Raw genomic sequence first — 56,764 nt, 5'->3', positions numbered from 1 at the left:
TCCGCCGTCTCGACCTCGGCCGCACTGGTGCCGCCGCTCTGGGCCTTGGCAATGAACTCCGCCACTTCCGGCCGTCCTTCTGCCAGGGCCTCGGCGATCGGATGGCCAGGCGAAATGGCAACGAAGCTCGCCCCGAAAATCGTGTCGGGGCGGGTCGTGAACACCTCAATGTCGCAATGGCCGCCAGGAACCGTTCCCGCCAGGCGGAAACAGAATTGCAGGCCCTGGCTCTTGCCGATCCAGTTCTGTTGCATCAGCCGGACTTTGTCCGGCCATTGGTCGAGCTCGTTAAGCCCTTCGAGCAGTTCCTCGGTGAAGTCGGTGATCTTGAGGAACCATTGGCTCAACTTCTTGCGCTCAACCGTCGCTCCCGACCGCCAGCCCTTGCCGTCGATCACCTGCTCATTGGCCAGAACGGTCATGTCGACCGGATCCCAATTGACCTCGCTCTCCTTGCGGGTGACGAGACCGGCATCCATCAGGTCCAGGAACAGGGCCTGCTCATGACCGTAGTAGTCGGGCTCGCAGGTTGCGAGTTCGCGGCTCCAGTCGAGGGCGAAGCCAATGCGCTGCAGCTGCTCGCGCATCGCCGCGATGTTCGCTCTCGTCCAGCTGCCGGGATGAACCTTTTTCTCCATGGCCGCATTTTCGGCCGGCATTCCGAACGCATCCCACCCCATTGGGTGGAGCACCTCGAAACCCTGCATCCGGCGGAAGCGGGCCAGCACGTCGCCCATCGTATAGTTGCGGACATGGCCCATGTGGATGCGCCCCGACGGATAGGGGAACATCTCCAGCACATAGGCCTTGGGCTTGGCCGAATCGCTGTCGGCATGAAAGCTGCCGGCTTCCGCCCAGCGCTGCTGCCAGCGCCGGTCGGCAACCGCCGGGTCGAAGCGGTCGGTCATCGGCTAGGCGCTTCCTAGCCGCTAACGGTGGTGCGGCGAAGGTCGCGGGCGCGAGTAAGGATAATGTCCTCAAGCTTCTGGACGGTCGCGGCGGAAACCGGCGCATCCACCCACACGCCGCCCTGGTTGACCTGGCGGCTGGCGGCGACCCGCAGCGCGTCGGCGCGAAGGTCCTGGTCGATGATCGACACGGTCAGCTTGACCCGCTCGCCCGGCGTATTGGGGTTGGCGTACCAGTCGGTGACGATCACGCCACCATTGCTGTCGGCCGTGATCAGCGGTGCAAACGACAAGGTGTCGACCGCCGCGCGCCACAAATAGCTGTTCACCCCGATGCTGGTCATCCGCGACGGCGCAAGCTCGATCGGCAGGTCCTTGTTCTTCGAACAGCCCGGCAGGACGACGCCGACGGCAATCATGGCAACAACAGGAAGGGTCAGGCGGGACATAGGACTCTCTTTGCAGATATGACGGGGCTTAGGTGGCGTTATAGATGCTGCCGCCGTCTCGGCAAGCGACAGAATCACCGGGTAATTTCCGGTATTTTGTGGACTCCGGGCAACAGGGCGTCCCGGAATCGATTCTAGTCATGGAACCGACAGGTTCGAAAGCCTATATCCAGAATGGAACAGGAGTCTGTGTCACGTGTCGAACAGGGAGACCATGAATGGCGGAAAGCTGGCGCTAGCGCTGGCCGCTGCCGCAATGGTGATGACCCCGGCGATTGGCGTGGCCGCGGCCGGGCAGCAGCGCGCGCCGTCTATCTCCTTGAGTTTCGATAATATTTCGACCTTCACGCCGGCGTCTGCCGACCCCCGTTTGGCGGCGATGTTCGCCAATCGCGGTCCGTCGATCGCCGATTTCAAATTCACTCCGGCGGCGGCCAAGGGTCGTCCGTCGCAGCTGCGACTCGCGATCCGCGCCCGCGGCGCCGCGACTCCGGCGCGCCCGGTCGAGGTCGCCGTGGCTTCGCCGCTGACCGGCCTGGCGCCGGCTCAATATGATCTTGGCCTTGCGGTCGGTTGGAAGCGCCTTGCCGTGGCCGGCGATGTCACCCGCTCGGCAGATCCCGATCCGGCGATCGGATCGCGCGAGACGGCGGTGGTTGGTGTCAGCTACAATCTCAAGCGGTTCACCGGGCGAATTGCAGTTGGCGGCGAGCGCAACGAGAATCGGGTCGCGGCCTTGGCTCGCCCGGACAGCATGTCGCTCGACGTTGGTGGCGCTTATAATATCAGCCGCAACATCGCGCTGACCGGCGGCGTCCGCTACAAGGTCGAGCGCGACCAGATCCCGGCACTGGCTGACACGCAGCAGCGCGACAGCAAGGCCGTATACGTCGGCACTGCCGTTAAGTTCTGATCTAGCTTTTCAGCCAGCAATCGATCCCCGCGAAACCATGGAATGCGCCCGGATGGGCTGATTCCAGCGCTGCAAGGCGCGCCTCGTTCATTCCGCCAAGCGCGATCGCCGGGCAGCCGGCAATTCTTGCAAGCCGGACTGCTCTTTCCTCGCCCAACGCCGGCCGGCCAGGATGCGACCGGGTCGGGTGAATCGGACCGACAAAGGCCAGCACGGCGCCCGCCTCCCTGGCGGCGCGAGCCTGGGCCTCGTCATGCACGGCCATCGAGCAAGGCAATTCGCCCGGCCCATCCGGATTGTGGACGAAGGAAGCGCCCAGCCGCTCGGCCAATGCCGTGTTCCCGGCCACGCCCAGCACCAAACCTCCGTTGGCAGCGGATCGCGCTAGTTCACGGCCCAGCTCCAGCCGATCCTCGCCGTTCAGGCTGTAATGACGAAATATGATGCCTGCCCTTGGCGGCAGCCGCTCGACCGCATCCCACAATCGACTGTCGAGCCGTTCGTCAGTCATCAGCCACCGCGCGGGCCATTGGGACTGGTTCACTGTCATCGCGCTTCCTATAGCGCGCCGGATGAGCGACGCCGCAACCCGCCTGGCCAATGTCCGCGAACAGATCGCCCGCGCCGCCAGGGCTGCCCGGCGCAGGGCCGAGGATGTGACGCTGGTTGCGGTGACCAAGCAGCGCGGAGTCGAAGAGATTGAGCCGCTCATCGCTGCCGGGGTCACTGATTTCGGCGAGAATCGAGTGCAGGAGGTGGCCGGGAAATGGCCGGCACTTCGAAGCGCCCACCCCAACCTTCGATTGCACATGATCGGGCGGCTTCAGTCCAACAAGGCCGAGGAAGCGGTCGAACTGTTCGACGTGATCCATTCGCTCGACCGGGCTTCGCTGCTCGACGCGCTGGTCAAGGCCGGCGAAAAGGCCGGTCGCTATCCGCATGTCTATGTGCAGGTGAACATCGGCGCCGAGGACCAGAAAGGCGGGGTGGCGATTGCCGACCTGCCCGGCTTTCTCGACCAGGTGCGGGGCTCGCCGCTGCCGCTGGCCGGGCTGATGGCGATGCCGCCGCTGGAAAAGCAGCCGGGACCTTATTTTGCCTTGCTGGCCGAATTGGCCCGACGCCATGACGTCACTGGCCTCAGCATGGGCATGTCGAGCGACTATCCGACCGCGGTAATGCTGGGCTCGACTGCGGTCCGCGTCGGGTCAGCCTTATTTGAGGATTGACCCCATCAACCCTCAAATCGCGGCTCTGTTCGCCTAGTCGAGGTGGCCGCTCTTCTTGCGCTTGGTCGCGAGATAGTCGGCATTATGCGGGTTGGTCGGCATGTGATGCGCAACCCGCTCGACCACTTCGATCCCTTCCCGCTCCAGGCCGGAGATCTTGTTCGGATTGTTGGTCAATACCCGCACCCGGTCGATGCCCAGTGCCCGGAGCATGGCGGCGGCCATGCCATAGTTGCGCTCGTCATCGGCGAATCCGAGCCGGCGATTGGCATCGACCGTGTCGAGCCCGCGATCTTGCAGCGCGTAGGCCCGCAATTTGTTGGCCAGCCCGATGCCGCGGCCTTCCTGCCGCAGGTAGAGCAGCACTCCGCCGCCTTCCTCGCCGAGGATTTTCAGCGCCTCTTTCAGCTGCGGGCCGCAGTCGCATTTCAGGCTGCCGAACACATCGCCGGTCAGGCACTCGCTGTGGAGGCGAATGAGCGGCGGCTTGCCGCCGAATGCACCGATCACCAGCGCGATATGCTCCTCGCCGCTGGCCGGATCGCGGAAGGCGACCATCTGGCTCGGTGGCAAATTGTCTAGCGGGAGCTTGGCCCGGGCGACGATCGTCGCCAATGGCGCCTGGGTGGCGACGGCAATGTCGGCCGGCTCGACCGAGGCGCCGGCCTCGATGTCGACCAGCCACAGCGCGGGCAGCAGGCCGGCCAGCCGCGCCAGGGTCAGCGCCGCCTTGGCGCATTCCGGCTGCTCGACCTTCATTGCCTCCAACGGCCCGATAGGGCCGCGATCGAAGTCCAGGCCCGGATCGGCCAGCGCTCGCGCCGCCTCGCGGTCGAGCCATTGGCAATGGCTGACCTCGACCGGGTGGTCGGGGCTGGCCGCTTCGCGCTCATTGGCCAGGCCAAGCGCCATCGCGCGCGGCCCGCTGATCAGCAGCGGCGCACAACCCTCGGGATCCGCCAGTTCCAGCATCGCGCGGGTAGCGGTTTCGACCGAAAGCACGGTCGTCCTGCCTACCCGGACTGCACGTCCGGCCTGAAGCGCGGCGATCGCCCGCTCGATCGGGGATATTCCGGTCACACCGCCAGCTCGAGGATCAACGGCACATGGTCGGATGGCCGCTGCCAGCCACGGCAGGGCTCCAGCACCCGATGCGCGACTGCCTGCGGCGCAAGCTCGGGCGATGCCCACATATGGTCGAGGCGGCGGCCGCGGTCGCTCGCCGCCCAATCCTGCGCGCGATAGCTCCACCAGGTGAAATTGCGCTCTGGGGCAGGAATGAACTCACGGCCCAGATCGACCCAGCCATGCGCCGCCTGCAGCCGGCCAAGCGCCTCTACCTCGATCGGCGTATGGCTGACCACATCGAGCAGTGCCTTGTGGTTCCACACGTCGCATTCCAACGGCGCGATGTTGAAATCCCCGACGATTAAAGTCGGCTCAGCCAACTTTTCAGACCAGCGAGTCATGCGCTCGATGAAGTCCAGCTTCTGGCCGAACTTCGGATTGACCGTCCGGTCGGGAGTATCGCCGCCGGCCGGAATATAGACATTCTCCAGCCGGATGCCGCCCGGAAGGCGGGCGCCGACGTGGCGCGCCTCGCCATTGTCCTGCCAGTCGTGGCGTCCGGCATCTCCCAGCTGGACCCGCGAAAGAATGGCGACGCCATGGTGCATCTTCTGGCCGTTAAGCTCGTGATGGACATAGCCACGCGAATGGAACAGCTCGGCCGGGAAAACATGATCCTGGGCCTTGGTTTCCTGCAAGCAGAGGATGTCCGGCTGCTCTTCGTCGAGAAACCGCTCGACGATCGGCACGCGGGCGCGAACCGAATTGATGTTCCAGGAAGCAATCTTGAGCGTGGTCACGGAAGCGCGAGTAGCCGACTTTACGCCGGAAGCAAAAGGAGGGCCTTTTCGAATTTCAGTCCCCCGGACTGAAATGAAAAGGCCCTTGCTCCGGGGGCTTGGAGCAAGGGCCGACCAAGCGTTCGTCACGCAAGGTGATCGTCGCTGACCCGGGTAACAGGGGGAAACCCCGGCACGCGGCGATCTAACCTAATGTATATACTCACCAAGCTGTCGCCAAGGTTAACCGTTTTCGATTGCTACGCTTTTTTGCGCTTCGGCTCGGTAAAGCCGAAGGCGCTGTCCGGCACCGCGACATTGTAGCGCTGGTTAGTCAATCTGACGGTGGTCTTCTTGTTCTGGGCGTCGATTGCCGTCCAGCCTTCAAGGCGCAGTCCGCCGGGCGCGGCCGAGCTGCGAATGAACGCCAGCACCAGCGTGCCAAATTCCGGACGACGCGTGTCGCGAGCCCGCACCACCACGACCTGGCTATTGTTGCTCGGCACCAGCCTCGCGATCCGCTCGAGATCCGGATTGGGCGCCAGCAGAACCGCCAGCGGCGATTTGCCGATCGCCCATTTGCTGTGCTGGGCGACGTCATAGTCGAGATAGTGGAGGGTCGTCCCGTCGGCGACGAGCAGGGCGTTGACCCCTCCGCCATAGGCAAAGCGGATCTTGCCCGGCCGCTTGAGGCTCAGCGTGCCGGCGATCTGGCGGCCCTTGCCATCGGTCTGAAGGAAGTCGGCGGTCATCGACCGGGTCGCGCCCAGGCTCGTCTCGACGGCCCGAAGGTCGCCGGTCGTTGCGGCGGGCGCGGCCGCGGACAGTGTCGCGACAATTGCCACCGGGATCAGGGCCCGCGCGGCATTGCTCATCAAATTCATCAAAAAACTCCCGAAAATTTGGCCAGCGTTATGGCGTTCCCGGATTGAATGCGCTGTGAACCTGCCAGTTCCCCCGCGTTAAGGTTCAAATCGGGTGCCCGTCGGTGTCGATCAACACCTCGCGGCGACCAACGTGATCCGGCTGTCCGACCAGCCCATCCTTCTCCATCCGCTCGATCAACCGGGCGGCGCTGTTATAGCCGACCCTCAGCTGGCGCTGCAGGTAGCTGGTGGAGGCCTTTTGGCTCTCGGCGACGATCTGGATCGCCTTGCGATACAGCTGGGTCTCGGGATCGTCGTCGCCGACTGGCTGGCCGTCGAACAGATAGCCGCCGTCTTCAGGCTCTTCGGTGACCGCCAGAATATAGTCGGGCACCGCTTGCTTGCGCCAATGATCGGCCACCGCGCGCACTTCCTCGTCGCTGACGAATGGGCCGTGGACGCGAATGATCTGCTTCCCGCCGGGCATGTAGAGCATGTCGCCCTTGCCAAGCAGCTGCTCGGCGCCCTGCTCGCCAAGGATGGTGCGGCTGTCGATCTTGCTGGTGACCTGGAAGCTGATGCGGGTGGGCAGATTGGCCTTGATGACGCCGGTAATGACGTCAACCGACGGCCGCTGCGTCGCCATGATCAGGTGGATGCCGGCGGCGCGGGCCTTTTGCGCCAGCCGCTGGATCAGGAACTCTACCTCCTTGCCGGCGGTCATCATCAAATCGGCAAGCTCGTCGACCACGACAACGATTTGAGGAAGCGCCTCATACTCCAGCTCTTCCGTCTCATAGAGCGGCTGGCCGGTGTCGGCGTCGTACCCGGTCTGCACCCGCCGCCCGAGCTTGGAACCCTTGGCCTTGGCGTCGCGGATCTTGGCGTTGAAGCTGGCCAGCTGGCGGACGCCGAGGCTGGCCATCATCCGGTAGCGCTCCTCCATCTGCTCGACGGTCCATTTGAGCGCGCGGATCGCCTTGCCGGGCTCCGTCACGACCGGTGCCAGCAGATGGGGAATGTCGTCGTAGATGCTGAGCTCAAGCATCTTGGGGTCGATCATGATCATCCGGCACTCGTCCGGGCTCATCCGGTAGAGCAACGACAGGATCATGCAGTTGAGGCCGACCGACTTGCCCGATCCGGTGGTGCCGGCGACAAGCAGGTGAGGCATTGGCGCGATGTCGGCAATCACCGGGTCACCCGAGATATTCTTGCCCAGGATCAGTGGCAGGGACATGTTCTGGTCTTCGAATGCCTGGCTGCCGATGAGCTCGCTCAGCGATACGGTTTCGCGCTTGGCATTGGGCAGCTCGATGCCGATCACGCTGCGGCCCGGAATGGTCGCGACACGGGCCGACAGCGCCGACATGTTGCGGGCGATATCGTCGGCCAGCTGGATCACCCGGCTGGCCTTGATTCCGCTGGCCGGTTCCAGCTCGTACATGGTGACGACCGGTCCAGGGCGGACTTCGACAATGTCGCCGCGCACATGGAAATCCTCAAGCACGCTTTCGAGCAGGCGGGCGTTTCGCTCGAGTCCGGCCCGATCGATGTTGCCCTTGGGCTTGTCCGGCGGGGGTGCCAGCAGGTCGAGTGCCGGCAGCTGGTAATTATCTCCCAGCGCCAGGCTGGCCTGGCCGGGAAGCACGCCCTTGCCCTTTTTCGGATTGGGTTTCGCGGCCGGGGCAATGCCCCGCGCCGGCTCCGACACCGCAACCGCTGGGCGGGAACGCGGCGGAGAGGCGGCCCGCTCTTCATCGTCAACGGCGATTTCACGGCTGCGGCGAGGCTTTGGAGCAATGCTGGTGTCGCGGCGGAATCGGTCAGCCGCCCATTGCCTTTCTTCCGGACGGATGCCGAGCGCGAGCCAGCCAATCGCAAAGCCGCCCAGCGCGAGGATCGCCATCAGTGCCAGTCGAACCGGCCCTTCGACCTCCGGGTTGCCGACAAGTCGCACGGCTGAATCGACGCCATAGGCGCCGGCCAGGCCAAGTGCGCCGCCATAGCCGGCCGGCAAGCCCGACACGGCAGAGCCAGCATAAAGGCCCAGCGCGATCCCGATCAAGGCAACACCGAGTGCAGCGACCAGCAACGCCCTGCGCATCGGTCCGGTATCAACTCCACGCACCATCCTGAGGCCGATCAGGGCAACCAGCGGCAGGAACAGGCCAGCGGCAGGTCCGAATAGGAACAGCAGCGCGTCGCTGGCATAGGCGCCGAACGAACCCAGCCAATTGACCGGGGGGCCGCCGGCGGCGGTAGTCAGGCTGGGATCGGTGCTGGAATGAGTGACAATGGCGATGCCAAGCGCGACTGACAGTCCGATCAACGCCACGCCGACCGTCTTGCGAACGAAGCCACGGATCGAGGCCGCCAGCGTATCGCGCCAGTGCGGACCCAAATCCTTTTTCTGCGCTCGCTGCGCGGCCGTCGCCATGACGTCACTTTCCCCCGGCTTTTCAGTCGCCGTCCATTGTGCCTGTCGCCGGACTCCGGGGCAAGGCTTCCCTCACCGAGTTGCGATGACTAGTGAGGGCCGATGGACCGGGCGGATGTGATCATCTTGGGCGGTGGGCTCGTTGGGCTGGCGCTGGCAGCAGCGCTGGACTCCAGCGGACTAAGCTCGATCGTCGTCGATCCCGCCGATCCTGACGCGCGCAAGACGGTCGCGTTCGACGGCCGGACCAGCGCACTAAGCTCCTCGTCGAAACGGATGTTCGACACGATCGGCATCAGCGATCACTTCCCGGTCGCCGGCTGCCCGATCCGGCGGATCGAAGTGGCTGACGGGCTCGAGCCCGGGGGGCTGGCGTTCGATCCCGGCGACGATGACGAACCGCTGGGTTGGATGAACGAGAACCGCCATTTGCGGACCGCGCTGCTGGAACGGGCGAGATCGGGCAAGAATATCTGGCTGATGTGGAAGGCCAAGGCGGCTCATGTCGAGCGCGGCGATCATGGCGTCACCGTCCGGCTGGAGGATGGCCGGATGGTCGGCGCTCCCTTGCTGGTTGCGGCAGAGGGGCGCAATTCGCCGATGCGCGAGGCGGCCGGTATTCGCATCGCGCGCTGGAAATATGATCATAGCGCAATCGTCTCGACGCTCCGCCACGAACACTCTCACGACAATGTCGCCTACGAGATTTTCTACCCCTCCGGCCCGTTCGCTCTACTGCCGATGACCGACGATGAGGCCGGCCACCGTTCGGCAATCGTCTGGTCGGTCAAGGCCGAGGACGCAGCGGGCTTTCTGTCATTGAGCGAGGGCGATTTCGCGGCCGAAGCCGAAGCGGCGATGGGTGGCTTCCTCGGCAAGGTCAGCGTGCTCGCACCGCGCTCGACCTACCCGCTCGGCTTCCACCATGCCGCGCGGATTACCGACCACCGGCTGGCGCTGGTCGGCGATGCGGCGCACGGCATCCATCCCATCGCCGGTCAGGGCGTGAACCTCGGCTATCGTGACGCGGCAGCTCTGGCTCAGGTTCTGGTGGAGGGCGCGCGGCTGGGACTCGATCTCGGCGACGAGCAGCTGATGACACGCTACCAACGCTGGCGCGGGCTCGACACATTCATGGTCAGCCTGGCAACCGACAGCCTGACCCGGATCTACGGCATTCCGGGTAGGACCGCCTCGAAGGTTCGCCGATTTGGAATGGGCCTCATCAACCGCATCGGGCCGGTCAAGGACCGGCTGATGGCCGAGGCGCGCGGCACCAGCGGCGACCTGCCGCTACTGCTCCGGGGACTGCAGATTTAGGAAGCCCATGCCGAGGCTTACTGCAGCGTCTGCCCGACATCTGCGCCGCCCGGCGCGAGGCGCTGGAATTGCATCAACTGCACCACCAGGTCGGCTCGGCCGGCCAACGTCTGCTCTTCCAGAAGGGCCTGTTTGGCGCCGACGTCGAACGGCGCGACCTGGGCAATCGCATTGACCAGCATCTCATCGTCGAGCTGGCCGACCGCGTTCCAATCGACGGCCAGGCCGAGCGCGTCGCCGAACCGCCTCGCCTCTCGCTCGACTTCGGCGCGCTGGGCAAGGCCGAGCGGCGGCGGCTCCGAATCGTCGAATGCGGCGAGGTCGACATCGGCCTGGCGATAGGAGGTACCGAGGTCCCGCTCGGCGATCAGGCGAAAGCGGCTTGAGCCATGCAGCACAATGTTGAATCGCCCATCATCCAGCTCCTCGGCGGCGACGATTTCCCCCAGGCAGCCGGTGTGGAACAGCTCGACCGGCTCGATCAGCTCGCCCTCCAGTGAGCCGTTCCGCGGCTGGATCATGCCAATCCGCCCCGCACCCGCCAAGGCATCGCGGACCATCTCGCGATAGCGTGGCTCGAAAATGTGGAGGGGAAGCTGCGCCCTCGGAAGCAGGATCGCACCGGCCAGCGGGAACAGGGGGATCCGAGCTGGATTGGCGCCCATCATGTGAACAGCAGGGCCGACAGCCGGCGACGTTGCACCCGGGCCCAGGGATCCTCGAGGCCGGCCGCCTCCAATATCTGGAGCAATCGGGCCCGGGCCGCTCCGTCGTTCCAATCCCGGTCGCGCGAGATCAGATCCAGCAATGCATTGGCGGCGGCATCGCGATCGCCGGCCGCCATTCGCGCCTGGGCAATGGCGAAGCGGGCCTCATGGTCATCGGGGTTGGCGGCGAGTCGCGCCTCCTCGGCCGACACATCGGCCGCCGGTGCCGCCGCAATTTCCAGCATGGCCAGAGCCCGCGAAACCGCCGGATGCTTTCTTTGCTCATCGCCGAGCGAATCCAGCAGGCTCCGGGCCTCGTCCGCTTTGCCGCCTGCGATCATCGCCCGCGCGAGGCCGCCAAGCACGACCGGGTTTGCGGCGTCCATCTCGCGTATCTGGCTGAAAACATTCTCCGCGCGGGACGGGTCGCCGTCTGCCAATATCTCCTCGGCCATGGCAATCAACGGCTCGACTTGGTCCGCTAGGTTTTGGGCTTCGCCCTTTACCGGCAGCTGGGCCAGCAGCTGGTCGAGGACCTTCCTGAGCTGGCCTTCCGAACGATAGTTAGTGAGATCGGCGACCGGCTGGCCCTGGAATAGGGCATAGACCGTCGGAATCGACTGTACTCGAAACTGGGCGGCAATCAGCTTGTCCTGGTCCACGTCGATCTTGGCCAGGATCACGCCCTTGTCCGCATATTCGGCCGCGACCTTGTCGAGGATCGGCCCGAGCTGCTTGCAGGGCCCGCACCACTCCGCCCAGAAGTCGAGGATGACCAGGCTCGACATCGACGGTTCGATCACCTGGCGCTGGAAGCGCTCGATCGCCGTGCGTTCGTCCTCGGTCACGCCCAGTGTCGCCACGGAATACTCCTCGTCGATGGTCTTCGCATATGGGCTTCGGTGAGGAGCGCGGCAAGGCGCGGCTTTGGGGTTGCGTGACCCAAGAGGCAATGCTAGGCGCCCGCTCCACCCTAGCCGTTGAGCAGCACGCATGAAGCGTGCCGGCCCTCCGGCTTAGCGCCAGAGCGGGCGTAGCTCAGGGGTAGAGCACAACCTTGCCAAGGTTGGGGTCGAGGGTTCGAATCCCTTCGCCCGCTCCATAGTTTTCAAATACTTGGCCATGTAGATCAACTACGCGGTCGAGCCTCAGCAATCGCCAAGCAATCACGCTTCGCTCGAAACCGCGCTGGACTCAACGACAGCCCCGATATCGCTACTTTCTCGGCCCGGGAAGCTGAGCTAAGAGCGCTTTCACCGCCATTCGCTGAAATTTTCGTTCGCAGCACGCCAAATCCTGGTGGATTTGACCGATAGCAATCTCGTCGTCGCCCACCTTTGCCTGGACTTCGATCCATCTCAATTTAGGTTGCGTCCTGGGAATGAAATCGACAGAGTGTCCATAAATGACCCAGATAGAAAATCCGGATAAAACAAAACATGCATGGAATGACCAGCGGGTTTGAAGCGGAGCTTCGCAGATCCGGATTGAGCCTGAAGGAAGCCGCTGCCGAGCTCGGCTACTCGCAACGACATATCAAGCGTTTCATCAAGGGCGACATACCGGTGCCAAAGCTGGTAACCGAACGACTCCAAGACCTCGCGTCCAGACGCGTGAGGCACCAGCCGCGCGCGAACTTCAGGTTTATCGATCTTTTCGCGGGTATCGGGGGCTTGCGGCTTGGCTTCGAGGCGATCGGAGGAAAATGCGTTTTTACCAGCGAATGGGACCGATGGTCGCAAAAAACCTATTCGCGAAACTTTCCGGATGGTGATGACCACATGATGGTCGGCGATATTGCTCCCTACGGTGCGGATCCTTCCCTGATCCCGGGACATGATGTTCTTCTTGCCGGCTTTCCTTGCCAGCCTTTTTCGCTGGCGGGGGTGTCCAAGAAAAACTCGCTTGGCCGGAAGCACGGCTTCGATGACATCAAGCAGGGAAACCTCTTCTTCGAGATTGAGCGCATCCTCCGCTACCACCGGCCGGCAGCATTCCTCCTCGAAAACGTCAAACACCTCAAACGTCATGACAAGGGCCGTACCTTTGAGGTTATTCGCAAAACGCTCAAGGAGGACCTTGGCTATGCGATCAGCTTTCGGGTGATCAGCGCGGCTCCATGGGTCCCGCAGAAGCGGGAGCGAATATTCATTGCGGGTTTCCGCGACGACGTCGGGTTCAGCTTCGATGATTTTGACAGGATGCTGCCCCCCGAACTGGAATGGCCAAGGCTCGGCGCTGTCCTGCAGTCACACAACGAGGTTGATTCAAAATATACGCTGACGCCGAGGCTCTGGGAGTATCTGCAGGACTATCGCAGGAAGCACGAGACAGCCGGCAACGGGTTCGGTTTCAGTCTCTTTGGAAAGGATGACATCGCCCGGACCCTGTCGGCTCGGTATCACAAGGATGGGTCCGAGATCCTCGTCGCGCAACGTGGCACCCGGCCGCGCCGACTCACTCCCACAGAATGTGCCAGGCTGATGGGATTCGACCGCGGCGATCGCAGGTGGGAAATCCCGGTCTCGGATACGCAGGCCTACCGTCAGTTCGGCAACGCAGTCGTGGTGCCGGTGGTTGAGGCGGTTGCGAAGTACATGGAACCTGCGCTCACAAAAATGCTGGCGCGGGACACGGCTAGGGGCGGGGCACGGCTAGGGACTCGCGCCAAGATTGGCTGACATAGTCTCCGCCGAGAAGCGCAGCCTGATGATGTCGGGCATCCGGGCAAAAAATACGCAGCCGGAAATGATTCTACGCCGACTGCTTCATAGGGCAGGTTTCCGATTCCGGCTCCATCGTCCGGATCTTCCAGGCAAACCCGATCTCGTGTTGAAGCGATGGCGGGCGGTAATCCATGTTCACGGATGCTTTTGGCACAGCCATGGCTGCCATCGGTTTCGCCTGCCGGCGACGAACGCCGAAGAGTGGGCAAGCAAGCTCGAAACCAACCGCCGTCGCGACACCGTCGTCAGAGCCAAACTCGAGCAACTTGGCTGGCGGCAACTAATGGTATGGGAGTGCGCTCTCACGGGCCGGACCAGACTGGCGGATGCCGCTCTGCTGGCCGCCCTCGACCGCTGGCTCCGCTGCGATGAGTGGACTGGAGAAATCAGTGGCAACAGGGCGTCGGGGCGGGGCTAGCCGCCCTGTCGCAATGCCCGGATTTCATCGAGAGTGAATGGCGGCGTTCTCCGGTGCGCGATGGCGTGGCAGTTTGCGCAGAGTGGAACCAAGTCCGTGCATGGGTTCACCGTGTAATCCGGACCAAGCATCGAGACCGGCGTGACGTGGTGGACATGGATAAACCCCTCGCCGACGGGCCCGTAGGCTTCTGCGAAGCTGAAATCGCAAGCCTTGCACACGGCTCCGTGAATCTCGATGCATGCCGCCCTGTTGATCCGGCTTCGCTCGTAACGGTTGACCTCGACGCGCAGGACCGACCCTTCGGGTAGACCCTCGGCGTTCTCAATGAGGCTCTGAGATGTTTCCTCGACCGGTACCAGCGCAAACACCAGCCCGGTGAAACGGCGGGTCCACAGCTGCAGCTCCGCATTGTTGTCCTCGGAGCTTTCTGTGTTGACCATGGCAGGCGACTTGGAAAGTCCGATCTCGACCCGTCGCCAATTCTCTGGCCACGACTCGGGGGCATCAGGCGCAACGGAATTGCCGTCAACCTGCATCGAAACCTTGGCCCGTTGGGCGGTACATTTCTCGGCGAGATGCCGGAACAGGTCGACGCGCTCTGGCCCCGCGGTCCCCATCTGACTGACCAATTCCCCAGCAAAGGCCCCCGGTTCGAACTGCATTTCGAGGCTGCGCCATTTGATGCGAATGACTAGCCGGAATGCGTCGCTTGGAGCACAGTCGGTCGGAACCAGTTCGAAAGATGGATAGCTCCCTGAAGCAGGGAGAGGCCGGCTTTCTAGGGCAATGCCGAAATGATCGGTGAGCTGCCTCGCGAGCAGCTCGTGATCAGGCTGCCACATCCTCTAGGTCCGGTTCCGGCAGATCCTCGACCAGCTTGCGAAGAATACGCGAGACTTCGAAACGCATCTCTTCGAAATGCTGCGCCGTACTGTCGCTGATGGTGCTCAGTTCGGCAATGCAAAGTCCCCACAACAGCGAATCCATTCCTTGAATGGTAACCCCCTGTGCCAGGTTGGGGACATAGACCTTGTGGTAGTATGGGTGGGACGTGTTGATCCGCACCGCCTTGTGCCCATCTATGATCGTCGGTTCGAACAGCGCATTGTCGTCAAGCTGATCAACCGGCTGGACGAATAGCTCGCCCGGCTTCTGGGCGTGCCCGACTTTGAGCTTGATCCTGAAAGTGCCGTTGCGGTTAGTCAGCTGGGACATGCCCGTGTTGGGATTTTCTACGTTTACATTGGCGCCGCCGATTTCGTCCTCCTTCGAGCCGATATTGCGATTTGACGAGTCGTGGTAGCCGGCAGCCTTCTTGCGGGCCTCGCTACGCTTGCCCTGGCGATAGCGGTTGTTAGCCTCGCGGCGCGGAGCGGTGAGGAAGCGGTCCCTGATATGAAGCCATAGGTCTTCGTTGAGGCTGATCTGCGACTTTTTGAAATCGATATCGAAAACCTCATCGAGCTCGTGGGTGAATGAGAACTCCACCCGCAGCAGCGAGCCGTGCGGCTCTTTCGAATACATGCTGAGCCACGTCGCGTCCTGGATCAGGCGGTTTTCGCGGTAGATGTAGATTCCCTGCGTGTCGTTGCCGAGGCGGGATTGCTTCAGGGCCGCGTCGGTAGTGAATTCCTCCTTTCGGGGGAGGATGTAGGCCCGCAACTGGAACTCGGCCTCCTTGGCATCACCGATCGCGACCTTGACCTTGTCGTCGCCTACCTTGTCGGCGACGTCGGTGCAGAAGGGATCCCAAGGAAGGATCTTCTCGCCGTTGACCCTGATTTCAACATCGCGCGCGCGGCTGTCCAAATGGTCGAGGAATCTCTGGAAAACCATGCTGAGATGGCTCCGCAAACCAGCAATTGCACGGTTCAGGGCGTTCTGCGCGGCATTCCCGCCCGGAGTGACATAGTCCTTGATCAGGCGGTCTACGTCAGTCCACAGAACCACCGTTCCCGACGACTTCGGCGCGACGGTGTTCAGGTGGTCGATTGCTTCCTCATCCGGCTCGTCGTTGAGAAGCAGCTCCCAACCTTTGTCCGCCACATGCTTGAGGTCCCAAGTAGCCTCAAGCAACGGCTCGGACGCACCTGCGCGGGAGATGACCGAGAGTCGCTTCGAGAAAGCTGTCGATGCTGTCTTCAGCCCCAGCCCGAACTTACCGAGGCTTGCAGGATCGGACCGGCGCCTTGAACCGTATGTCATGGCGTTGATCAGGCCATCCCGATCCATTCCCTCGCCGTTATCGGCGATCGAGATGCGGATGTTGTTCCGCAAATCCATGAGGATCTGGAGATCGACGACTGTCGCACGGGCGGCAATCGAGTTGTCGATGATGTCGGCAATGGCAGTGTTGAACTTGTAGCCGGTGTCGCGGAGGCCCTCGATCATCCGTTCGGGATCGGGAGGGGTATCGACCGTTTCAATCGTCATGACGCATTCTTCCTACTTTTCAATTCCGACGACCTTCCAAGCCGTTCCGAGTGTGAGCACGCCGTCAGTTACCACGGGAGTATGGCGCCGCTTGAACCGGACGGTCCGAACTCCTCCATCGTGCTTTTCGAGGATCAGTTCGTCACCCTCATGCAGCCCGTTGCTGTTGATGAACGGTGTCATTCGGGTGAGCCGGTATTCGTTCCGCGTGCCACCGAACTGCCGGTTGTTGTAATAAATAAAGGCGAACTCCCACTGGCTGCCTTCGTCATCGCGAAAATACAGGTGAATTCTCGGATTCTTGACGTCGGTTGGGAGGGTCGGAAAGAAGCTCAGGATCGTCGGATCCTTCGGCACGAGTATGCCGGCTTGGTGCGCCCCGGTCTCGCCAGTGTCGTTCGCACTCAGGACCTTCGAAATCGCGCTGATCACAGCGCCACCTTTCTGACCGGGCTCATCTGCAGCGCCTTGGAAATGTCGGCAATCGTTTCCTCCTTGCCATCGACACCGACGACCGCAGTCTCCGAAAGGTCGCGCTTGCGATCGAGACGGTCGTTGACAGTCTCCTCCACACTGTCGGCAAAATAGAGACGATGAACCGTGACCGGCCGATCCTGTCCGCGCCGGTGAGCCCGCGCGGACGCTTGGTCTTCAACTGCTGGATTCCATTCCAGATTGTAATGAACGACGTGCGTCGCGGCGGTTATGTTGAGCCCCGTTCCAGCTGCCTTCGGATTGAGGGCGAGCAGGGCTGCGCCGGTCTCCTGAGTGAATCGGTCAACTACAGACTGCCGCTGATCGATTGGCGTTTCGCCGTTGATGACCGCGGCGTAGTTGCCATAGCGCTCCCGAACCACGCGGACGATGAGGTCCGCCATCCTGTTGTAGGACGTGAATACGAGGATCTTTTCCCGTGCACTGAAGACCTCATCCACAATCTCGAACAACCGCTGGAGCTTGGTAAACTGCAGGCCTGCTGCAACGCTGATCGGAACATCGTCGAGCAATCCAGGATGTGCGCAGAACATTCGCAATCGCGTCAGCGCGACGAGGCTCGCGGCTTGAGGATATTCTGCGATTGTCTCAAGCCTGACGCGTTCGTACTCCGCCGCCTCGTCGTCCGACAAAAGCAAAACCTGCGGAATGTCGATGCGGTCGGGTAGGTCCTTGGCCACCTCCGCCACTCGCCGCCGGAGCATGATTGGCGAGGTGAGCGGCTCGAGCGCCGCAGCCCCCAGTCTATCGTCAGGGAAGTTCAGCTCGAAGGATTCAAGGTCGCCGAGCAGCCCAGGCAGGGCGAAGTCGCAAAGCGACCACAGGTCACTGAGTCGATTTTCAACCGGCGTTCCGGTTACGGCAATGCCGCATCGCCTGCGGAGCTCCTTCACCGCCTTGGCGCGAGCCGTGTCCGGATTCTTGATGGCCTGTGCTTCATCCAGAATGACGATGCGCCAGTCGACCATATGAAACATGCTTCCGTCACGAACGACAGTGTCATAGGACGTGATGACCACATCGAATGGCAGTAATGCGCGATAGTCACCCGTCCGGCGCGCTCCCTGATGGATTACTGTCTTTAAACCTGGCGCGAACCTGTCGATTTCGCGGCGCCAGTTCTCCATCAGAGTAGCAGGACCTACGACCAGTGATGGAGCTGCCTCGTCACGCTCGGGCGATGCCAGAAGCGCGATCAATTGGATAGTTTTGCCGAGTCCCATCTCGTCAGCGAGAATTGCGCCCAGCCGCTCGCTCCAAATGTAAGTGAGCCATTGCCATCCGTCCCGCTGATAGGGGTACAGATTACCGCGGAACGATACGAGTTCAGCAGGCTCGCGGTCGGACGTGAAGTCTGCCTTGATGTCACCTTGCGGGATAGTGTCGCAAAAGCCCGGAAGCACTGCGCTGATCTTTCGAAGCTCGAGATACTGCTTGAGGGAAAGTGGCCCCGGTTCGAGTATGCCTGCCGACTTCAAAGTTATCCGAACGGATTCACGCGCACCCGTGGCCAGCGGAAACCAACGGTCACCGATAATGCAGTGGTCAGGTGCCGAATCCTCGAGTGAAATATCGACGGCCACGCCGCCGGCTTCCGCGCGTACGGCGCAGGCGAGACCCCCCATGCCGGACTCTGCCGATACGACTGCTACCGCGAGCGCCGCGGGGTACCGCGAAAATGAGAGTCCATCCGGCCGAGTCGCGATGGAAATCTTTCTGCCCCTGATCGCGTCCGAGCTATCGAATACCAGGGCATATATTTCTTCACTCGAGGCTTGCTGCGGATCGCCATCAACAATGATGTCCAGACGAGCACCATGCCGCTGCCATTCGGCTGGCACCGACTCTGCCTCGACGGTCATGCTTCGCGCCTAGCGCCGCACAACTTGGGCAATTTCGCCATCAGATCCTCACGGTCCTAACCGCCGAGGACGAAAGCCGGATGGAGCTCGAGGTTGGAGAGTCCGCAGATTCTCGGTTTGCAATAAGGGAAGAGGGATCGAAGCCCGCTGCGGACATGCGAGCGAACAGGTCACCGATGGCTCGCAGGTCGCCATGTGGAAGCGGGAATCGACCGGCAGCCAGCTTGGACAACGCCGTGCGCGATTGGGGCGTCAGTAGCTGCAGACGCGTCGCATGCGTGTGAAGCGCCTGGGCATGGGGAATCAGTTCGAGGACCTTTGCTTCCAGCTCGATGCCCTTGTCGATTTGCCGGACAGCCCGTCCTTCCTTCGCAGAGACGCGTGCCTCCTCAACATCGAGCATCAGCGCCTCGGGAATTTCCGGCACTTCCAAGCTCATCCGTTCGATCGCGTTCCAACACGCCTGCTTCTTGCAATACTCTCCGACATTTCGAACGGTTTCAGGCGTGTCCTTGATCGCCCTCGAAATCTGCGGGGCGAGCTGGCGCAGGGCTTCGCAAATCTCTTCCGGTATATCCTGCGAATTCCAGATGATCTGCAGATTGAGACCGGCTTTGCCCGACTTTTTCACGTGGCTGACGAGCCTCGCGAGCGTGTACGCCACAGTCTGGGATTTGTACCCTCGATCTTCGCGGTACCAGTCGGATTGACCGATCATCCGGTCAGTCCAGCGGAACAGCAGCGCCTTCGCAGCAACGGCCCGGTACCAGTCGTCGTTGAAGGAAAGCTCGGATGTCAGCCACTCCGCTTCGATCTTTTCTGCAAAGTGCAGGAAGCATTTCTGCCCCCCCAGGCAAACTATGTGCGGCAGGCATGCATAGGTGGTCTCGAACTTGGCAAGATCCGTCTTGTCAATGAGCTGCGCAGGCGGGAATTCCGCTTCGAAGCGCTGCTTTTCCCTTAATGTCCCGTAGGCTTTTCCGTCCCGGTACTGTCCTCGTGCGCGTTCGTAGAACCACTTCGAGCCACCGGTCATGCCGGGTCTTGGCGGGGCCATAAGACGCCTGGAAATCTGTTGCATCGTGACGTGGAATTTGTGGCTCGCGAAGAAATCGGCTTCGTTGACCTTGTTCTGCGTGTTCGCGAACCGGGAAATCTTTGGGACGATATCCTCGACGAGCTCGGGCCTGACGACTGAAAGCTTCATTTGCACATATACGCGATCAAGCTCTGAAGCAGACCGGTCACGTGCATAGAGTATCGAGGCGGTCGTCTGGCCGCCGTTGACAATCTGGAGGTTGTCGATTGCCGCGATGGCCATGGACCCGTCCGGCATGGATGCCGTACGAACCCCGGACGCTGTGGCAGTCAGTCCATTGTTGTAAGCGAAGAACATCTCCGGCGTTTCCTTCAGCGTAGCCAGGATGCCTTTGTTTACTTTGGTCTTTGCCTGCAGGAACGTACGGACATTCTGTTCGAGCAGCCGAGCTCCGTAGAGGCCGTAAATGTCGGCGAGGAGTTTTCCGGGCAGCGCCACCAAGTACGACTGATAGTCGTCAGCATCATTGAAAGCCGGGAGGCACGGAACAGGAGTTCCATTTAGAGCAATGAGGTCCACCTCGATAGGCTCGGGGCTGCTTCGCGACCGGAGTATGTCTGCGTAGCGGGCAAAATCGAGAAAGTTGTACACAACCGGCCTTCCGCCGATTTCCGGCGCAGGTTCGGGAGGGCGCCGGGTAGCAAGGCGTGCGTTGGAAAAGAGAATGACCCGGATTCTGCGCACCGCCGCTGCTTGGAAGGCTAGCGGATAGCCCGCCTCGAACTCGGGATCACTTTTGCTGAACCGTTCAAGAAAGGCTTCATCCAACGCCAGTTCGACGAACCTGCGAACCCGTTGCGTCAGCGTCTCGATGTGCGAGGCATTGAGGGTTTCGAGAGCGCTGCCTTCCCTGAAGTCGCAAACGGCCAAGTAAAGGACGCCGCGCTCGGCATCGAATGCCGAACCATCGATCCTGTAGCTGCCCTGACCCTCCTTCTTTGCGGGCGTGTGGATAAGATCGATTGAATCGCCATTCTCTGCTGCAAGATCGGCGTACATGCGGAAGAAGGCTGCCTTGGGGCTCTCCCCCTCCGCTTGCTGGGCGAACTGCAGCTCTTCGAGGAATGACTCGAATGCCTGATCGAGATCATTATCGGACAAATTACGCTACCCCCCGTAAACCGGATTTAACATACGGAGTCATCCAGCATTTGAAAGTGGTAGCAGTACGTTGTGCCACTGATAATTGCCAATCGGACGAACCCGACGGAACTCATGTCAGCAATGCGACGAAGCACAAACGTGTCTAGATCGCGTTAGACTGGGCCGAAATGCGTTGCTGTGATGGATGGCAATGACACGCCCTCCTTCTTCGCGATCGTCAGGATTATGCGGCCGCAGATCGTTTGACTGTCAAACGCCAACCGAGCTTCGTCTTGCTCGGATAGCCGTGCGGTTCCGTGAAAGTGGCCACTAAGAAGTGCATAAAGCCGGTCCCATTCCTTGACCTCGCTGTTCATGCCGTAGGAACGCAGAACTCGCACGACGCCTTGCCGAAGCCCCAGTTTGTGCAAGCTACGGCCAATGGATGCAGCTACCTCTTGACGCTCCGCGCCGGTTATCGTGACATGACCAAAACCCTTTCCTACTTCGACAGCGAGTTCGTGCAGCAACGCACTCTGGGCTGGAGTCGAAGTCTCATTCTGACCGAGTTCCTCAATGGCAGAGAAGGCTAGTACAATTTGGCTGAGTGGCTCCGGGCTCGCGAGGGCGAGGTTCATGATACGAAGCGCCGAGGGCGCCATCGCCACGGTCGAGACTGGCGATCGATCAAGGTCGATCAGTGCCTGGATTAGCGCGTTCGGGTCCGCCGTCACGACACCTTGAAAAGCCATAATTGGGAACTTCGTAAAGGCATCGTCCTCGATGACCATCAATCCGTGAACGTTTGGCAGCAATCGCTCATGGGGCTGGATGAAGCCCTCAGTGCGGGCCCACTTTTCATTCATCCATCCAGTTGGTTTGTCGTCGCCAACGTCTATGCCGAGACGCACAGACACGCCGGCTATTTCAAGGAGTGCGCGCAAGCGGCTCCCGTATACGGACGCAGCGTTCTCGGATCTAAAACCCTTTGCCGAGAACACGAGCCACTTTGTATCCCGGAGTACGTGGTCCTTATCTTGGGGGCTGATAGTGGCGGGACGGCCCGCGAATAGGAATGTGAGCGACTTGTCATCACTGGTCGGCGACTTCCCAAGGCGAACGCGAAGGCGCACTTTATATCTTCGAAGGTGCCAAAATGAGCCGAGCAGCCGTTTCAATCGCGGAAGAATCTCAGTTAGCATCGCCGCTCTTCCGAATGATCCATCTCTATATTCTGCAAGCGGCGGCTAACGTCCGCATGGGTGGGAAGCGGAGATTAGGAATGGAAAGCCGATCTGCCTTTTGGAAAGATGCAACTCAAGGCTCGTGCAAAGCCCGGGGAAGTGGAGGAAGTGCATGAAGTTTGGGGAGGCATTCAACGAGCTGGGGTACGAATTGGAAGTTCCGCGCCAGGATTGGAGTGCAGAGAAGCCAGACGGCATCTGCATCTCACTTTGGACAAAGGAAATGGGCGTGAGGAACGGCTTGATGTGGATGAATACGCGCATCCATGCAGATCCGCCGGCGAAATGGGCATCGAAGCCGGGCAACCAGAAGCGCATCCGGCATCTTGAAAGGGCGAAGCAGGAGTTCGGCGGGAAGGTCGACGTGGTTATTGTCAGTGGGATTCCCGGGCAGGGCTACGGATCAGCTCAGCCCTGGATTGTAGAAGGTGCCCGGGCCGGGACCTACTGGCAGATCACCGAATTTGACGCAGCCGACCTCGGTCATTTCGAAGTGGTACTGAGGCGGGGCTGATCAGTCTCTTTTTCGAATGACAAGTTTCTCACTGGTGCATGAATCACAGCGGCCTTTTCGCCGCTCAAAGCCGGGGAAATTGGCAAGTTCACGGGTCTTGTGGTTTGCGTGCTGTCTTACAGTCAGGCCGAGTTTCTCGGTTATGCAGTCGTCGCAGATTGCCTGCGGCGCCAAGCGCGAGATTAGGTTTCTAACGTCCCGAATTACGGTCACAACGCGCTCCCTTTATGGCAAATTCCAATGGCAGGCAGCTATTGTGGGCGGTATGCTCGTTGCATTGCCAAATAGGCAAGGCGAAAGGGGGTGAGCATGGGCAAAGGGGTCGAAGTCTACCTGAGGCCACTTGGCGACGGGGCGATCCTCAACATTTACGTGCCGGCGGATCTAGCAGAGGAATTTGCAAGGGGACTGCAAGCGGGGACATTCAGTGATTCTGTGGCACCAATTGGTTTCGAAATGTCCGTCCTGCCGCACTGGTACAGAGACCCCGGTGACCACCATGTCCGCGTACCGGTCTCCGCAATAAACTTGAGTGCAGACGGGTAGTCACATTTTTCACCCCGTAATGTTTGGAGTAGCTAATGACCGCTTTCGACCCATTGCGGACTCAAACAGGCCCATAAAAAGAAAGGGACGCCCCGTTTCCGGAGCGCCCCCTTCCATCAAGACAGCCCTAAGAGGCTGAGAACCACACCCACTAGGCCCAAGGGAATAAAAATTCCCAAGGCCAAGCGGAAGGATGCCCCGCATGGCCGGCTAGTCTCGATGGCGAAGGTGAGCTGCATTTAGCTCCTCCTCGTTATCGTGCGCGGGTCTCTTGATGAGCCGAACGCCGCGCATGAGACCAGCGGTCTAGGGACACTTCGGGGTTTTTAAGCAGCCACCCTGGTGGTCCCCGCACGCTTTCGGCTGCACAATGCCTAGGAAGATGGTCAATTAGGCACTCGGGTGCAAGATCAAATTCGGCTCATGTCCACTTTCTATCCAAAAACTGACATTAGCCGTGCGTCTGCTAATGCGGCGGAAGATTCAGAAGTTTGTAAAGTTGTTCCCAATCGGCTTCGACGTTAGCGATCTGCTGCCCGACCCGACTTGCGGCTCCCATGAAGGCTGCCTTTCGAATCTCGTTGGGCCAAGCTAGCGATGCCTCGCGGTACTGTTGGGGGAAAAGGTAGGCGACTCCTTCGACTATTTCTGCGGTCGAAAATGTGAGCTGCGCGAAGCTATGCGCGGCAGCGTTTCGCATCTCTTTTATGACCTCCAATTTCTTTTTCGTGGACCGGTCAACGATCCCCAAGGCCTGCGCAATGCGAATGCGGTTGGAGAAGCTGCCGCATGGGCCTTCGAAGCCGAAAATGCGGTTCCGCTCTTCAGCGTTGATACCGGGCATCATTTCCTTCAGGCGACCGACTAGGAGTCCCTCTGTAGAGGCCGCCATGAGGATTAATGTCGAGCGGTCAGACTCGGCATCCATGTGATCGACGTGCGCCGCCGCATCGACGCCGAGAATCTCAATTCTGTTGAGTGCCTTTAGGTCTGCGATAACGCTGGCGTAGCTCATACCGCTTTGTAATCAGCGGTGCAGCTAGTCCACAAGTATGCCTATTGTCCGGCGTTCACCTTCGCTTTTCGCGAATGTCCGCATTCGACCCAAACCGGTCACACCGAAAGTTACCGGATAGCCTAAGAGACAAGTCGGCAGTCGGCCAGCTTCATGCCCGATGAATTGAGCTGGGTAATCCGACCGGTAGCCGTCAGCACGTCACCAACCTGCATGACGCTGATTTCCTCGTGGTCTTGTTCGAATACCATGTAGATGTCCTGTCGACCGTCGACACCGAGAACCGGATGAATCGTTACTGTGGTGCTCGCGCCCACCCTTGACGCGGCGAGAATGGGGCCGCTGACCCTTAGCCGCTTGCCCACGTAAACGGCGACTGCGCCCTCACATTGAATATCGGTCTTGCCGGTGCACTGAGCGAACAAGAAGGCTGGAGTTATTCTGTCCGGCAATGACACGTCCTTCCCAAGGGACGCCAAGGCGAAGTCTGAAAGACGCAGGTGGGTTGGCGCCAGAGGCGCGGGGGGCGTCGGCGAAGCCGCATCCGGGACGTGCGCGGTCACCGCCTTTGAGGAAAGGAAAAGAGGCAGCACCAGCCCGATCAGTCCGGCAAGGCAAAAAGCGCTGCCGAGAATGAGCAGTGCTGCCCGATATGGGTGCTCTGAGCCAAGCGCCAGCGCAGCGAGCGCAGCGGAGCTGCCCAAGCCGACCAACGCCGTGAAGAGGGCAGATGTGGTCTCTTTGTTATTCATGTCTGAAGGCATATCAGCGACCCACAAACGCGTAAAAGCCCGAAGGGGTCAATGCTCGAACGACAGGCCTGCCTTTCCACCCAAGGGCAAACGCGATCATCAGCTCGCTTGCTCTCCGGCTCCGCCCCTACAGGCCCAAATCCACTGGAACATGCGAGCGTCTGACAGGCCTCGGAGCCCATTTCCAGTGCGCGTACTCTGATGATTTTGTGTGGTAACTCCTAGGACCCATTTGGAGGCCGGGGTCGACAAATGCCACTCGGCTCCAGAGGTTCTCCGATCGAAACAACTTGGTAAATCTGCAGCGACTAGAGACACAGTAAACATAGCAGCAAGCCAGACGCTTGGCGCAATATTGCCGGCGGCACTTTCGGCGGAAAATTTGCGGGCGGTCCCCTCAAGACAGCTGAGGGGTACGTTTCTAACCCCCCCCTTTCACCTCCGTCTTGGTACCTTGGAAGCGACCACCAAAGACCTCGCCAGCGGTCGCTAAACCGGCTTGACGACGCCATTCGCATAAAGCTCCCCGAAAGGGGGTTAAATCAGGGAGGTGGGGCCGATCACTCACAGCTGCCCCTCTGCTTGATTTTTAGGTTTGAACGATCGCCGTGATTGCACGGCTGGCGTTTTCAACTGTTTCCATCGGTTGCGGCTGGCTAGCCCAGGAGGCGGGTTTCGAGGTCCGACCAAATCAGCGGAACTTAGCTTTAGCTCCTTTGGCCAACCAAGGCTGGGTTCAGCCTCAAGTAGTTCAGCTATGCGCCCATTGGGCGAAAAGGCTCTGGCGTCTGACCCTTCGTGGCATGATGCTTGGATTTGGCAGCTGGATGAGGTGGGGCAAGAAATGCTCGATGGCGACAAAATCGCGTTAGCGCGGGCGATAGAAGCCCGGGGCGGATCGATCTATGCCCGGGTCCCTCGGACTGGAGGCGCGGGCACTGTTCGGGTTGAACCTGTAGATTTGCCCCTATTCCTGGATAACCATACCGCCTGGCTGGCCAAAGTTTTCGGCGTCACAGTGGCTGATCTAGAAGCCTACTATGCGTTCGATCAGATGCCTCGTTGTGACGGGATCACGCGCACTGGTCGCAGATGTCGCAATGCCCTGGCGAATGATTCTGACCCAGACGAATTTGCACGTTTACATCGCAGCGGCCGCTGCCACCTCCATTCGTAATCCTGAGACGGCAATTTTCAGGCGGACGATAATGCGCCAGTCACGCAGTTCACGCCGAATGGGAAAGCGTGACAACGTGACACACCCCATAGGGGTGTCACATGTCACGCCTGTTCTATCGGGGAAGGAATCCAGATTTCGTCATCGTTGCCGATGGCGACCCGGCCGGCTTTTCGTGCGGCTTTCAATGCCCGGCTCCAAGCTTGGCGCTGGGCGTCGTCGGTCCTACCCGCTCCAAGCGAGTTGAAGAACCGAAGACGGACTGTACCCAACTTCGCGCGCTCGCCACACGCATCCGCCAAGGACGCGCTCACTGCCTCGAGCAGCATGCGATCATTGTCGCGCAGGCCTTCGGTGCTGTCTTCTGGCGGCTCGCACCATTGCACAGTGCATGTCGTCCAAGGGTCGCCGTCTTCGTCGTTTCCAATCGTCACGATTCGAAGGCGATAATGGAGCGCGTCGCCGACCGATCCATCACGCTGCTTTATGACGGTCGCGCGCCGCGTCATATCTGCCGTCTTCGCGCCCTGGCCGACGCAACCTGGCACGTGAAGTTCGATCGAGGTGTCGACGGCCGCCAACAGCGAGCTAGAGCCTCGGGCGCCCCGTTCGGCGCCTTTGCCAGGGTGGTGAAGGATCAGCGTGCATAGTCTGAATTCCTCGACCGCGTCTTTGAGTGGCTTGAGCGCATGACCCGCGTCAGCGGCGGAATTTTCGTCGGCACCGCCCAACGCGGCATGCCAGGTGTCAACAACGACAAGGGCCAGACGGGAGCCTTGGCGTTCGAAATCGGCGGCGGCTTTTCGGATAGTTTGGATCAGTCGCATTGGATCGCCGTCGCGCGAGAGATTGGGCGCTTCCGTCACGATACGGATGGGTGCCCGGCAGATCGACGGGTCGCATGGGCCTGTCAGATTGTCCGCCGCAATCCCGAGTGCCTTTTCCGCTGACTCGATACGCGGGAGCACACTCGAGCCGCCCTCCGCCGCGATATACAGGACACCACCTCGCTTGGTCTTCCGGCCGAAGAACGGCACGCCCCAAGCAACGCAAAGCGATGTATGGATCGCCAGGAACGTCTTGCCGGCGCTGCTTTCGCCATAGAGCATGCCTAGCCCGCGCGCGGGCAGGACGTACTTTACCAGCCAGGACGGCGGCGAATGCGCGGACCCGGTTGAATAATCGACCGAGCGTAGCATCGGGAGCGGCAATTCGCTGTGGACTGCCAATCCCCTCGTCTCGACGATGCCAGCGGGCTCCGGGTCGCACGAAATGCTCGGATCAAGCATCGGACTAAGCGTCCAGCGTCGTCACGCTCGTGCTCGAAACCGAACGCGACGAAAGCCACACTTCAACGTCGGACTTGCGATAGCGGACCGTGCGACCGATTTTGGTGAACGGCGGCGTGCGCCCGGTCACTCTCCGCTTGTTCCAGGTGCTGATGCTGATTCCGGTGAACTGTGCGAGCTCACCAACCGTAAGAAATTCCTTTTCGACGAAACTATGTGCCATGAACCGTGCTCCTGCATTGGCCCCGATCTTGTCAGGACTTGCCTAGGATGCGCGGTCTGGTCCGAGTGACCAATGCACCATAAGAGCTGGCGATTCTCAGCGTTTCCCCCGGTGCCCCTAGGTGAAGTGCGCCTTCACCACTGCCTCGAGATGCGCGTTCCACCGATCGAGAGCTTCGGTCTTTTCCTCCGCCCAATCGTGCCGCTGGTACACACCCACGATCCCCGCTCGTGAGCCCGAGATGTGGTTCAGCACCGACTCGGTCACCTCAAGTCGAACGCCAAGCCGCTGCAAGCCAGTCGCGAGAGTTCTCCGAAGATCATGCAGGCGCCACGGTGGATAGACGCGCGCGCGTCCGGGCTCCATTGTTTCGAGGATCTGCCCCGTCCTTTTCGCGATGCGCTCCTTCGCCCTCGAAAATCCTGATACGGGCGTTTTGCCGGTGGTGGTGAACACCAACCCCTCGGTCCTTGGACAAAGCGACTCAAGTTCGCGCAGAGCCAATGTGTTGAGCGGAACAAGATGCGACTTCCCGTTCTTGGACCGTTGCGAAGGCAGCGTCCAAAGCTTGCCCTGCAAATCGATTTCAGACCAATTGAGCGCCGATACTTCCTGGCGCCGTTGCCCTGTAGCGATCATCAGCCGGATCATCGGGCCGAACGGATAGCCGAGCTCTCCAGCTGCCCTCCAAATCGCACCAAGCTCCAAGTCAGACAACACCCGGTCACGAGCTTGCGAGCCTCGGGGGGGAAGCATTGCCACCATCGGCGAGCTGCTTAGGTCGCCGCGGCTTACGGCCCACCTGAATAGCCTGTTGAGCACGGTGTGAACGGATTTGGAGAGTCCAGGCTTCGAGCTGATCGCATCGAAAATGGGCACTAGATGTCGCCGATCGATCGTCCGGATGTCGAGCTTGCCAATCCGAGGCACGACATGAAGTCGCAGGTTGCGTTCAGCTTCTTTCCAGGACCCGCGCCAATGCTCCTTCAGATACAGCTGCACGAACTTGTCAGCATATTCGCGAAGTGGCGCGCAATCGGCCTGCGCGGTTGCCCGAGGGTCCAATCCATTCTGGATCTCAAGCAGGATCCGTCGTGCCTCATCCCTGGCCTGGGCGGACGTCCAAGGGCTTCCGTGTTTGCCAATTGTATGCCGCCGCGTCGGCGAACCTCTGCCCCCAAGACGATATTGGAGGATGTAGGTCTTCACGCCGGCGGGCGTAATCTTTAGGCCAAAGCCCTTGAGGCCCTGATCCCAGATGAATGTATCGCGTGAAGAGGGCGTTGCGGTGTCCACAAGTCGTTTGTTGATGATACCTGTCGCCACGCTCAAGCCGCCTTCTAGCAAGCTCTCAGCAATCACATAATCGGAACTTCAACGCAACGTCAGGCACGACAAGCCAGAATTTGTGGCCAGTTAACCTTACAAAACAGGGATATTCTGAAACGAGCGGACATTCCAGGAAACAACCGGATGCGAGTGAGCACCAACTTGCCAAGGTTGGGGTCGAGGGTTCGAATCCCTTCGCCCGCTCCATTCTCGCAGCGCAGTCGATCCTGGGGATCGGCGAGAATGAGGATGAAGCCAGTCCGGCGGACCGGCGATCGTCGAGCGCCCGTAGCGGCGACATCCTTGCATCACCGATTGACGCAACCGGCGCCGGCCGACATCTCGTCAGCAGATGACCAATCGGGCCGGTCAACGATCCTTCTGGCAACCGAAGCTTCGCACCGGAGCGGCGATGTCGCGCCTATGCTGGGCGAAGCTGTTGGTCCGCTTCGTGCCATTCGAGCTCTGGCGCGACCGGTTGGGCTACGCCAACTCTGACATCAAAGCCGCCCCGGCAAGAGCCAGGAAACTCGCCGCGGACGTCGAATGGGCGGCCAAGCGGCTGCCCTTCGGGACCAAGTGCCTGCCTCGGGCGATGGCGCTCAGCTGGACGTTGCGCGGCAAGGGCATGCCTAACACCGTAGTGATCGCGGTTCGCCCAGACCAGCTCAGGCAATCGTCCGACCCTCTCCATGCCTGGGTCGAGGTCGAGGGCGAGACGATCCTTGGCGAACTGCCGGGACCATGGATCGAGACGCTGCGCATCGGCGCCTAATTCAAAAAGCATCGGGGCCGCCCGTTTCCGGACAGCCCCGCAATGATGCCAGGATCCCGGATCAAGTCCGGGATGACTCTAAAGAGTCACTTGATCTTGGCTTCCTTGAACTCGACATGCTTGCGCGCGACCGGGTCGTACTTGCGGAACGACATCTTCTCGGTCTGGTTGCGCGGGTTCTTCTTGGTCACATAGAAAAAGCCGGTGTCAGCAGAGCTGACCAGCTTGATCTTGACGGTTGCCGGCTTGGCCATCGCGAAAATCCTGTAGCGCTAGAAAAAATGAAGGCGGGCCGTGAGGCACCGCCCGAACCGCGGCTCCATGACGGGCGAGGGCGATTCTGTCAAGCCAAACGCCAGTTTCGCCGCTTTGACCCCTCGTTAACCATTTTCGGCCAGCCTTGGCCAGTGAACGGGGATTCAGTGATGGCCGGCCCAAAGAACATTGGCGATTCGCTCAATATTGTCCGCCTTCGGCTCGGCGAGCGCATCGCCGAGATAGAAGACCGCGTCGCCCGCCTCAAGCCGATCGATATTTACGACAAGATGGAAGCTATCCGGAGCCTCGCGGCCGAGCACGGGATGGCGGCGCTGGAAGGCCTGGCCGACTATGGCGCTCATCACGCATTGCTGCCCGGCCATATTGCCGCGACCCGCGCGTGCCTTGAGCATATGGGCGAGGCCCTGGTCAGTGACGGCGGCATTCAGGACCGCGAATCGATCCTCGCCGCACTTGCCATTCGCATCCACTAACCATTTCGCGCATTCTACGGCGCGATGCGCGCCTTTTCCCAACTGCTGGATGACCTGGTCTACACAAGGTCGCGCAATTCCAAGCTCAAGCTGATCGGCGATTATCTCAAGCAGGCGCCAGACCCCGATCGCGGCGTTGCGCTGGCCGCGCTGACCGGCACATTGGATATTCCCGCGGTGAAGCCGGCGCAGGTCCGGCAATTGGCCGAAGATCGGATCGATCCGGTGCTGCTGTCGATGAGCCGAGACTATGTCGGCGACATGGCCGAGACCGTCTCGCTGCTGTGGCCTTCGCCGGAAGGCGAGACCTGCGCGCTCGACGACGGAAGCATTAGGATATCCGACGCCGTCGATCGGCTAAGGCTCGCGAGCAAGGCCGATGCGCCCGCCATGCTGGCGCAGATGCTCGACCGTCTCGATGTGTCGGGCCGCTTCGCACTACTGAAGCTGGCAACAGGCGCACTGCGCGTCGGCATTTCCGCTCGCCTCGCCAAGCAGGCGCTGGCCGATGCATTCGGCCTTGAGGTCGAGCAGGTCGAAGAGGTTTGGCACGGCCTCAAGCCGCCGTATCGCGAGCTGTTTGACTGGGGCGAAGGCAGGGCGCCGCAGCCGACCGCCTTGGACGTGCCCGTGTTCAGACCGTTCATGCTTGCCCATCCGCTCGACGACACGCGCCTATCCCTCGACGATTATGCCGCCGAATGGAAATGGGACGGGATCCGAATCCAGCTGGTTCATGCCGGCGGCCAGACCCGGCTCTACAGCCGCGCCGGAGACGATATTTCCCCAAGCTTTCCCGATGTCGCTTCTGCCTTCGCTTTTCCGGCGGTCCTTGACGGCGAGCTGCTGGTCCGGGGCGACGTGCAGGGCGGCGGCGCGGCGAGTTTCAATGCGCTTCAGCAGCGGCTGGGCCGCAAGAACGTCAGTGCCAAGATGCAAGGGCAATATCCGGCGTTCGTCCGGCTCTACGATTTCCTGTTCGATGGCGAAGAAGATTTGCGATCGCTTGCCTGGATTGACCGGCGGGCGCGGCTGGAAGCCGTCGTCGATCGGCTCGATCCCGACCGGTTCGATCTGTCGCAACTGATTGAGGCCGACAGTTTCCAAGCGCTGGCGGAGATGCGGCTCGGCGTCCGCGACGACGGCGTCGAGGGCCTGATGCTGAAGCGCCGCGATTCCCCCTATGTCGCCGGCCGCAAGGCGGGCCTGTGGTACAAGTGGAAACGCGATCCGCTGACCGCCGACTGCGTGCTGATGTATGCCCAGCGCGGATCGGGCAAACGCTCCAGCTACTACAGCGATTACACGTTCGGCTGCTGGACCGGCGATCCAGGCCATGGGGCGGAGCTGCTGCCGGTCGGCAAGGCCTATTTCGGGTTCACCGACGAGGAGCTGAAATGGCTCGACCGGTTCGTCCGCAACCACACCGTCAATCGATTCGGACCGGTCCGCGAGGTCGACAAGAGCCTGGTCCTGGAAGTTGCCTTCGATTCCATCCACCGCTCGACGCGGCACAAATCGGGCCTGGCCATGCGCTTTCCCCGGATCAGTCGCATTCGCACCGACAAGCCGGCGCATGAGGCCGACCGGATCGCCGCGCTGATGGCGCTTGCCACATGACTGGGGCCGGTTAGGTTGCGGCTACAGCTCCGGGGAGGGAAAATACATGTATCGTGCCGCACTGTTGGTCGCCGCCTTGCTGGCGAGCACCTCGGCCAATGCCGAGACCTATGCCATCCAGGCCGGGCGCCTGATTGTCGATGCATCGCAGCCGGCGAGGGGCCCTTCGACGGTGATCGTCGAAAATGGCAGGATTTCCCGGATAGAAGACGGCGCCACGGCACCCGCCGGCGCCACCGTCATCGACATGCGATCGAAGACGGTGATGCCCGGAATGACTGACGTTCATGTCCATCTGACGAGCAACAGCGGAGAGCCCTGGTATCTTGGCTTCACCCAAAAATATTCGAACCCCTATGCGGCAACGGTCGGCCTAACCCACGCGCTCGAAATGGCGCGCGCCGGATTCACCACGGTCCGCGACCTTGGCGGCGACACTTCGGCGGTCATTGCGGTCCGCAATGCCGTCAACGAAGGCAGGTTCGCCGGACCGCGGATCAAGGTTTCCGGCAATGCGCTGTCGATCATCGGCGGCCATGGCGACGCTGCGGCCGGCATGGCCCCGGAAATTGCCGCCGCATTTGACGAAGCGCATCTGAGCCCGGCGGTTTGCACCGGCGTCCAGCAATGCGGCGAGGCGGTGCGCAAGCTCGCCGCGCAAGGGGTCGACGTCATCAAGCTCCACTCCACCGGCGGGGTCCTCGATTCCGGCGCATTGGGACTTGAACAGCATTTCACCAACGAAGAGATGAAGGCGATTATCGACATGGCGCATGCCATGCATCTGAAGGCGGCAGCGCATGCCCACGGCGAGCGCGGGATCGAAGCGGCGGTCAACGCCGGAGTTGATTCGATAGAACATGGCACCTTCCTCAGCGAAGCGGGCGCCAAGGCGATGAAGGCGCACGGCACCTATTATTCCGCCACGTTACTGGCGTTCAGCGGCGTCAACCGACTGCTCGGCACGGGCAAGCTAAGCCCGGAATCGGAGGCCAAGGCGCGGCTCGCGATCGTCACCTGGGGGAAGGGCCTGAACCTCGCCTATCGCACTGGCGTCAAGATCGCGCTTGGTACCGACAGTGCGGTCGCGCCGCATAAGGAAGCGGCGCAGGAGGTCGGCCTGATGGTCAGCAAGGGAGGCATGTCCCCGCAAGACGCGCTGATCGCGGCGACCAAGGGTGGGCCCGGACTGATGGGCCTGGAAAATGAAACGGGTACGCTCGATCCAGGCAAATCCGCCGATCTCATTGCGGTCGATGGTGATCCGCTGACGGATCCGGCCGCAGTCACTCGGGTCGCCTATGTGATGGTAATGGGCCGGCCGATCCCGATGCAATGAGTGATGGGCACTGAAAAGCCCGCCCGGATCGGGTTCCCATCAAAGTAGTAATTTGATGGGGTCCCTCCTCCGGGCGGGCTTTCTGTATCCCCGCTCTGGGGAAAGCTTAGGCCAGCGGCTGCAAGTTCACGGCCGCAAATTTGCCGCGCCGGTCGACTTCGATGTCAAATTCGAACCGGTCGCCTTCGTTGATCGTTGGCAGGCCGGCGCGCTCAACCGCCGAGATATGCACGAATGCATCCGGCTGGCCGTCGTCGCGGCTGATGAAGCCGAAGCCCTTCATCGAGTTGAAGAACTTGACGGTTCCCTGGGCCTTCTCGCCGGTCAGCTGGCGCTGCGGGCCGCCACCGAAGCCGCCGCCTTCACGGCCGCCTTCACGTGGCGCGGACGAGCGAACGACTTCCATCGGTTCGCCTTCGATCTTGAGGTTGGTCGCCGAAATACGTCCGCCGCGATCGACGAGCGTGAAATCGAGCGGCTGGCCGTCGGCCAGGTCGGTTAGGCCGGCCTGCTCGACCGCTGAGATATGAACGAACACATCCTCGCCGCCGTCATCACGGACGATGAAGCCGAAGCCCTTCTGAGGGTTGAAGAATTTTACGACGCCCTTGCCTTCGCCAACGACCTGGGGGGGCATTCCGCCGCCGCCGCCGCCGCCGCCGCTGCGGAAGCCACCGCCGCCGCCGCCGCCGCCGCGGAAACCGCCGCCGCCGCCACCGCCGCCGAAGCCGCCACCGCCGCCGCGATATCCGCCGCCGGCGCCACCGCCGAAGCCGCCGCGATCGCCGAAGCCACCGCCGCCGAAGCCGCCGCGATCGCCTGGACCGCGGTCAAAGCCTCCAAACTCTTCGCCACCACCGAAACTGTCGCGCTTGTCACGGCCGCGACCACCGCGGTCACCCTTACGCCCTCGATCGAAACCCATAAAAATTCAAACTCTCTTGTGCCCCTGTAATCATAAACCAACGCGCTGGGCCGTGGCGCAACCGGCAGAACGCGCAGAATCACTGCGCGAACGGCGCGAGTCTCTACAGGAAAAATGGCGCATATCCTAGAGACTCCATGGTTAAGGCTGGCAAGCGCTACCTAGATGCGACTAGAGGGGTAGCGAAATGCCGTCGTAACCACTGGTTCAGGCGGTAACGGTAAACAGCAACCGGGACTGTCATGGCGATCCATTTTCACGAAGAAGACTTGCCGTCCTCCGAACTGTTCGCGCCCGGCGCGACGATTGCGGTGGACACCGAGGCCATGGGACTGGTGCCCGGCCGCGACCGACTTTGCCTGGTCCAATTGAGCGATGGCTCCGGCGACGAGCATCTGGTGCGCTTCGGTCCCGACAGCGAATATGATGCGCCCAACCTCAAGGCGTTGCTGGTCGATCCCGATCGGCTGAAGCTGTTTCATTTCGCGCGCTTCGACGTGGCGATCATGCGGGCCTACCTCGGGGTCATGGCGACACCGCTTTACTGCACGCGGACCGCTTCGCGCCTGATCCGCACCTACACCGACCGGCACGGCTTGAAGGAGCTGGTCAAGGAACTGCTGGGAACCGACCTGTCGAAGCAACAGCAGACCAGCGACTGGGGCGCTCCCGAAATCAACGATGCGCAGCGGGAATATGCCGCCAGCGACGTGCGCTACTTGCACCGGTTGAAAGAGCAGCTCGACCAGCGCCTTGTGCGTGAGAATCGCGAAGAGCTGGCCCAAGCCTGTTTCGACTTCATTCCTGCTCGGGCATTGCTCGACCTGGCCGGCTGGGCCGAGGTCGATATTTTTGCCCATGATGGTTGACGCTGAGGACGATGTCGGAAGCTGCAGACCGTAGACAGGAGCGAAAGCGCCACTGGGCAGAACCCGGCAGCCGGCATGACGCGGTCATCAAGGCCACCAAGTATGGCCTGCCGGCGGTGATCGTGGGGCTGGTGCTGATGCTGGCGATCGCACCGTTCGAGCGACGCGGTGATGTCGGTTTCATCCTCGACAAGAATAAGGTGGACGAGGCCAAGGAACGGATGCGGGTCGAACAGGCGCGCTATGTCGGCGAGGATAACAAGGGCCAGAAGTTCGAGATCGTCGCCGACCGGGCCGTGCAGCAATCGAGCAATGTGCCGGTGGTAATGATCGAGGGAGTCCGCGCCCGGCTCAATCTTTCGCGGGGTCCCCTCAGTATTGCCGCGCTCAAGGGACGATATGATCTGGAAGGGGAACAGGTCGACGTCGACGGCCCGGTCCGGGTTGTCGGGCCTGATGGCTACCGGCTGGCGACGCGCGACGTCCAGGTCGATCTCGACAAGCGCACCATGCAATCTCGCGGACCCGTCAACGGGTCGATGACGCTGGGCCAGTTCCAGGCCGGTCAGCTAAGCGCCGATCTCGACGAGCGAACCGTGCGGCTCGATCGCGGTGTGCGCTTGAAAATCTATCAGGGGGCGGTCAGATGAAGCCCATGAAGTCGAAGCGTTTCATTGCGATTGCCGCGTTGGCCCTATTGGCGGCCGGTGCTGCCGGTGCCCAGCAAGGTGTATCGGCGCTCAAGGGTCATGATAGCCATGCGCCCATCGACATATCCGCGGACCGAGGCGAGGCCCAGGAGCGGGCAGACCGTGTCGTGTTCGCCGGCAATGTCGTGTTGAAGCAGCAGGAGCTAACGCTTCGCACCGCTCGGTTGACGGTCGCTTACTCCAATAACAATGGTATCGATATCAACCGGATCGACGCCAGTGGCGGCGTTGTCGTCACCAGCCCAAGCGAGACCGCACGTGGCGATTTCGGGGTTTACGATCTCGATCAGGGGTTAATCACCCTGGTCGGCAATGTCCGGCTGGAACGAGGCGGCTCCTTTCTCAACGGTGGGCGGCTGACGATCGACCTCGATAGCGGCCGGGCGGTCATGGACGGCGGCTTGCGCGGGGTGAGCCAGGGCGGCGGCCGGGTGACGGGGCGATTTACCGTGCCCAAGCGCACAAATCCATGAACGAGGCGGCGCTCTTCGACGCCGCCGCAGGCGCCGGCACGACGGTACGCGGGCTCGAAGTGCGTTCGATCGCCAAAAGCTACGATCGGCGCGCCGTGCTCCACGATGTTTCGCTTCATGTCGAGCGGGGCGAGGTGGTGGGTCTGCTTGGGCCCAACGGCGCGGGCAAGACCACCAGCTTTTATTCGGTGATGGGACTGGTTCGGCCCGACGCCGGCCGAATCTATCTCGATGGCCGCGACATCACCAACCTGCCGATGTACCGGCGGGCCATATTGGGCCTGGGCTATTTACCCCAGGAAACATCGATTTTCCGTGGGTTGACGGTGGAGCAGAATATCCGTGCCGTGCTGGAGGTGGCCGAGCCGGACCGGGCGGCCCGCGAGGCAAGGCTCGAGCAATTGCTCCAGGAATTCGGTCTCGCCCATCTGCGCGAGTCTCCGGCAATGGCATTATCGGGCGGCGAGCGGCGGCGATGCGAGATTGCCCGTTCGCTCGCCGCGGAACCTTCGATCATGCTTCTTGACGAACCGTTCGCCGGCATCGATCCCATTTCGATCAGCGATATTCGTCATTTGGTGATGGATTTGAAGCAGCGCGACATTGGCGTTCTCATCACCGACCATAATGTCCGCGAGACGCTCGACATCGTCGACCGCGCCTGCATCATCTATGATGGCCAGGTGCTGTTCGAAGGAACTCCGCAAGCCCTGGTCGCCGACGAAAATGTGCGGCGGCTCTACCTTGGCGAAAGCTTTGCGCTCTAGCGGGACAATGTAGCCATGGGGCTCGGCCCGCGTATCGACCTTCGCGTTTCGCAGCAGCTGGTGATGACCCAGCAGCTGCAACAGGCGATCAAGCTGCTAGCGCTCAGCAATCTCGAAATCGAAGCGGTCATTGCCGAGGAGCTGGCGAAGAATCCGCTGCTTGAATCACAACCCGGTGAAGGCAGCGCAACCAGCGACACGATCGTTCGCGAAGACCGGGAATTCGGCGACGATGCCGCGGACCCGTCCGGATCGGACGAGCTGATCGGCAGCAGGTTGGGCACTGAGGACTCGCCGGTCGATATGGACTGGCAGGCCGCGGCGCTGGAAACCGACAGCTTTGCCGACGTGGGCGGCGGATCGGCCGGCGACGAAGCCTTCGATTTCGATCGGCTGGAGGGCGGGGAGACCGGCCTCGCCGAACACCTGCTCGCGCAACTTCGCGGCACCGGAGGAACGATCGGCCGGCTCGCCGGGGCAATCGTCAATGAGCTGGAAGAGACCGGCTATCTTGATACATCCCTCAAGCTGATCGCCGAGGAATGTGAGGCGAGCGAAGCTGAGGCTGAGCAGGCCCTGGAATTGGTGCAGTCGCTCGATCCGCCGGGCGTCGGCGCTCGCAGCCTTGAGGAGTGCATTGCGATCCAGGCCAAGGCGGCGGACCGCTACGACCCCGCAATGGCGCGGCTGATCGCCAACCTCGACTTGCTTGCCAAGGGCCGCATGGCCGACCTCCGCCGGATCTGCGGGGTCGATGAAGAAGATCTTGCCGACATGGTGCGGGAGCTTCGCGCCTATGATCCCAAGCCTGGCTGCCGCTTCGCCGATAAGGAACCGGAGGCGATCACGCCCGATGTGTTCGTCAGGCGTGCCGGGGGCGGCTGGCTCGTCGAACTCAACAACGCCGCCTTGCCCAAGGTGTTGGTCAACCGCCGCTATCATGCGGAACTGAAGCGCGGGCCACAGGACAAGGCGTCAAAGGCCTGGCTCGGCGAATGTCTGCAAAGCGCCAATTGGCTGGTTAAGGCGCTTGACCAGCGCGCCCGGACGATCGTCAAGGTGGCGAGCGAAATCGTCAAGCAACAGCAGGGCTTCTTCGAACAGGGAGTCGCCGCGCTCCGTCCGCTCACCCTGGCCAAGGTCGCCGAAGCGATCGAGATGCATGAATCGACCGTCAGCCGGGTCACCTCGAACAAATATCTGGCCTGCGACCGGGGGATGTTCGAACTCAAATATTTCTTCGGATCCGGCGTCGCCTCGGAGGGCGGCGAAGGGGCGGCGGCCGAGGCGGTCAAGGCCGCCATCAAGGCGATCATCGACGAGGAAAGCGAGATTCTCAGCGACGACGCCATTGCCGTGATGCTCAAGGACAGGGGCATGGACGCCGCCCGTCGCACGGTCGTCAAATATCGCGAGGCGATGGGGATCGGATCGTCGATCCAGCGTCGCCGGCAGCGAAAGATGATTGCTGGTTAGAGCGTGATCCGGGCCCAGATCGGCAGATGGTCGCTGGCTTTGCGCGCCTCGGCGCTGGCGTGGACGCCGGCGGCCTCGATCGCGAGGCTCTGGTCGACGATGATTCGGTCCAGCGCCGCAATCGGCCGGCGCGAGTGAAAGCTCGGCCCGGTTGGGGCGACGCGATAGGTGCCGTTAAGTTCATGGTGGAAGCCGCCGGCATCCCGCCATTCATTGGTGTCGCCCATCAGGATGGTCGGCATCTTGTGCGGCCGCTCGTGGATCATTGCCAGAATGGCGCGCATCTGGCGCCGCCGCCACAGGCCTGAGAGGTCGAGGTGCATGCCGATGACCCGCACCGGGCGATCGCCGATCAGCAGTTCGGCCATGACCGCGCCGCGCGGCTCGAGCGTCGGCAGGTCGAGCGCGGCAACATCCATCACCTCGACATGCTTTTTCACCAGCAGCGCATTGCCGTGCCAGCCAAGGTTGCGGGTGTTGAGCTTCAGCAGTTTTTCAGCCTGCTTTCCGCCCGGAAAGCCTTCGAGCGTGCGCTTGTGCCGCACTCGGAAGGACACGGCCTTGTACAATCCATGCTCGTCAATCAGCTCGTGCGGCACGGCTGCGCCACGCCCGCCGATGCGCTTGTCGGCTTCCTGCAGCGCGACCACGTCGGCGTCGATTTCCTGGAGGACGTGCAACACCCGGTCGGGGCGACGCCGTCGATCGGTCCCGATCGCCTTGCGCATATTATAACTGGCGACGGTGATGCACGCGGTGGAGGTCATTGCTGGGCAAACCTCCGCCACACGGCCTTCGTTCCCTAGACGTCCAGGTTGGCGACGGAGAGCGCATTCTCCTGGATGAACTCGCGGCGCGGTTCGACCACATCGCCCATCAGCCGGGTGAAGATCTCGTCGGCCACATCGGCCTGGTCGGCCTCGACCCGCAGCAGCGAGCGGTTCGACGGGTCGAGCGTGGTTTCCCACAATTGCTCGGCATTCATCTCGCCAAGCCCTTTATACCGCTGGAACTTGAGGCCTCGCCGTCCGGCCGCCAGCACCGCATCGAGCAGTTCCGAGGGTCTCGTGACCTGGATTACCTTGCCCTTGGTTTCCTGTTCCTCGGCACCCTCTTCGCCGTCATCGGCCGGCGCCTCCTGAGCGGCGGATTGCTTCACCGCCTTGAGCTGGGTCGGCACGGCATAGGTCGTGGCCTGCTCGGCAGCCAAGGCATGGAGCTTGCGGGCCTCCGTCGAGGCGATGAACGAGGGCTCGATAAGGTAGGCGTCGGTCACGCCGCGCCACAGCCGCTTCAGTAAATAGCCACCTTCGGCCGAGGGCTCGCCGCTCCACTGGCCTTCCGGATCGCCCCGGCCGAGCCACTCGGCAACCCAGGCTATGGCCTGTCCCCGCTTGGCCTGGTCGAGCGTCGGATCGAGTGCCCCGTTGATCGCCAGGGCTTCAAGCATCGCCGGATCATAGCGCTTGGGCGCATAGCGCAGCAGCGTGCGGATGCGGCGGGCATGGTCGACCAGGGTCTTGAGATCGCGACCCGAACGCTGGCCCTCGGCGGTTTCGAGGATCATGCCTTCAAGGCCCGCCTCCTCGAGATAGTCGTCGAGCGCGGCATCGTCCTTCAAGTAAACCTCCGACCGTCCGCGCGACACTTTGTAGAGCGGCGGCTGGGCGATCATCAGATGTCCCTTTTCGATCAGTTCGGGCATCTGCCGGTAGAAGAAGGTCAGCAGCAGCGTACGGATATGGGCGCCGTCGACATCGGCGTCGGTCATGATCACGATCTTGTGATAACGCAGCTTCTCGAGATTGAATTCCTCGCGGCCGATGCCGGTGCCAAGTGCCTGGATGATCGTGCCGATTTCCTTCGAGCTCAGCATGCGGTCGAACCGCGCCCGCTCGACGTTCAGGATCTTGCCGCGCAGCGGCAGGATCGCCTGATACTTGCTGTCGCGTCCCTGCTTGGCCGAGCCGCCGGCGGAGTCACCCTCGACCAGGAATAGTTCGGAGAGCGCCGGATCCTTTTCGGCGCAGTCGTGGAGCTTGCCGGGTAGCGAGGCGATGCCCATTACCGACTTGCGGCTGGCTTCGCGCGCCTTGCGAGCCGCTTCGCGGGCCGCGGCGGCGTCGATGACCTTTTGGACGATCGAGCGGGAGTGCGCCGGATTTTCCTCCAGCCATTCGGCCAGCTTGTCGGCCATCAGGCTTTCGAGCGGCTGGCGGACCTCGCTGCTGACCAGCTTGTCCTTGGTCTGCGACCCGAACTTGGGATCGGGCAGCTTGACCGAAACGATCGCCGTCAGTCCTTCGCGCATGTCCTCACCGGTCAAATTGACCTTCTCGCGCTTCAGGATGCCCGATTTATCGGCATAATTGTTGAGCGTGCGGGTCAGCGCGGCGCGGAATGCGGCCAGATGCGTGCCGCCGTCGCGCTGCGGAATGTTGTTGGTGAAGCAGAGGACGTTTTCGTAATAGCTGTCGTTCCACTCCAGCGCGACATCGATGCCGATGTCGTCGCGCTGCCCGTGGATCGCGATCGGGTCGGGAAACAGTGGGGTCTTGGCGCGGTCGAGATATTTTACGAACGCGGCAATGCCACCCTCATAGTACAGCTCATGCTCAACCCGGTCGGAATGGCGCGCATCGGCCAGGATCAGCCGGACACCCGAATTGAGGAAGGCGAGCTCGCGGAATCGATGCTCAAGCCGTTCGAAGTCGAACTCGGTGATCTTGAAGGTTTCGGGGCTCGGCAGGAAAGTGACGCGGGTGCCCTTCTTGCCCGCCGGGGCCTTGCCGACGACCTTTAACGGCGCTTCGGCGTCGCCATGGCGAAAGCGCATGTAATGCTCTTCATCGTCGCGCCAGATGGTGAGGTCGAGCCATTCGGAAAGCGCATTGACGACGCTGACGCCGACGCCGTGAAGACCGCCGGAAACCTTATAGGCATTGTCGTCGCTGGTGTTCTCGAACTTACCGCCGGCGTGGAGCTGGGTCATGATGACTTCGGCCGCGGATACGCCTTCCTCGGCGTGAATGCCGGTCGGAATGCCGCGGCCATTATCCTCGACGCTGACCGATCCGTCGGGATTGAGCTGGATCAGGATCCTGTCGCAGTGGCCGGCCAGCGCCTCGTCGATCGCATTGTCGCTGACCTCGAACACCATATGATGCAGGCCCGACCCGTCGTCGGTATCGCCGATGTACATGCCGGGGCGCTTGCGCACCGCATCGAGCCCCTTGAGGACCTTGATACTGTCGGCGCCATATTCACTTTGGTTCGGATCGGTTGCCATAGGTCTTTCGATAGGGGGAAAAGTCGCAAAAGTCTCACGCAAACGCGCGCGTACGCGCGTGCGCGTGAGTCATGCTATTCAAATATAGGAACTTGCCCGCTTTTTTGGGAGGGCGAGATCATCGATCCCGCCCCTTTCGGACGAATAGCTGCCTGGCAACGCAATTAGCCCTGGGCGCGCTGGAAGCGGCCTGGGCCGCCCCGGCGGCCGCCCTTGAACGGACGATTGCCTGCGCCGCCCTCGGGACGGTGCGCCGGATGCTCGCCGACGCGTTGCGGATGGCGCTGACCATCCTGGCGCGGAGCGCCATCGCGGCGCTGCTGGCCTTGAGCCGGCCGCTGCTCGTCGCGGCGGCGATCGCCGCCGTTCGGCTGGATGGCAGCACGCGGAGCGGCAGGGCGTCCATGGCGATGACCGCCGTCACGGCGGCCTCCGCCAAATCCGCCACGGCCGTGGCCGCTACGCTCTTCGCGCTGCGACGGCAGCTTGAGCGCCTTCAGCGCCTGCGCCGCGGCAACGAAGCCCTCGGGCAATGGCGTTTCCGCCAGCTTCTGGCGGGTCAGCCGCTCGATGTCGCGCAGGTTGATCCGCTCGTCGGGGGCACAAAATGCGATGGCCGCGCCATCGGCGCCGGCCCGCGCCGTGCGGCCGATACGGTGGACATATTGCTCGGGGACATCGGGGAGGTCGAAATTGACGACATGGGCAACGCCCGGAATGTCGATCCCGCGCGCGGCGATATCGGTCGCGATCAGCACCGGCGCCTGGCCGGATTTGAACGCGGCAATGGCGCGCTCGCGCTGCGGCTGCGACTTGTTGCCATGGATCGCCATGCTCTCGATGCCGGCAGCGGCCAGCTGGCGGACGATCTTGTCGGCCCCATGCTTGGTCCGGCTGAACACCAAGGTCCGCTCGATGCCGGTCTTCTGCAGGAACAGCGTCAGAAGCGCGGCCTTTTCGGCCTGGTTCACATGGGTGACGCTCTGCTGGATCCGCTCGACCGTGGTCGCGGCGGGAGTGACCGAGACTTCGGCCGGGTTGGTCAGATAGGCGTCGGCAAGCTGCTTGATCGCCTTCGGCATGGTGGCCGAGAAGAACAGCGTCTGGCGCGTCTTGGGGACGAGCTGGACGATCCGCTTCAGCGCATGGATGAAGCCGAGATCGAGCATCTGGTCGGCCTCGTCGAGGACGAGGATTTCCAGCCGGCTGAGATCGACGGCGCGCTGGTCGACCAGGTCGAGCAGGCGGCCAGGAGTGGCGACCAGCACGTCAAGGCCGCGCGAAACTTCGCGAACGCTCTTCATCGGCGCGGTGCCGCCGAAGATGACGCCCGTGGTGAGGTTGATGTTGCGCGCATAGGTGCGGGCGCTCTCGGCGATCTGCGAGGCAAGCTCGCGGGTCGGAGCGAGGACCAGCATGCGCACGCGCCGGGCGATCGGATGAACGCGCGGGTTGGCGAGCCGGTCGAGCGACGGCAGCATGAACGCCGCCGTCTTGCCGGTGCCGGTCTGGGCGATGCCCAGGAGGTCGCGGCCGGTAAGTACGGTCGGGATGGCCTGCGCCTGGATCGGCGTCGGCACGATGTAATTCTTGGCCGCAAGCGCGTCCAAAAGGGGCTTCGACAGCCCGAGGTCGGTAAATTTGGTCAAAATTGAATCCAATTTGCAAGGCGAACGTCCGCGCCTTGATTGGCACGGACCCGCCGGGGTTTGGTTGAGCACCCCGCGTGAAAGGAGAGCATGAAAGCTGGGTCGAGACGCGGGCCGGGACCTCCTTCGGAGACCGATCACGCCGCTTGCAAGGCGTCTCGTGTTGCAGTGCAATATAGAGAGAAAGTGAAGAAAGTCCAGTCAGACGGCGGAAATTGTACCGGCCTCGACATGAAAACGGGTCGCGCGGGTGATTCCGTCGAACAATGCCGCCTCGGTCGCGGTCATCCACACTTGCCCGTAACTGGCCAATCGGTCGAAGAGCGCAGCGCGCCGGTCCGGGTCCAAATGTGCCGCCACTTCATCGAGCAGCAGGATCGGCGGCGCGCCGCGACGCACTGCGACCAATTCGGAATGAGCCAATACCAGCCCGAGCAGCAGGGCTTTCTGCTCGCCGGTCGAACCACGTGCCGCGGGTTGGTCCTTGGCGATGTGGGTGACGATCAGGTCATGCCGGTGCGGTCCTTCGGTGGCCCTGCCTGCCGCTGCATCGCGGCTGCGGTTGGCTCTGAGAACAGAGCCCAGGTCGCTGTTTGCCCATCCCTCGAGCGCCAGCGCGCCGCGCGGATAGTTATCGTCCGGCAGCATCGTTATCGACTCGGTCAACGCCGCAACCGTCCGCGCCCGCGCCTCGCCGACGGCAGAGCCATGTTCGTCCATCTGCGCTTCCAGCGCCGATAGCCAATCGGGGTCGGCGTCGAGTTCATCGTCGAGCAGCTTGTTCCGCGCCCGCATCGCCGCTTCGTAGCGCGCGGCATGGTGGGCATGACCCGGTTCCAGCGCCAGCGTCAGCCGGTCGAGGAAGCGGCGGCGCCCGCCAGCGCTGTCGGTGAACAGGCGGTCCATCGCCGGGGTCAGCCACAGTACGGCCAGCCGCTCGCCCAGCGAATTGACCGCGGCGGCCGCGCCATTGATTCGCACCTGCCGCCGGTCAGGCGACGCGGTGCCGGTCCCGGTACCGATGTCGGTCTGATCGTCTAGCCGCGCCGCAACGGCAAATGTGCCGGAGCCGCCGCTGCGCGCCATCTCCGATATCGGCACCTGCCTCAGGCCGCGGCCGGGCGTCAGCAGCGACACCGCTTCCAATATGTTGGTCTTGCCCGCGCCATTGGGACCGCTCAGCAGGACGAATCCGTCCTGCGCGTCGATCAGCGCGTCCCGATGGTTGCGGAAGTCGGTCAGGCTGAGGCGGGTGACGGCGGCCATGGGCGGTTAGCGCTTAGCCGCGCTGCTCGCGCCGGTCGATGACTTCGAAATGGGCGGCGTGGCTGTCGAATTTCTTCAGCACCCCTCGGGCCGCGGCCGGGACATGGCTGACCGAATATTCCTCGCCCACGAAGGCCTTGATCGCATCCAGACTGTCGAACCACATCAGCGTCTGGAATTCGACTTCGTCGCCAAGATCACGTCGCATCAGGTCGATATGCCGGAAGCCGGGGATCCGGCGCGCTTCGATAGCGGGGATTACCTCGCCCCGCACCACGCGCTCATAGGCGTCGGCATTGTCCGGTGTCGTCCAGCCGCGCCAGAGCCGGCAGATCATTGCCTGGGCGGGTGAGCGGCCATGTACCGCTTCATTGACTCTTCCATCAACTTGCCGAGTTCGGCGTCGCCCTCCGCATCCTCTTTATTGACCCAGTCCAGGGTCAGTTTCTGGGTTTCCGCGCCAAGGGCCTGGAACTTGTCGAGCTTAATCGACGCCATCAAGATCCACAGGTCGCCATGGTCCTCGGGCCCAATTTCCTTGACCGCCTTGGCCTTGGCCGCATCGGTCATCGCTTTCATTTGCTTTTCATCGACCGCGTAATTGTCGTTCTTGATCATGTCGGCGAACATCGGTGTCGCATCGGCGCTTCCATACATGGTCCGGATGAGCTTTTGCCCGGTCTGCGATTGGAAGAAGCGCATCACTGCCTGGGCTTCATTTTCGGTCAGCCGGCTGACATAGAGCTGCTCCAGCGCTGTCCAATATGAGGGGAGGCCGGCCTCAAGATGGCGCCGCATGGCCGGCTCGATCTCGGCCCAAAGAGCGGCATAGATCCCGGGAAATTCCGTCTCCAGCTCCCTGGCGGTCTCATCAAGCGTCGGCAATGCGAGGATCACCTTGCGCGACTGCCCGACTTCGGCCGGCACCATCAGCTCCATCGGCGCAACGACCCTGGCCAGCGCCGCGGCGGTCGCGCGGCTGACATCTTGCGCCTGACCCAATTGAGTGGTTGCAGGCGGGGTCTGGGCATGGGCGGACCATGGCCCGCCGGCCACCAGCAAGCCCAGTGAGAACGCCAGCAATTTCATCCTTATTCCCCCGGATCAGCGGTCGCGGCTTGGGTAGAGCCTGTCGATCAGACCCGCATCGGCATCAATACATAGAGTGCCGAGCTCTTGTCATTCTCGCGCAGCAGGGTCGGCGCCGCCGCGTCGGCAAGGTGGACCTCGACGGTGTCGCCTTCGATCTCATGGAGGATGTCCATCAGATAACGGGCGTTGAACCCGATCTCGAGCCCGTCGGCGCTATAATCGGCTGCCAGCTCTTCGACCGCCAGACCGTTCTCGGGGCTGGTCACGCTGAGCGTCACCTTGTCGCGGTCGAGCGCGATCTTGACCGCCCGGGTCTTCTCGCTGGCAATGGTCGACACCCGGTCGACGCCGGCCATGAAGCTCTTGGGATCGAGCTTGAGCAGCTTGTCATTTCCGGTCGGGATAACCCGGTTGTAGTCCGGGAAAGTACCGTCGATCAGCTTGCTGGTCAGCACCGCATTGCCAAGCCCGAAGCGAACCTTGGTCGGCGACAGCGAAATCTCGACCGTGCCTTCTACCTCGTCGAGCAGCTTTCTAAGCTCGCCGACGCACTTCTTGGGGATGATAATGTCGGGCATGCCATCGGCGCCCTCGGGCTTGTCGACCGTCACCCGCGCCAGCCGATGCCCATCGGTCGCGGCGGCCTTCAGCTTCTCGTCGGCGACATGCAGGAAAATGCCCATCAGATAGTAGCGGGTCTCTTCGCTCGAGATGGCGAAACGGGTCTTGTCGATAATCTGGCGAAGCGTCTGGGCGGGCAGCTCGAACCGGGTCGGCAGGTCCCCCTCCGCGATCACCGGGAAATCGTCGCGCGGCAGGGTCGACAGGTTGAACCGGGCGCGCCCCGCAACGACCTGCATCTTGCCTTCGGACGCAGTCAGCTCGACCTGGCTTCCTTCCGGCAGCTTGCGAACGATGTCGAAGAAGGTGTGAGCCGACACGGTGGTGGCACCGGCCTGTCCCACCTGGGCCGGAACGCTCTCGTCGACCTGCAGGTCGAGGTCGGTCGCCATCAGGCGGAGCGATCCGTCGTCGCTGGCCTCGATCAGCACATTGCTGAGGATCGGGATGGTGTTGCGGCGCTCGACCACCGACTGGACATGGCCCAGGCTCTTGAGGAGGGTCGCCCGTTCGATCGTCGCCTTCATTGTCGCCCCTTCGCGAGTGATTGATCTTGCGAGCGCGACGCCCCCGGACGTCGCTGGCTCCCAAGATCGTTATAGCGAGGCTGGACCCACGCGGAAGGGGTAATGAGCGTTTTGATACCGCTTGGGGCGGCAGCGTCTCCGAGCAACAATATCTGGTAGGCGATTAGGCCTTCTTGGCCGGCATCAATACGCCGTCGACGTGGTGAATCACGCCATTTGCCAAAGTCTCGTCGGCATTCGCCATGGTCGCCTTGTTGCCGGCGCCGTCGGTCAGCACGATATTGTCGCCCTCACGCGTGGCGGTAAGCGTGCCGCCGCCCATCGTCGCCAGCAGGGCCTTGCCCTTGCCGTCATCGATCGCCTTGCCGATGTCGGCCGCGAGAACGGTGCCGGGCAGGATGTGATTGGTCATCACCCTGGTTAGCTCGGCCCTCGACTCCGGCTTCATCCAGCTGTCGAGTTCGCCTTGCGGAAGCTTGGCGAACGCGGCGTCGTCCGGCACGATGACCGTGTAGGGCCCCGGCCCGGCCAAGGTCGAATCCAGTCCGGCGGCCTTGGCGGCCTTGAAGAAACTGCCATTCTGGTCGAGCCCGGCGGCAATCGTCTTGTCGCCGGCCTGCTTGACCGCTTCGCTGCCCTTGGACGCTTCGTCCTTATGGGCCTGATTCTGGCTGTTGCAGCCCGCCAGCGCCAGCACGCCGGCGGCGAGGGCGAGCGATAGTGCGCGCTTGTTCATTTCGAGATCTCCCAAAGCTTGTCGCGAAGCGGCTGGGCAAGGCCTGCCCAGCCACCCGCGTTCGATGTTTCCTGTAGTTTTAACCAATGGTGTAGGCGACGTTCCGCACCAGCCGGGTGTTCGGATCGACCGCGTAAATGTAGCCATTGTCATAGCGGTACCAGGCGTCCGGAGTGTCATAGTAGCTCGACCGATAGGCCAGCGGCACATTGTATGCGCTATAGCCCATGGGCAGTTGCTGCCCGACGGCCAGGCCGCCGGTCAGCAGCGCGGCAACTCCCGATATCAGCGCCGTGCCGCGGTCGACCTGATAGATCGCGCCGGGGGCGTAGCGATAATAATAGTCGTCATTGTCCGCGAAATAGCTCCGGTACGCATAGGGCACATTATAATAGCTGTAGCTGGCGGGCATGATCTGCCCGACGCCATAGCCATAATCGTAGGTCGGGATGACGTCCTCGACGAGGCCGGTCATGCAATCCGTTTGATAGACATAGCCGTAGCCATATTGGTGGCAGTCGTACGGCGAGTTCGGGTAGAACGCGCTGTAATAGGGCGGCTGATTATATGAGTTCACATAATAGGGATTGAGCGGCCGTCCGATCATTGCTGCGCCGAACAGCGGAATCAGCCCGTCGATGAAGTCGCGGTCGCGATCGACCCGATAGACATATCCTCCGCCATAACGGTAGTAATAGTCGTCGTCGTCGTAGAACAGGTTGCCGAACGAGCGCGGCAGCGGCGCCAATGCGCCATACCTCGTTGCTGCCACCAGCGGCTGGCCGATGAACCGGGCGGCCTGGCCCGGCGGCATGCAGCCATTGCCCTTCTTGGCCAGGCCCGGCGGGCAGCCGCCGACGCCATAGCCGAGCCGGCGCACGAACAGCTCGTCGCGGTCGACATCGTGGAACCGGACCACGCCCCGATCGACGTCCCGCACGCGGAACATCTTGTTGCCGCTGAGGTCGGCAATGCGATTGTCGTGACCATGGTGGCGGCCCTCGTTGTCGAAGCGTGCGGCGCGAACGCCGTGGTCGCCCCGGTCGACAAACCTCATCCGATTGCGATCCTGGTTGCCCTGGTGATTGTCACCCTGGCGATTCTCGAACCGCGCGTGGCGATTGCCCTGATTGCCCTGGTGGTTGTCGCCCTGCCGGTTCTGGAATCGTGCACGGTCGTTGCCGCGGTCGCGCCCGCGGTGGTCATTCTCGGCAACGCTTACCTGCCGGGCATGCGAGCGGTCATCGCCGCGATCGGCACGGGCCGACCGCATCTGACGGTTTTCGCCGCCGCGCTGGGCATGGGCCTGGCGGTCTCCGCCACCACGGCTTGAGCGAGCCTGTTTCTGGCCGCCGCCATGGTCGCCATTCTGGGCGTGCTGGGCTCCGCCATGCCCGCCCCTTTCGGCGCTTACTGGCGAGGCAATGGCCAGCGTAGCCGCGCCGGCGGCAAGCATCCATTTCATCATGGAATCTCTCCTTCTCAACCGTTCCAACGGCCAAAAAGAGGGTGCGTTCCGACGTTTATCGGGCGTTCAGCTTGGCGCTAGGCCTGCTCTTCGACCCAATCGTGCCGCAGCCGCCGCACGGCGAACAGCATCAGGATCGCCGCCACCACATAGAATCCGACGACACTTACGGCCGCGTAACGAAGGGCCTCGGTGCCGAACCGTTCCTTGAACGTCTCGGACAGGGCGCCGATCAGGATTGGCCCGACGCCAAGCCCGATCAGATTATTGATCAGCAGGAAGCATGCCGATGCGGTCGCCCTCATCGGCTGCGGGACGAGATGCTGGACCGCGGTGGTCACCGGGCCCAGCCACAAAATGTTGAGCGCGTTGGGAATCAGAAGCAGCGGCCATGCCAGCCATGGATCGGGTGACATCAGACCGATGGCGAACATCGGTGCGGTGATCAGCCAGGCGATGGCCGGAAGCCGGCCGTACCAGCGGCGGTCGCCCTGGCCCAGCCTGTCGGCGAGCCAGCCGCCCATGAACACGCCGGTCGTCCCGCCGATCAGGAAGACCGAGGCGAGGAATTGCCCGCGCTCGATCAAGGTGAAACCGAAGCTCCGCTCGAGCACGGTCGGTACCCAGGCCGCCAAACCATAACCGGCCAGCGAGCTGCAGGATGCGGCAAAGGCCATCAGCCAGAAGGTCGGCTTGCGGGCGATCATCGGGAAGGCGCGCGTCAGCGGCTCTGGGGTGGTATCGGCCTGTTTTCGCGGCAGGTCGCGGACCACCAGCAATACGATCGGGGCAAGCAGCAGGCCGGCAATTCCCATCGTCAGGAATGCGGCTCGCCAGTTTATCCAGGTTGCAAGATAAGCGCCGATCAGCGTGCCTCCGGCGAGCCCGAGTGGAACGCCGAGCGAAAATATCGCCAACGCCCGAGCGCGGCGCTGAGGCGGGAAATAATCGGCGATAAGCGCATAAGATGGCGCGACCCCGCCTGCCTCACCGACGCCGACGCCGAGCCGGTAAAGGAACAATTGGCCGAAACTGGCCGCGGTGCCGCATAGCGCGGTGAAACCGCTCCACACAGCGAGCGAACCGGCAATCACCCAGCTCCGGCGCGTCCGGTCGGCGATCAGCGCCAGCGGCACTCCCAATACGGAATAGAGGATCGCGAAGGCCAGGCCGGTGATCGCGCCGAACTGGGTATCGGTCAGCTTCAAATCGGCGATGATCGGCCCGGCGAGGATGTTGAGTATCGTCCGGTCGAGGAAATTGAAGATATAGGTGAAAAGAAGCAGGACCAGGACGATATTTGACGTCGACGGGGGCGCCGCCGCTGTCTGCTGCTGGTTCATGCCCCCATTCTCCCTGTGTTGTTCAGGGCACCGTTCGCAGGAACTGCTCGATGGCGTCAACCGCTTCCGGCTCGGTCAGCATGGGCGCGTGCCCAACATTGGGCACGTCGACGCGTTTCATCGTTGGGGCAATCGCCTGCATGCGATCGGCGATCTCGCGCGAAATCAGATCCGACAGTTGGCCGCGGATCATCAACACCGAGCGCTTGCGGGCCAGCCTTCGGAACAGGTAGCGGATCAGCCACAGGGCCAGTCGCGACGGTGGCTTGCTGATCACGCCCTTGATCGCCGGGTCGTAATCAAGCTCGGGACCTGAGGCCGCCTGCCGGAATGTGCGCTCGGCAAACCGGCGCCAATCCTCATCGCCGAACTTGGGAAATGCCACTGCGTTGGTGCGGCGGACATAGGCGGTCGCATCGTCCCAATTGCGGATTTTGATGGGGATGCCCGCATAGCCAAGAATCCGGTCGATACCCTCGGGCGCGATCACCGGGCCGACATCGTTCAGGATCGCCGCCGCAACCGCGCCGGGACGAACCGCCATCATCGTCATGGTGATGATTCCGCCCATCGACGTCCCGAGGAAAACTGCCCGCGGCAGGTCCAGCGCCGCCATCATCTCGACCACGTCGCGCGCATAGATTTTTGGCTGGTAGTTGGCGGGGTTGGAGTCGCGGTCGGATTGGCCGCGGCCGCGGACGTCGGCGGCAATTACCCTGCGGCCCAAGCCGGCGATGATCGGCGCGATGCCTTCGAAATCCTTGGAGTTGCGGGTCAGCCCGTGCAGGCAGATCACCGGCAGGCCTTGTTCGCCGCCTGCGGCGGCATAGTCGCGGGCATAAAGGTCGAGGCCGTCGCGGGATCGCCAGCGTCGTTCGGCAAATTCGGACATTGCACTCATCCGATCGGGTTGGCGGGGGCGCCCGGCGCCCCCGCCGGGGAGCCTAGTAACGAGCGGTCAGGCGAAGCGTGACGGTTCGCGGCGCGCCGTAATAGACGGTGCGTATGCCGCCGATGTTGGAAAACTCCTGGGCGTCGGTTTTGTAGGCCTTATCCCCCAGATTGCTGCCGTACAGGCCAAGCGCCCAATGTTTGTCCCCGGTCTCGTACACGATGCGAGCGTCGTGCACCCAATATCCCTTCTGGAAGAGGCCATCGATTTCATCGGTTGTGCCGACACCCGGATCGACGAAGCTCGAGTAGAGGATATAGGTGTTGTCGACCGCCAGGGCGGTGCGGCTCTTGTAGCGCGTCTGCCCGCCCAGTGTGATGGAGCCTCCACCACCCAGGCTGAAGGAATATTGCCCGCCGAATCGCATCGTCCATTTCGGGCTGAAGGCCGGAGTTTGGAATGCACGGCTATCGTCCGGGAAACGATCGTCGTCGAATTCCTTATAGTCCGCGTCGAGAAAGCCAATCTGCGTATCGAGCAGCAGGCCGTCGACCGGATTCCACGCGGCCTCCAGTTCGGCACCGCGAATCCGCAATTTGCCGACGTTGAGGACCTTGAGCAGCGGCGTCGGCAGCGTCGCGTCCGGCGCGACGTCTCCGATGCGGGCCTGGAAATCCTTATAGTCGGACGTGAAGACAGCGCCATTGACCGTCAGGCCAGCGACCGGCCGGCTCTTGAAGCCAGCCTCGTACGACCACGCCGTCTCGGGATCGTAAACGCTGGTTTCGTTGACGTTGTTGGCGCGGCCGTTGAAGCCACCCGATTTAAAGCCCTTGGCGACGCGCGCGTAGAGCATCAGGTTCGACGATGCCTGCCAGTCGACGCTAGCCATCGGCGACCAGTCGTTCCACTTGCCCTTGTCGGGCGAGAAGCTGAAGGTGGTGGCGAACAGCGAATTGATAAACGCGTTGGAATAGAAGGTGCTCGTCGTCCGGAAATAGTCCTTGGTTTCCTTCGTGTAACGAAGGCCGCCCGACAGCCGGACATCGGGGAAGATTTCATAGCTGGCATTGGCAAAGGCCGCGTAGCTCTTGGTGCTTAAATCGTCATCGACCGTGCGCAGGAAGCCGCTGTTGAGGAACAGGGCGCCGAGCAGGTCATCGGCATAGGCTTCCTGGTGCGACTTCACATGCTCGTCGAGATAGTAGAGGCCGAAGACCGCATTCAGCCGTTCGCCGGTGTACAGCAGCTGGAATTCCTGGCTGAACTGATGCTGCCTCACGCCGACGAACACGTCGCCAAGCTCGTAGGCGCTGGCGTCGATGTCGACATAATCGTCGGTCTTGAGGTTCCGGTAGGCGGTTATCGACTTCGCCGTCAGGTTGCCGGTCAGGTCGATCGCGGCGGTGCCTGAAAAACCATAATGCGTCATCTTGGTCGAATTGGGCAGGCCGGGTGTTGTCTCGCCCTTCCATTCATATTTGTCGCCATCGTCGACCGTATGGTCTTCGGGCAGCGGCGTATTCGAGAAAGTCTTGAAGTCGTTGACCGGGCGGCCGACGTTCAGGCTGGCATCGTCATGGCTGTAGTCGGCAGTCAGGTCGACACGGACCGAAGACGACGGCGTGAAGGCCACGGCAGCACGGCCGCCGACGCTGTCCTTGTCATTATATTCGCGGTCGTCGTTGCGATCCTCGACATATCCGTCGCGCGTTGCGCGCATGACCGCAAAACCTGCCGCCAACGTGTCCGAGACCGGGCCTGAAACCGCGCCCCTGAGCTCGAACTGCTTATAGGATCCGATTGCCAGGCTTCCCGTCGCCCGAAAATCCTGACCCGGCTTGCGGGTCACGAACTTGAGCGCGCCACCGATCGTGTTCTTGCCGTAAAGCGTGCCCTGCGGACCGCGCAGCACCTCGATCCGCTCGGGATCGAGAAGATCGAGCTGGTTGCCGCGAATGCGCGAATAATAGACGTCGTCGACATAGACGCCGACGGCCGGGTCGAATGTCTGCAGCGCATCGGGCTGGCCAATGCCACGAATATAGATGTTGGTGGAATTGGACGATCCGCGGCCCTGCACGATGTTGAGATTGGGGACGGCGCCTTGAAGGCCGGTTGTGTCGGTCGCTTGGATCCGCTCAAGGGTTTTCTCGCTGAAGGCGGAGATAGACGACGGCACCCGCTGTACGTTTTCACCGGTGCGGCGGGCCGTGACGATAATGTCCTGATCGGCGGCATCGGAGGTTTCGTTCGATGCAGTCGTTGCTTCCGCTACCGGCGGGGCATTGGGGTCGGCGGCCGGCTGGCCCTGCGCAAGAGCCGGGATACTGGCAAAGGCAGCGGTTGCGAACAGCGTGGCGCGAATCGCGGCGACGGTGCGATAAGACATTGATTCCCCTCCATTGGTCGGCCCCGCCGGATGCCCCCGGTCTAATGGCTTCAATTGGACCATAATGAAAGTTGAACCGAGTTTCAACTTATGAGAAATGCTTAACTCGATGAGGGCGGGTGTGGACAAGCGCGGCCCTGCGGCGGTAGCGGATGGTTCCGTGGGGCGAACGATCTCTCCGGCCAGCAAGGGCAAGGCGCCGCGGACAGCGCGCGGCGAGAAAACGCTGCGCAAAATCCTCGACGCAGCCTTGCTTGAATTTGGCCAGCGCGGCTTTCACGATAGCTCGATCGTCGGCATTACCAGCCGGGCCAAGGTCGCCCTCGGCACATTCTATACCTATTTCGACAGCAAGGAGGCGGTGTTCGCGGCGCTGGTCCGCGACATGTCCCGGCAGGTCCGCGACCATGTCGCGCCGGACATTGAAGGATCGCCCGACGAAATCGACCGGGAACGGCGGGCACTGGCCTCCTACCTGCGGTTCGTGTTCGATCATAAGGAAGTCTACCGGATCATCGACGAAGCCGAGTTCGTCGATCCCGCGGGCTTCCGGACCCATTATGAAACCGCGGCTGCGCGCATCGCCACGCGCCTTGAAGAGGCTGTTGCAAAGGGCGAGATGCGCGACGACGGTGCCCTCGCCACCGAAGTGCGCGCCTGGGCAATTATGGGAATGAACGTGTTCTTGGGGTTGCGCTTCGGCGTGTGGGGCCGCCAGGACGCGGACCTGATTGCCGCCCACGCCAACTCAATGCTGCGCAAGGGGCTGGAGCGCTAGGCCAGCTTTCGAACGGCGTCGGCCAGTAGATCGACGTCTTCCTCGTCATGATAGAGCCCGAAGCCAATTCGAAGTACGTTGCCGCGGACGTCAGTAACGATATTCTGGCGATCGAGCTGCGCGCACCAGCGCTGCGCCCGATCTTCGCGGAACGCCAGGAATCGGGCGTGCGGCCGACCGTCGATCGGATTGAGCAGTTCCGCCTCGCCCAATGCGGTGCCCGCCAGCCTTTCGATCAGCCGGGCCTGGAGATTGGCGACCCGAGCCGCCACTCGCTCGGTAGTAATTCCATTTTCCTCGAGCATCCGCTGGATCGCGACGAACCGGTATAGCGCCGATGGATCGAAGGTCGCGCCCATGAAGCGCATCGCGTCGCGCGTATAACCCACGCTGCTGCCCGGAGGCGCCGTTAGCTCGCCGAACTCGGCAAACCAGCCGGTGATCGGCGGCCGCCCGCCGAAGCCTGGCGGGCAATGCATGAACCCCATGCCTTCGCCAGCCATGGCATATTTATAGCCGCCGCCAAGCACGAAAGCCGATGACGCGATGACGGGAGAAATCGGGGCCCCAATCGCCATAAATGCGTGATAGCTGTCGATCACCACCCATGGCCCATCCGGCCGGGCCAGCGCCGCAAGCTCGGCGACCCGGTCGAATATCCGGCCGTTATTGAACAATATCTGGCTGACCAGGATCAGGTCGTGCTCGCCACTCCTCGCGGCCTCCAGGAAGCGAGCGGAAAAATCGTCGAACGGCTCGGCCTTGACCCGGGTCAGCTCAATCTCGCCGGTCTCGGCCCAGCGCGCCATCTGCCGCCGCGCGCTATGGAATTCGCCATCGCTGGTCAGCACCCTGAGCGCATTGCCGGCCCGGCGAGGGCTGGCGGCCGCCAGCCGGATCAGGAAATCATGCGTGTTGGATGCAAAGACGATCGCTTGCGCGTCACCGGTGCCAAGCTCGCCGGCGACGCGGGCCTGTGCCTCGGGCCAGACCTCGTCCATCACCTTGTCCCACTTGTGGTCGGCCCGCGTCGCGGCATCTTCCCAACATTCGACTTGCCCCTCGAAGCTGGCGTCGGGCCACAGATGATGGCTGTGCGCCGCGAAATGGAGCCGCTCGGGCGCCGCGCCGAGGCTCTTCGCGAACAGTGGTTTGAAACTCAAAGCTCGGTTCTCATCGACCAAAGTTCGGGGAACACGCGCTTTTCCAGCGTCCTGCGCAGGTAAGGCGCTCCGGCCGAACCACCCGTGCCGGGCTTGTTGCCGATGATCCGCTCGACGGTCAGCACATGCTTGTGCCGCCAGGCGACCAGCGCGTCGTCAATATCGATCAGCTTTTCCGCCAGCTCGTAAAGCTCGAACCAGCGGTCGGCGTCGCGATAGATTTTGAGCCAGGCAGCCGCCAGCGCACTCTCCGACCTGTCCCCGACGTCGAATCCGGCCCGCTCGAGCGCTCCGATGGCCGCCTCCCGAAGGCTGGGCTCGTCGAGCGCCCGCTCCAGCGTCGCCCGCTCCTTGCTGCCTTCAGCATAATGGCTGACGAAGTTCGGCTCCTTGAGGCCAAGACGAAATTCGATCTCGCGGAACTGCGCCGACTGGAAGCCCGAAGAGGTACCAAGCACGTCGCGGAATTTGAGGTAGTCGACCGGTGTCAGGGTAGAAAGCACGTCCCATGACAAGGTCATCACCGCCTGGATCCGCTTGATCCGCGCCATCGCCTTGGAAGCCTCGGCGAAGCGGTCCTCGGCGAGCAGCGAAATGGCCAGCCGCAATTCGTGCAGCATCTGCTTCATCCACAGCTCTTTGGTCTGGTGGATGACGATGAACAGCATCTCGTCATGCAGGTCGGACAGGGGCTTTTGCGCCGACAGCAAGGCGTCGAGCTGCAGATAATCGGCATAGGTCATGCCGTCGGGCGTCGCGGTCATGCGCCAGGACTTAGGCTGGCGCTCGTGCGGCGGCAACTATTGCTGCGGGCTGGATCCCGGCAAGCCCGGCTGCGAAATCGTGCCGATATTGCCGAACAGCTCCTCGAAGAAGCTGCGCTTGCGGCCCAGTGTCGGGGTCTTGTCGCTCGACGGGTCGACCTGGGCGATCAGCTCCTTGCCTGTCTTCTGGA

53 protein-coding genes, 1 tRNA gene and 1 pseudogene (2 of these 55 running past the window's edge) are annotated in these 56,764 nt (G+C 62.2%); 17 read left to right on the top strand and 38 right to left on the bottom strand.

What is annotated here, in order from left to right; translation table 11 throughout:
• Positions 1-908 carry the start of a leucine--tRNA ligase gene (gene leuS, locus LZ518_RS10670; RefSeq protein ID WP_249915968.1) on the bottom strand. It extends 1,615 nt beyond the left edge of the window, so the window shows 908 of its 2,523 coding nt (coding positions 1-908); the start codon lies at positions 906-908; its stop codon lies beyond the left edge, outside the window.
• Positions 909-922: 14 nt separating this feature from the next.
• Positions 923-1,327: a DUF3576 domain-containing protein gene (locus LZ518_RS10665; RefSeq protein WP_249916556.1), complete on the bottom strand. Its 405-nt coding sequence runs from the start codon at positions 1,325-1,327 to the stop codon at positions 923-925.
• 226 nt (positions 1,328-1,553) lie between these two features.
• Between LZ518_RS10665 and LZ518_RS10660 the strand changes: the two genes are divergently transcribed.
• Positions 1,554-2,270, top strand: a complete 717-nt coding sequence (locus tag LZ518_RS10660) for a hypothetical protein (protein WP_249915967.1) — start codon at positions 1,554-1,556, stop codon at positions 2,268-2,270.
• Position 2,271: 1 nt separating this feature from the next.
• On the opposite strand, the gene LZ518_RS10655 is transcribed toward LZ518_RS10660, so the two are convergent.
• On the bottom strand, positions 2,272-2,820 hold the full coding sequence (locus LZ518_RS10655) for a thiamine phosphate synthase (protein ID WP_249915966.1): 549 nt from the start codon (positions 2,818-2,820) through the stop codon (positions 2,272-2,274).
• Between the two features lie 22 nt (positions 2,821-2,842).
• Here LZ518_RS10655 and LZ518_RS10650 point away from each other — a divergent pair, with 22 nt between their 5' ends.
• Positions 2,843-3,499, top strand: coding sequence for a YggS family pyridoxal phosphate-dependent enzyme (locus tag LZ518_RS10650; RefSeq protein WP_249915965.1), 657 nt, complete (start codon positions 2,843-2,845; stop codon positions 3,497-3,499).
• 33 nt (positions 3,500-3,532) lie between these two features.
• Here the strand turns inward: LZ518_RS10650 and ribA are convergent, their stop codons facing one another.
• From ribA to LZ518_RS10630, 4 genes are all read right to left on the bottom strand, one after another.
• Entirely contained in the window at positions 3,533-4,579 is a 1,047-nt protein-coding gene (ribA, locus tag LZ518_RS10645; RefSeq protein WP_249915964.1) for a GTP cyclohydrolase II, read from the bottom strand.
• A complete protein-coding gene (gene xth, locus LZ518_RS10640) occupies positions 4,576-5,367 on the bottom strand; it encodes an exodeoxyribonuclease III (RefSeq protein ID WP_249915963.1) in 792 nt (263 codons plus the stop codon). The genes ribA and xth overlap by 4 nt, the downstream gene beginning before the upstream one ends.
• Positions 5,368-5,606: 239 nt before the next feature.
• Entirely contained in the window at positions 5,607-6,230 is a 624-nt protein-coding gene (locus LZ518_RS10635; protein ID WP_249915962.1) for a LolA family protein, read from the bottom strand.
• Between the two features lie 85 nt (positions 6,231-6,315).
• A complete protein-coding gene (locus LZ518_RS10630; RefSeq protein WP_249915961.1) occupies positions 6,316-8,652 on the bottom strand; it encodes an FtsK/SpoIIIE family DNA translocase in 2,337 nt (778 codons plus the stop codon).
• Positions 8,653-8,754: 102 nt separating this feature from the next.
• Between LZ518_RS10630 and LZ518_RS10625 the strand changes: the two genes are divergently transcribed.
• Entirely contained in the window at positions 8,755-9,972 is a 1,218-nt protein-coding gene (locus tag LZ518_RS10625; RefSeq protein ID WP_249915960.1) for an FAD-dependent monooxygenase, read from the top strand.
• Between the two features lie 17 nt (positions 9,973-9,989).
• Here LZ518_RS10625 and LZ518_RS10620 read toward each other — a convergent pair whose 3' ends face one another.
• Complete coding sequence (locus LZ518_RS10620) at positions 9,990-10,640, bottom strand: LON peptidase substrate-binding domain-containing protein (protein ID WP_431358220.1); 651 nt, start codon at positions 10,638-10,640, stop codon at positions 9,990-9,992.
• A complete protein-coding gene (locus LZ518_RS10615) occupies positions 10,637-11,542 on the bottom strand; it encodes a tetratricopeptide repeat protein (RefSeq protein ID WP_249915959.1) in 906 nt (301 codons plus the stop codon). The genes LZ518_RS10620 and LZ518_RS10615 overlap by 4 nt, the downstream gene beginning before the upstream one ends.
• A 164-nt stretch (positions 11,543-11,706) precedes the next feature.
• Here LZ518_RS10615 and LZ518_RS10610 point away from each other — a divergent pair.
• The 3 genes from LZ518_RS10610 (at position 11,707) to LZ518_RS10600 (ending at position 13,823) form a co-directional block, all read left to right on the top strand.
• A tRNA-Gly gene (locus tag LZ518_RS10610) sits at positions 11,707-11,781 on the top strand.
• A gap of 346 nt (positions 11,782-12,127) precedes the next feature.
• Positions 12,128-13,360, top strand: a complete 1,233-nt coding sequence (gene dcm, locus LZ518_RS10605) for a DNA (cytosine-5-)-methyltransferase (protein WP_249915958.1) — start codon at positions 12,128-12,130, stop codon at positions 13,358-13,360.
• Between the two features lie 28 nt (positions 13,361-13,388).
• Complete coding sequence (locus tag LZ518_RS10600) at positions 13,389-13,823, top strand: very short patch repair endonuclease (protein WP_348538682.1); 435 nt, start codon at positions 13,389-13,391, stop codon at positions 13,821-13,823.
• On the opposite strand, the gene LZ518_RS10595 is transcribed toward LZ518_RS10600, so the two are convergent.
• The 6 genes from LZ518_RS10595 to LZ518_RS10570 form a co-directional block, all read right to left on the bottom strand.
• Positions 13,820-14,488 carry an HNH endonuclease gene (locus LZ518_RS10595; RefSeq protein WP_249915957.1) on the bottom strand — a complete coding sequence of 223 codons (669 nt, stop codon included), beginning with the start codon at positions 14,486-14,488 and terminating at the stop codon, positions 13,820-13,822. The genes LZ518_RS10600 and LZ518_RS10595 overlap by 4 nt on opposite strands.
• A 166-nt stretch (positions 14,489-14,654) precedes the next feature.
• Positions 14,655-16,259, bottom strand: coding sequence for an ATP-binding protein (locus LZ518_RS10590; RefSeq protein WP_249915956.1), 1,605 nt, complete (start codon positions 16,257-16,259; stop codon positions 14,655-14,657).
• Between the two features lie 12 nt (positions 16,260-16,271).
• Entirely contained in the window at positions 16,272-16,691 is a 420-nt protein-coding gene (locus LZ518_RS10585; RefSeq protein WP_249915955.1) for an EcoRII N-terminal effector-binding domain-containing protein, read from the bottom strand.
• Positions 16,688-18,616 (bottom strand): DEAD/DEAH box helicase, encoded by a 1,929-nt coding sequence (locus LZ518_RS10580; RefSeq protein WP_249915954.1) that lies wholly within the window; start codon positions 18,614-18,616, stop codon positions 16,688-16,690. The genes LZ518_RS10585 and LZ518_RS10580 overlap by 4 nt, the downstream gene beginning before the upstream one ends.
• Before the next feature lie 40 nt (positions 18,617-18,656).
• Positions 18,657-20,816 (bottom strand): AIPR family protein, encoded by a 2,160-nt coding sequence (locus tag LZ518_RS10575; protein ID WP_249915953.1) that lies wholly within the window; start codon positions 20,814-20,816, stop codon positions 18,657-18,659.
• A 155-nt stretch (positions 20,817-20,971) separates the two neighbouring features.
• Positions 20,972-21,742, bottom strand: coding sequence for a hypothetical protein (locus LZ518_RS10570; protein ID WP_249915952.1), 771 nt, complete (start codon positions 21,740-21,742; stop codon positions 20,972-20,974).
• 412 nt (positions 21,743-22,154) lie between these two features.
• Between LZ518_RS10570 and LZ518_RS10565 the strand changes: the two genes are divergently transcribed.
• Positions 22,155-22,556, top strand: coding sequence for a hypothetical protein (locus LZ518_RS10565; protein ID WP_249915951.1), 402 nt, complete (start codon positions 22,155-22,157; stop codon positions 22,554-22,556).
• A gap of 1,012 nt (positions 22,557-23,568) precedes the next feature.
• Here the strand turns inward: LZ518_RS10565 and LZ518_RS10560 are convergent.
• The 6 genes and pseudogenes from LZ518_RS10560 to LZ518_RS10535 form a co-directional block, all read right to left on the bottom strand.
• The gene (locus tag LZ518_RS10560) at positions 23,569-24,117 is read right to left on the bottom strand and encodes a DUF4145 domain-containing protein (RefSeq protein ID WP_249915950.1); all 549 of its coding nucleotides are present in this window, start codon (positions 24,115-24,117) and stop codon (positions 23,569-23,571) included.
• Between the two features lie 122 nt (positions 24,118-24,239).
• Positions 24,240-24,869, bottom strand: coding sequence for a hypothetical protein (locus LZ518_RS10555; protein ID WP_249915949.1), 630 nt, complete (start codon positions 24,867-24,869; stop codon positions 24,240-24,242).
• A gap of 1,281 nt (positions 24,870-26,150) precedes the next feature.
• On the bottom strand, positions 26,151-27,245 hold the full coding sequence (locus LZ518_RS10550; protein ID WP_283938323.1) for an AAA family ATPase: 1,095 nt from the start codon (positions 27,243-27,245) through the stop codon (positions 26,151-26,153).
• A gap of 94 nt (positions 27,246-27,339) precedes the next feature.
• On the bottom strand, positions 27,340-27,558 hold the full coding sequence (locus LZ518_RS10545) for a helix-turn-helix transcriptional regulator (RefSeq protein ID WP_249915947.1): 219 nt from the start codon (positions 27,556-27,558) through the stop codon (positions 27,340-27,342).
• Between the two features lie 117 nt (positions 27,559-27,675).
• Positions 27,676-28,209: a site-specific integrase gene (locus LZ518_RS10540; protein WP_249916553.1), complete on the bottom strand. Its 534-nt coding sequence runs from the start codon at positions 28,207-28,209 to the stop codon at positions 27,676-27,678.
• A gap of 399 nt (positions 28,210-28,608) precedes the next feature.
• A pseudogene (locus tag LZ518_RS10535) lies at positions 28,609-28,854 on the bottom strand (Arm DNA-binding domain-containing protein); the annotation flags it as partial.
• Between the two features lie 385 nt (positions 28,855-29,239).
• On the opposite strand from LZ518_RS10535, the gene LZ518_RS10530 reads away from it, so the two are divergent.
• Complete coding sequence (locus LZ518_RS10530) at positions 29,240-29,662, top strand: lasso peptide biosynthesis B2 protein (RefSeq protein WP_249915946.1); 423 nt, start codon at positions 29,240-29,242, stop codon at positions 29,660-29,662.
• Positions 29,663-29,748: 86 nt separating this feature from the next.
• Here LZ518_RS10530 and rpmG read toward each other — a convergent pair whose 3' ends face one another.
• Complete coding sequence (gene rpmG, locus LZ518_RS10525) at positions 29,749-29,916, bottom strand: 50S ribosomal protein L33 (protein ID WP_235067493.1); 168 nt, start codon at positions 29,914-29,916, stop codon at positions 29,749-29,751.
• A 171-nt stretch (positions 29,917-30,087) separates the two neighbouring features.
• On the opposite strand from rpmG, the gene LZ518_RS10520 reads away from it, so the two are divergent.
• The 3 genes from LZ518_RS10520 to LZ518_RS10510 are packed head-to-tail and all read left to right on the top strand — an operon-like array spanning position 30,088 to position 33,373.
• Positions 30,088-30,414 (top strand): hypothetical protein, encoded by a 327-nt coding sequence (locus LZ518_RS10520; protein ID WP_249915945.1) that lies wholly within the window; start codon positions 30,088-30,090, stop codon positions 30,412-30,414.
• Positions 30,415-30,438: 24 nt separating this feature from the next.
• The gene (locus tag LZ518_RS10515; RefSeq protein ID WP_249915944.1) at positions 30,439-32,034 is read left to right on the top strand and encodes a cisplatin damage response ATP-dependent DNA ligase; all 1,596 of its coding nucleotides are present in this window, start codon (positions 30,439-30,441) and stop codon (positions 32,032-32,034) included.
• Positions 32,035-32,080: 46 nt separating this feature from the next.
• The gene (locus LZ518_RS10510) at positions 32,081-33,373 is read left to right on the top strand and encodes a metal-dependent hydrolase family protein (protein WP_249915943.1); all 1,293 of its coding nucleotides are present in this window, start codon (positions 32,081-32,083) and stop codon (positions 33,371-33,373) included.
• Between the two features lie 106 nt (positions 33,374-33,479).
• Here LZ518_RS10510 and LZ518_RS13455 read toward each other — a convergent pair whose 3' ends face one another.
• Positions 33,480-34,298, bottom strand: coding sequence for a cold-shock protein (locus LZ518_RS13455; RefSeq protein ID WP_283938189.1), 819 nt, complete (start codon positions 34,296-34,298; stop codon positions 33,480-33,482).
• A 242-nt stretch (positions 34,299-34,540) separates the two neighbouring features.
• Between LZ518_RS13455 and LZ518_RS10490 the strand changes: the two genes are divergently transcribed.
• The 5 genes from LZ518_RS10490 to rpoN are packed head-to-tail and all read left to right on the top strand — an operon-like array spanning position 34,541 to position 38,593.
• On the top strand, positions 34,541-35,167 hold the full coding sequence (locus LZ518_RS10490; protein ID WP_249915942.1) for a ribonuclease D: 627 nt from the start codon (positions 34,541-34,543) through the stop codon (positions 35,165-35,167).
• 11 nt (positions 35,168-35,178) lie between these two features.
• Positions 35,179-35,817 (top strand): LPS export ABC transporter periplasmic protein LptC, encoded by a 639-nt coding sequence (gene lptC / locus LZ518_RS10485; RefSeq protein WP_249915941.1) that lies wholly within the window; start codon positions 35,179-35,181, stop codon positions 35,815-35,817.
• Positions 35,818-35,822: 5 nt separating this feature from the next.
• Positions 35,823-36,350 carry an LptA/OstA family protein gene (locus LZ518_RS10480; RefSeq protein ID WP_249915940.1) on the top strand — a complete coding sequence of 176 codons (528 nt, stop codon included), beginning with the start codon at positions 35,823-35,825 and terminating at the stop codon, positions 36,348-36,350.
• Positions 36,347-37,117, top strand: a complete 771-nt coding sequence (gene lptB / locus LZ518_RS10475) for an LPS export ABC transporter ATP-binding protein (RefSeq protein ID WP_249915939.1) — start codon at positions 36,347-36,349, stop codon at positions 37,115-37,117. The genes LZ518_RS10480 and lptB overlap by 4 nt, the downstream gene beginning before the upstream one ends.
• Positions 37,118-37,132: 15 nt before the next feature.
• Positions 37,133-38,593 carry an RNA polymerase factor sigma-54 gene (gene rpoN / locus LZ518_RS10470; RefSeq protein WP_249915938.1) on the top strand — a complete coding sequence of 487 codons (1,461 nt, stop codon included), beginning with the start codon at positions 37,133-37,135 and terminating at the stop codon, positions 38,591-38,593.
• Here the strand turns inward: rpoN and LZ518_RS10465 are convergent.
• The 12 genes from LZ518_RS10465 to LZ518_RS10410 all read right to left on the bottom strand — a co-directional run bounded on the left by LZ518_RS10465 (position 38,590) and on the right by LZ518_RS10410 (position 53,868).
• Positions 38,590-39,360, bottom strand: coding sequence for an endonuclease/exonuclease/phosphatase family protein (locus LZ518_RS10465; protein WP_249915937.1), 771 nt, complete (start codon positions 39,358-39,360; stop codon positions 38,590-38,592). The genes rpoN and LZ518_RS10465 overlap by 4 nt on opposite strands.
• Positions 39,361-39,395: 35 nt before the next feature.
• The gene (gyrB, locus tag LZ518_RS10460) at positions 39,396-41,882 is read right to left on the bottom strand and encodes a DNA topoisomerase (ATP-hydrolyzing) subunit B (protein ID WP_249915936.1); all 2,487 of its coding nucleotides are present in this window, start codon (positions 41,880-41,882) and stop codon (positions 39,396-39,398) included.
• Positions 41,883-42,046: 164 nt separating this feature from the next.
• A complete protein-coding gene (locus LZ518_RS10455; RefSeq protein WP_249915935.1) occupies positions 42,047-43,531 on the bottom strand; it encodes a DEAD/DEAH box helicase in 1,485 nt (494 codons plus the stop codon).
• Positions 43,532-43,732: 201 nt separating this feature from the next.
• Positions 43,733-44,797, bottom strand: a complete 1,065-nt coding sequence (gene recF, locus LZ518_RS10450) for a DNA replication/repair protein RecF (protein WP_249915934.1) — start codon at positions 44,795-44,797, stop codon at positions 43,733-43,735.
• 13 nt (positions 44,798-44,810) lie between these two features.
• The gene (locus tag LZ518_RS10445) at positions 44,811-45,134 is read right to left on the bottom strand and encodes an antibiotic biosynthesis monooxygenase family protein (RefSeq protein ID WP_249915933.1); all 324 of its coding nucleotides are present in this window, start codon (positions 45,132-45,134) and stop codon (positions 44,811-44,813) included.
• Positions 45,131-45,886, bottom strand: a complete 756-nt coding sequence (locus LZ518_RS10440; RefSeq protein WP_249915932.1) for a DUF2059 domain-containing protein — start codon at positions 45,884-45,886, stop codon at positions 45,131-45,133. The genes LZ518_RS10445 and LZ518_RS10440 overlap by 4 nt, the downstream gene beginning before the upstream one ends.
• A 47-nt stretch (positions 45,887-45,933) precedes the next feature.
• The gene (dnaN, locus tag LZ518_RS10435) at positions 45,934-47,037 is read right to left on the bottom strand and encodes a DNA polymerase III subunit beta (protein ID WP_249915931.1); all 1,104 of its coding nucleotides are present in this window, start codon (positions 47,035-47,037) and stop codon (positions 45,934-45,936) included.
• A gap of 163 nt (positions 47,038-47,200) precedes the next feature.
• Complete coding sequence (locus tag LZ518_RS10430; protein WP_249915930.1) at positions 47,201-47,773, bottom strand: fasciclin domain-containing protein; 573 nt, start codon at positions 47,771-47,773, stop codon at positions 47,201-47,203.
• A 79-nt stretch (positions 47,774-47,852) separates the two neighbouring features.
• Positions 47,853-49,241: a hypothetical protein gene (locus tag LZ518_RS10425; protein ID WP_249915929.1), complete on the bottom strand. Its 1,389-nt coding sequence runs from the start codon at positions 49,239-49,241 to the stop codon at positions 47,853-47,855.
• Between the two features lie 77 nt (positions 49,242-49,318).
• Entirely contained in the window at positions 49,319-50,584 is a 1,266-nt protein-coding gene (locus LZ518_RS10420; protein WP_249915928.1) for a spinster family MFS transporter, read from the bottom strand.
• 22 nt (positions 50,585-50,606) lie between these two features.
• Positions 50,607-51,476: an alpha/beta fold hydrolase gene (locus tag LZ518_RS10415; protein WP_249915927.1), complete on the bottom strand. Its 870-nt coding sequence runs from the start codon at positions 51,474-51,476 to the stop codon at positions 50,607-50,609.
• A 52-nt stretch (positions 51,477-51,528) separates the two neighbouring features.
• Positions 51,529-53,868, bottom strand: a complete 2,340-nt coding sequence (locus LZ518_RS10410; RefSeq protein WP_249915926.1) for a TonB-dependent receptor — start codon at positions 53,866-53,868, stop codon at positions 51,529-51,531.
• Positions 53,869-53,977: 109 nt separating this feature from the next.
• Here LZ518_RS10410 and LZ518_RS10405 point away from each other — a divergent pair, with 109 nt between their 5' ends.
• Positions 53,978-54,646, top strand: coding sequence for a TetR/AcrR family transcriptional regulator (locus tag LZ518_RS10405; RefSeq protein WP_249915925.1), 669 nt, complete (start codon positions 53,978-53,980; stop codon positions 54,644-54,646).
• Here the strand turns inward: LZ518_RS10405 and LZ518_RS10400 are convergent.
• The 3 genes in view from LZ518_RS10400 to LZ518_RS10390 are tightly spaced (at most 36 nt apart) and all read right to left on the bottom strand, a layout consistent with a single transcriptional unit that may run on beyond the window.
• On the bottom strand, positions 54,643-55,809 hold the full coding sequence (locus tag LZ518_RS10400; protein ID WP_249915924.1) for an aminotransferase class V-fold PLP-dependent enzyme: 1,167 nt from the start codon (positions 55,807-55,809) through the stop codon (positions 54,643-54,645). The two genes, LZ518_RS10405 and LZ518_RS10400, sit on opposite strands and share 4 nt — an antisense overlap.
• Positions 55,806-56,573, bottom strand: coding sequence for a tryptophan 2,3-dioxygenase (locus LZ518_RS10395; RefSeq protein ID WP_249915923.1), 768 nt, complete (start codon positions 56,571-56,573; stop codon positions 55,806-55,808). Before LZ518_RS10395 ends, LZ518_RS10400 begins: the two co-directional genes overlap by 4 nt.
• A gap of 36 nt (positions 56,574-56,609) precedes the next feature.
• Positions 56,610-56,764, bottom strand: the end of a protein-coding gene (locus LZ518_RS10390) for an outer membrane protein assembly factor BamE (RefSeq protein ID WP_249915922.1). It continues 304 nt past the right edge of the window; the window shows 155 of its 459 coding nt (coding positions 305-459); its start codon lies beyond the right edge, outside the window — the gene reads right to left on this strand; it ends in the stop codon at positions 56,610-56,612.

Origin of the sequence: Sphingomonas brevis (assembly GCF_023516505.1) — a bacterium.
Classification (GTDB): Bacteria; Pseudomonadota; Alphaproteobacteria; order Sphingomonadales; family Sphingomonadaceae; genus Sphingomicrobium; species Sphingomicrobium breve.
Note: the sequence above shows the minus strand (reverse complement) of the source record. Positions and strands in the feature narration are given on the sequence as shown.

Coding starts and splice junctions, on each gene's coding strand:
- LZ518_RS10410 (WP_249915926.1), bottom strand. CDS start 53,868: ATGTCTTATCGCACCGTCGCCGCGATTCGCGCCACGCTGTTCGCAACC.
- LZ518_RS10560 (WP_249915950.1), bottom strand. CDS start 24,117: ATGAGCTACGCCAGCGTTATCGCAGACCTAAAGGCACTCAACAGAATT.
- LZ518_RS10515 (WP_249915944.1), top strand. CDS start 30,439: ATGCGCGCCTTTTCCCAACTGCTGGATGACCTGGTCTACACAAGGTCG.
- LZ518_RS10600 (WP_348538682.1), top strand. CDS start 13,389: ATGATGTCGGGCATCCGGGCAAAAAATACGCAGCCGGAAATGATTCTA.
- LZ518_RS10650 (WP_249915965.1), top strand. CDS start 2,843: ATGAGCGACGCCGCAACCCGCCTGGCCAATGTCCGCGAACAGATCGCC.
- LZ518_RS10465 (WP_249915937.1), bottom strand. CDS start 39,360: ATGACCTCCACCGCGTGCATCACCGTCGCCAGTTATAATATGCGCAAG.
- LZ518_RS10655 (WP_249915966.1), bottom strand. CDS start 2,820: ATGACAGTGAACCAGTCCCAATGGCCCGCGCGGTGGCTGATGACTGAC.
- dcm (WP_249915958.1), top strand. CDS start 12,128: ATGACCAGCGGGTTTGAAGCGGAGCTTCGCAGATCCGGATTGAGCCTG.
- LZ518_RS10510 (WP_249915943.1), top strand. CDS start 32,081: ATGTATCGTGCCGCACTGTTGGTCGCCGCCTTGCTGGCGAGCACCTCG.
- LZ518_RS10595 (WP_249915957.1), bottom strand. CDS start 14,488: ATGCAGTTCGAACCGGGGGCCTTTGCTGGGGAATTGGTCAGTCAGATG.
- LZ518_RS10590 (WP_249915956.1), bottom strand. CDS start 16,259: ATGACGATTGAAACGGTCGATACCCCTCCCGATCCCGAACGGATGATC.
- LZ518_RS10665 (WP_249916556.1), bottom strand. CDS start 1,327: ATGATTGCCGTCGGCGTCGTCCTGCCGGGCTGTTCGAAGAACAAGGAC.
- LZ518_RS10620 (WP_431358220.1), bottom strand. CDS start 10,640: ATGATGGGCGCCAATCCAGCTCGGATCCCCCTGTTCCCGCTGGCCGGT.
- LZ518_RS10565 (WP_249915951.1), top strand. CDS start 22,155: ATGAAGTTTGGGGAGGCATTCAACGAGCTGGGGTACGAATTGGAAGTT.
- recF (WP_249915934.1), bottom strand. CDS start 44,797: ATGGCCGCCGTCACCCGCCTCAGCCTGACCGACTTCCGCAACCATCGG.
- LZ518_RS10550 (WP_283938323.1), bottom strand. CDS start 27,245: ATGCTACGCTCGGTCGATTATTCAACCGGGTCCGCGCATTCGCCGCCG.
- LZ518_RS10440 (WP_249915932.1), bottom strand. CDS start 45,886: ATGAAATTGCTGGCGTTCTCACTGGGCTTGCTGGTGGCCGGCGGGCCA.
- LZ518_RS10635 (WP_249915962.1), bottom strand. CDS start 6,230: ATGAATTTGATGAGCAATGCCGCGCGGGCCCTGATCCCGGTGGCAATT.
- rpmG (WP_235067493.1), bottom strand. CDS start 29,916: ATGGCCAAGCCGGCAACCGTCAAGATCAAGCTGGTCAGCTCTGCTGAC.
- LZ518_RS10445 (WP_249915933.1), bottom strand. CDS start 45,134: ATGATCTGCCGGCTCTGGCGCGGCTGGACGACACCGGACAATGCCGAC.
- LZ518_RS10405 (WP_249915925.1), top strand. CDS start 53,978: ATGAGGGCGGGTGTGGACAAGCGCGGCCCTGCGGCGGTAGCGGATGGT.
- LZ518_RS10630 (WP_249915961.1), bottom strand. CDS start 8,652: ATGGCGACGGCCGCGCAGCGAGCGCAGAAAAAGGATTTGGGTCCGCAC.
- LZ518_RS10545 (WP_249915947.1), bottom strand. CDS start 27,558: ATGGCACATAGTTTCGTCGAAAAGGAATTTCTTACGGTTGGTGAGCTC.
- LZ518_RS10420 (WP_249915928.1), bottom strand. CDS start 50,584: ATGAACCAGCAGCAGACAGCGGCGGCGCCCCCGTCGACGTCAAATATC.
- LZ518_RS10540 (WP_249916553.1), bottom strand. CDS start 28,209: ATGATCCGGCTGATGATCGCTACAGGGCAACGGCGCCAGGAAGTATCG.
- LZ518_RS10490 (WP_249915942.1), top strand. CDS start 34,541: ATGGCGATCCATTTTCACGAAGAAGACTTGCCGTCCTCCGAACTGTTC.
- LZ518_RS10395 (WP_249915923.1), bottom strand. CDS start 56,573: ATGACCGCGACGCCCGACGGCATGACCTATGCCGATTATCTGCAGCTC.
- LZ518_RS13455 (WP_283938189.1), bottom strand. CDS start 34,298: ATGGGTTTCGATCGAGGGCGTAAGGGTGACCGCGGTGGTCGCGGCCGT.
- LZ518_RS10415 (WP_249915927.1), bottom strand. CDS start 51,476: ATGTCCGAATTTGCCGAACGACGCTGGCGATCCCGCGACGGCCTCGAC.
- LZ518_RS10480 (WP_249915940.1), top strand. CDS start 35,823: ATGAAGTCGAAGCGTTTCATTGCGATTGCCGCGTTGGCCCTATTGGCG.
- LZ518_RS10555 (WP_249915949.1), bottom strand. CDS start 24,869: ATGAATAACAAAGAGACCACATCTGCCCTCTTCACGGCGTTGGTCGGC.
- rpoN (WP_249915938.1), top strand. CDS start 37,133: ATGGGGCTCGGCCCGCGTATCGACCTTCGCGTTTCGCAGCAGCTGGTG.
- lptC (WP_249915941.1), top strand. CDS start 35,179: ATGTCGGAAGCTGCAGACCGTAGACAGGAGCGAAAGCGCCACTGGGCA.
- LZ518_RS10580 (WP_249915954.1), bottom strand. CDS start 18,616: ATGACCGTCGAGGCAGAGTCGGTGCCAGCCGAATGGCAGCGGCATGGT.
- lptB (WP_249915939.1), top strand. CDS start 36,347: ATGAACGAGGCGGCGCTCTTCGACGCCGCCGCAGGCGCCGGCACGACG.
- LZ518_RS10430 (WP_249915930.1), bottom strand. CDS start 47,773: ATGAACAAGCGCGCACTATCGCTCGCCCTCGCCGCCGGCGTGCTGGCG.
- dnaN (WP_249915931.1), bottom strand. CDS start 47,037: ATGAAGGCGACGATCGAACGGGCGACCCTCCTCAAGAGCCTGGGCCAT.
- gyrB (WP_249915936.1), bottom strand. CDS start 41,882: ATGGCAACCGATCCGAACCAAAGTGAATATGGCGCCGACAGTATCAAG.
- LZ518_RS10530 (WP_249915946.1), top strand. CDS start 29,240: ATGACCAATCGGGCCGGTCAACGATCCTTCTGGCAACCGAAGCTTCGC.
- LZ518_RS10425 (WP_249915929.1), bottom strand. CDS start 49,241: ATGATGAAATGGATGCTTGCCGCCGGCGCGGCTACGCTGGCCATTGCC.
- LZ518_RS10625 (WP_249915960.1), top strand. CDS start 8,755: ATGGACCGGGCGGATGTGATCATCTTGGGCGGTGGGCTCGTTGGGCTG.
- LZ518_RS10520 (WP_249915945.1), top strand. CDS start 30,088: ATGGCCGGCCCAAAGAACATTGGCGATTCGCTCAATATTGTCCGCCTT.